This window comes from Herbaspirillum sp. LeCh32-8, assembly GCF_017814915.1.
Taxonomy (GTDB): Bacteria; Pseudomonadota; Gammaproteobacteria; order Burkholderiales; family Burkholderiaceae_D; genus Herbaspirillum.
In genome coordinates, this window is sequence record NZ_JAGIPZ010000001.1 from 119,224 (window position 1) to 174,949 (window position 55,726).

The following is a 55,726-nucleotide window of genomic DNA, read 5'->3' on the forward strand; positions in this document are numbered from 1 at the left end:
GGTTATCTGAGCCATCCCTGACTTGTCGTCCCGGCGAAAGCCGGGACCCAGCGTCGTTCGTTGCGCCTAAGCGGGCACCAGCGAGTCGGGACAAGCGCCACCTGGTTCAGATGAACAGATCCGGCACTCCACGCCCGCCCGCGGCAAACTGCGGAAAAATCTTTTCCAGCTCCTGGTCGCGAATGCGCATGTGACGCTCTGCCACCGACGACAGCACCGCGCGAAAGTCGGTGGTGATGGCAAGGTCGCGGCCTTCGTTGAGCGCCGCTTGGTTCAGCCCGGGCCATTGGCCGTAGATCTTGCCACCGCGCAGATTGCCGCCCAGCAGCCACATGGCGTTGCCGTGGCCGTGGTCGGTGCCGCCGTTGCCGTTCTCGCGGAAGGTGCGGCCGAATTCGGACACCACCACGATCACCGTGTCATTGAAGGCCGGGCCCAGTTCGCGCGCCAGCGTGGCCAGGCCGTTGGCCAGCGGCGTCAGGCGGCCGGCCAGTTGGCCCGCGCCGTTGCCCTGGTTGATGTGGGTGTCCCAGCCGCCGACGGCAAGAAAGGACAGGCGGATGCGCGGATCGTTGCGCATCAGTCGGCCCAGGCGCGCCGTGTCGATCGAGAGACCGTTGGGCAGCGGCGCGCCGTTGTTGGCCATTTGCTGCTCCTGGCTGTTGATCTCGGCCATCAGTTCGCGGCGCGCGGCGATGCCGTCGCGATACGCCTTGGCCAGCGCATCGTCGCCGCCATATAGCGGCGCGTAGGCCTGCATCACGCGCGGTTGGTCAATCAGGCTGGGGCGGGCGGCGGCGCGGCCGGTCTGCAGGTTGGCGACGACGTTCTTGCCGCTCATGATGCGCGGCGTGGCGTCGCCCACTGTCAGCGCCTGCAAGGGCGATTCAGACGGCGGCAGGTAACCTATCAGCCGGTTCATCCAGCCGTCGCGCGTGTTGTGCTGACCGGGCGTGCCGGTTTCCATGTAGTCCTGCGCCTCGAAGTGCGAGCGCGATGCATCCGGCGAGCCGGAGGCGTGCACGAAGGCCAGCTGGCCGCTTTCCCAATAAGGCATCAGTGGCTGCAGGGCCGGGTGCAGCCCGAAGTAGCCAGTCAGGTCGATCGCGCCGTTGGGTTGTCCGGGGCGTGCCACGGCGATGCTCGGGCGGGCGCGGTAATACTCCGGGTCTCCGTGCGGCACCACCACGTTCAGGCCGTCCACCGCGCCGCGCAGGAACACCACCACCATGCGCGGCGCGCCGTCGCCGTTGGCGTGCGCGCGCGGCTTGGGCGAGCCGTAGGCGAGCTTGGCCTGGCCGGACGCGGCGCTGGCGCGGCTGATGCTCTTGTCGCCGGTGGGCACCACGGCGCAGCCGGACAGGCCGACCGGCACCAGAATGGCGCCGCTGCCTGCGGCGCCGAGATAACGGATGAAGTCGCGGCGGTTCATGTCGGTCCTTGGTGGGGCGGGTTCAGCGTTTCACGAAGTCGGGGCTGCCCAGGATCAGGCCGGCCTGAAAATTGGCCGGAGAGGCCTGGATCTTGGCGACGGCGTCCGGCGTGATGGCCGGCCCCAGCGTGGACAACAGCTGCTGCGGATCGGCCGGCCGGGCATCGACGCCGGCAGGCGGCACGCCCTCGGCGCGCGCGATCGGCGATTTGCCGCCGGCCAGCCCCCCGGCGAAATTGATCCGGCGCAGCAGAGCGTCGGGGTTGAGCCAGGCCTCTTCCGAATATTTGTAGCCCTCGGGCGTGAGCCAGCCATATAGCGGCATGCCGAACTGCGCCAGCGCGCCGTTGACCGGACGCGAATTCATCACCGGCGTGGCAGTGGCGCGCAGCGACGAGACCACGAACTGATAGGGCGTCTTGAACTGCGTCTGATAGTTGCTGCGCGACCAGAACTGCGGGCTGTCGAACAGCACCTGCAGCACTGCCCGGATGTCGCCATGGGTGGCGAGGAAGGTCTGCGCGAGTTTTTGCACCAGCGCCGGATCCGGCTTGTCGGCCACGAAGTATTGCGCCAGCTGGGTCGAGATGAAACGCGCCGTCGACGGATGATTGGCCAGGATGTCCAGTGCCGCCTCGCCCTCCTGATAGCCGCGCACGGCCAATGGCCGGCCGAGGAAGGTCTTGGGCGCGAAGTCGTGGCGTCGCTGGTTGAAGGCGAAGGGCGCGGCGCCGGTCTTCATGGCCTCGACGTCAATGGTCCAGCCCGACAGGATGCGCGCCAGCGTAATGACATCGGCCTGCTGGTAGCCGCCGTCCACGCCCAGCGTGTGCAGCTCCATCAGCTCGCGCGCGTAGTTCTCGTTCAAGCCCTTGAAGCGCCCGCGCGCGCCAGGCGTGCCGGCGCCGCTGGAGAGCCAGTTGTCGAGGTAATACAGCATGGCGGGATGGTGCGCGACGGCGCCCAGCAGCTGGCGGAAGTTGCCCAGCGCGTAGGGGCGGATGGCGTTCTTCTCATAGTCGCCGACCCAGTAGCGCACCCACTCCTTGCCTTCGAAGACGTTGAAATGATTGGCCCAGAATTCGGTCATCACTTCTTCCAGCTGGCGTGGACTTTCGGTGGCCTGCAGCAGGCGCGCCTGGTGGAATTGCGGCGTCAGTTCCCGCCCCGCGCGTTGCCGTGCGGCCTGCTTTTCTTCCTTGGAGGCATCGCGGTCGAAGGACGGCGGACCGTAGTCGACGAACAGTTGCGAGGGCGTCATCTGTAGCGCCGGCAAGGCGGCCAGGCGCGCCTGGAGATCTTGCGGCAGGGGAATGCGTTCGGGGTGGAGCTGCTGATCGATGTAGCGCTTCACGCCCATCTGTTGCACCTCAGCGAGGTCGCCGGGACGCGGGCCGTAGCCCAGCCGGTTGAGCACGTGCAGGGCGCGCTCCTGCTGAGTCAGCGGGGCACCGGCGGCCGGCTCGGCGGCGTGGGCGCCGATGCAGCAGGCCAGCAGCATCAGCACACACAGTCGCTGGCGGCAGCCGGTGGAGCGGGCTTGGCGGATGGGGCGCATCGATGAGCCTCCGGTCATGGACAGGTTGGGCCAGTATGGACACTGGTCGTTGCGCGGGCTGTAAGAAAGTGTAATGCGATTGGTCAGACATGGTCGCGCCGCGCTGTGGGTACAACGCGGGTCGTCGACATTCGGTTGGCACCAAAAGGGCGGGCGAGGGCGGTTTTAACCGGACGTTACAAACTCGCCGCGCTTGTCAGGCGTGCGTCAGTGCGGTGTCAGTTTTCCTGCAGTTCGAAGTTGCCGGCGCCGCTGAACACCGTGCGGTCGGCGATGCGGCTACCGGTACTGGAAACCAGAGCGGAGATCTCGACCTGGATCTGCAGCGACACGCCCTTGACGGGCACGTCGTTCTGGATCGGTACCACGCCACGGTTGGGCGGCAAGGGCAGGCTGTCGGCCTTCTGCTCCGGCACCATGCCGGCGGTGACCACGCTGCCCAGCCCTACGCTGCGGCCGTCGATGCGTGCATTGAGCGCGCGCAGCGTGAAGCTGCCGCCGCCGCCCAGGCGATAGGCATTGCCGTCGGCGCCGCTGCCGCGGAAGAACAGCGTCATCAGCGTGGGCGTCTTGCAGGTCGCGGTCAGCGTCACGTTCCTTTTGCCCAGGCCCATCATCAGCGGCGAGACCTGTTTTTTCAGCAGCTCGGCGCGCGTGGTGGCGCCGTAGTCCACATTGGCTTCGCTGATGCGCATCTGGCAGTTGTCGGCTGAATGCGCCAGGGTCGGGGCGAGGAGCAGCGATGCGGCGGCGCAGAGAAGGATGTCAGGTCGGCGCATAGGGGATTCCTTTCGATTGCGCATGCACCTCGGGCCGGCAGACCGCGTCGGTGCTCTCGTAGAACATGTCGGGATCGGGTTTGTCCGGCAGGCTGAATTGCAGCGTGCAGCTCTTCTCGTCGGGCAGCGCCACGCGCAGCGGGCCGGCCGGAGTGCCGTTGAGCAGGAATACCTGGCCGTCGTCCACCACTGTGGTGAGGAACTGGCGGTTGGCGTCCAGCACGAAGGCACCCTTGGGCAGCGGCGCGCCATCCGGGAACTTGCTGTTGAGCAGGATGCGACGCACCCGCAGCACATCGAACGAGACATGGTTCACCGAGCCGTGGCCAGGATCGAGCAGCTTAAGGCCGTTCTTGATGTCGACGTTGCGCGGCAGGCTCTTGGTGGCGATCTCCAGCCGGCTGCTGGAATAGGGCGGCAGCTGCGCCAATACCGCTTGTCCTTTCCAGTCGGTCCACACCGGGCCGGTCGGCGTGTTGACCTTGACGCCGGAGACGTCGCCCACCTGGACGATGCCGAAGGTGTCCTGCAGCGGATAAGGCGATAAGGTGAAGCCGTCCTTGTGCAGCACCATGCCGCCGCGCAGGCCGCCGTTGTAGGAGGTGCTGCCGGCGCCGTAGCGGGCATAGCCGAGGTTGACCTGGGTGTAGCGCGGCAGCGCCGACACCTGGGTGGAGATATCCGTGTCCTTGCTTTGCTGGTTGCGGTCGACCGCCACGGTGTAGTTCACGTAGTCGTTGAACTGATCGTTGTAAGACGCGCCCAGGCGTTGGTATCCGCTGCTGTTGTTGACGTAGCCGCGCACGCTGCGCTTGCCCAGCGGAATGCTGACGGTGAGATAGAAGGTGTTGACCGGCGAGCCGCTGCCGGCGTTGTTGCTGCCGCCCAACTGGTGCTCCAGGTTGAAGTTGACCGTGCCGAAGTCGAAACCGCGACCCCATGACAGCGTCAGGCGCTGGGTGCTGGCGCCGTAGAACTGGGTCGAGCGCGAATAGGCGGCATTGAAGCCGCCCAGCAGCGCGTTGTTCCAGCTCAGCGAGGCCGAGTACTGCCCGCGATAGCGGGCGTACTGCGTGGTGGGCGGCAGGGTCGGCGCCAGGATCAGTTGTTCGTTCAACTGGCGCTGCTGGCTGATGGTAGTTTCGCTCAAGTCGCGATAGCCCAGCGTCTGCTGCGTGGTGGACAGGCTCAGCGACATGCTTTCGGCAAGGATGCTGCTGGCTCCCAGCGTCATCTGCGTGCCGCGTTCGCTCTCTTCTGTGGCGCGCGAGAGACGCTGCTGGAACGACAGGGTGGTGTCGGCCAGGCGGGTATCCATCCCCCAGCTCACGGCCTGGTAGCCGCTGGCGCCGAGCAGGCCGGCCGACACTGTGCTGTTCTTGCCCAGCGTCCAGCCGGCGGCGGCGGTGGCCAGCCACGGCTGGCGCCCGGTGCTGTTGCCCAGCGCGCGCAGCTTGCCGATGGCCAGCGAATAACCGCGCTGCATGCCGAGGTTACCGCCATGCAGCGAGGCCGCCGGCACCGTGAAGCGGCGCTGCGCACCGTTGGCCTCGATCACGGTGACCTCCAGATCGCTGGTGCTGTTGAGCAGCGGCAGGTCGGCCAGTGAGAACGGCCCGCCGGGTACCACGGTCGAGTAGATCAGCGCGTTGTTCTGGCGGACCTCGACCCGGGCTTGCGTTTGCGCGATGCCTTCCACCATGACGTTATTGACCTTGCTGGAGGACAGCGCAGTCTCCGGCACCAGCTGCATGCCGGTGATCGGGCCGGTGGCAAACGAGGTGTTGAGGATGTTGATCTGGCCGCCCTGGAAGGTCGCGCGTTGCTCCACCAGCGTGTGCTGCGCATAGGCGTACAGGTGCTGGCGCTGCGAGCTGTTGTCCTGGCGGGCGTACATCTGGCGCCCGCGCATGATCCAGTCGCCGGTGTTGAAGCCGTATTCCACATTGGCGCTGGTGAAGCTGCTGGAGACGGCGCCGAACTGGCTGCGCGCGCTGACCACGTCGTAGTTGAGCAAGGCCGCGCTGCCGCCGCTGGTGTAGCCGGAAAAGTCGTCCTCGCCCGGACGTATCGAGTCGGTCGGCACCACCAGGGCGACTTCTTCCTTACCCGGGCGCAGCTCGATGGAGGTCTTCGGCCAGGCAGCGCGGAAGTCGTAGCATTGATTGGCCGCCGCAGTCGCTGCGGCAGCGGCCGATGCCGGCGCGGCCGAGGCGCCGTCCAGCACCTTTTCCGGTGTTTTCAGGCCGGCCTTGTCGAGCAGGGTCTTGTCGAAGCAGAGTTCGCCCTTGTCGTTGAAGCGGGCATCGACGCGGCCGCGCGGCTGGTCGTTGACGAACAGCGTGACGACGTTGATGCCGGGGTGAAAGCGGGCCTCATTCTTGAAGTAATCCGCAATCGCGGGATCGATGCCGCGCTCGCGCAGCATGTCCAGATCAAAGCCTGCGGGCAGTTGTGCCCAGGAAGGCACAGCGCAGACGCCCAGGGTAAGCACCGCGAGCGGTATCTGGTGCAACGCCAGCGCGCAACTGCGGGCAGGGCCCGCGCGGGCGGGCGCGCCGCCGTCACTACGCAGGCGGAAAGAACGGGGGCTGGCGTCGGTCGCGCTCACCCGAGGAGGGCTCAGGGCTTACCGAGCTGGGCGTCGAAATTGTCGACCGAGAAGCCGTAGACCGTTGCCGGCGACAGCCTGACCGTGGTCGCGCCGCTGGCGTTGCCCTGGATGGGCGAGCTCAGTTTTTCGCCGGGCAGGATGTAAGTGCGACCCATGTCCACTTCCACCTTGGCGGGCAGCAGCGAGACCGACTGCGCGAAGCGCACCACGTAGGCGCTGTCGTTCTTGAGCACCAGCTTGTCGCCGGCGATGGACCAGGACAGCAGCTTCCACGGTTCGCGGTTGACCGGCAGGTTCTTGGGATGAATGATCAGGGGCAGGTTCTGGCGCACGTTCATGGTCACCTTGACGCCGCCTTCCGGCCCCTTTTGCGGGATGCCTTCGAAGACTACGCGCTTCAGGCGCTGCGTCTTGAGCGGTTCCTTGAGCTGCAGGATGAAGCGCACCAGCTGCGTCTGATCCGGTTCCACCCGGGCCACCGGCGGGGAAACCACCAGCAGTGGTTCCTTGTCTTCCGGCAGGTTTTGCAGCGAAGTATAGAGCAGGGTGGCCACCGCGTCGGTGTTCTTGACGTTCATGCTGGCTTCGCCGTCGGCCTCGTTGACGATCACCACCGAGGTTTCCGGCAGCATGCCGCTGGCGGCAGCATCAAGCGAGACGGCGCCCAGCAGCAGCGCTGCCAGGCCGGCGTGCAGCAGGCGTCGCGCCCGGTGCGGTCGTGTTGCGTGAAAAGACATGTCATTCTCCCCCGAAAACTGGTTGTCTTGTCATCATCATGATCTATGGGGCGCGTCGGCAAACCGCAGAAAAAGGCCGTTTTCCCCCGGCTTTGTCCGCCGATTGCCGCGCCTTGAGTGTCACCCCTTGAATTGCGACCGGAAAGGTCGCGCTGCTACAGGTAATGCAGTTCCAGCGTGGCCGAGCCGTCCAGCACGACATCGTTGCTCAGTGACAGGTTTTCCGGTTTGTTCACGTAAGGCTGTACCGACAGGCTGCCGGACAACGCGCGGTAAGCCTCGGTGGTGGCGCCGCCGGTTCCCCATGAATATTGCAGGCGCTTGGACACCGCGTTGTTGGCGGCTGAGGTCCAGTTCAAACCGTCCGGCGAGGACATCAACAGCGCCGGCTGGTAGTCGCCGGTGTAGGAGCCGGTGACGAAGCGTATCGAATAGCCGCCCACGCTGCGCCCCGCGGAGCTGCCCAGGCCGAAGTTGTAGTCGTCGCCGAGGGCGCCGTTGCCCGAGCCCATGGCCACCAGTCCGGGCACTACCGAGGCGGTGCGGTTATCGATGACCAGCACGCTGAACTTGGCCGCGGCGTCGCAGTTCACCGAGAACACCATGCTTATCGCCGGCAGCGCGGTGATCTGGCCCGGCTTGAGGATGGCGGCGTTCATCAGGCCGTAGTCGGCCACGCCGCCGCCCGAGAGGGTCGGCGTGCAGGCGGCCGGCGTCATGGTGACGCTGACTTCCATCGGCACCGAACTGGCCGCGCCCACGCCGGCGCCGGTCGCTGTCAATGTCAGCGCCAGCGCGGCGCGGGCGATGAATGGGCGTCGGGCCGGAGAGGGGCTGCTGAAATGGGCGGGCAGGAGGCGCATCAGAAATAGACCAGTTCCAGTGTGGTGGATCCATCCAGCGGAATGTCGTCACGCAGCCCGCCGGCAGCACCGTCGATGACCGCCTGCACGCTCAGCGTGGCATCCATCTGTTGCATTCGCGCCGGGGCGCGGCCATCGGTGGACCAGGTGTAGAGGGTGTCCTTGAACAGCATGCCATCCTTGCGAGCGCGCCAGGCGCCGCCTTGCTGGCGGGCGTCGGCGCTCAGCTCCAAGCTGGGGGCGGTGACGTTGTCGCCGGTCTCAAAGCGCAGCAGGTAGCCGCCGATGGCCTTTCCTTCGTCGTTCTTCAAGCCGAAATAGCGCTCGTCGTTCGCCGTGCTTGGGCGCAGCGAGGTTTTCACCATGCCTTCGGTGGGCATCACGGTGCGGTTGTCGAGCAGGCGGATCCCCACGCTGGTGGGCATGGCGCAGGAGACGTTGAGTCCGACCGACTTGCGCGAGAGCAGCGTCGGGCTGCCGGCCGACAGCGCGCTGGAGGGCACGACGCCGTAGTCGACCACGCCGCCGCCGATGAAGCTCGGCACGCAGGCGTCGGGCACGATACGGCCGGTCACGCGCAGCTCCAGCGGCGGCGCTGCGTGAGCCGCGAGCGGCAACGCACAGAGGCACAGCAGTCGTATCAGCGGCAGGGCGGGCATCGCGGGCATGAGCGGTCGTTGAAAAAGAAAGCGAATACGAGACGGCCTTGTTGCCCGGCCTCGATCCGTCCTTCGATTCTAGTGCAGTCCGTTCAGGAGCAGCACCGGAATCGCTCTGCACCTTCGCCAATTTTCGATTTCATGTTTCATATTTGCATCTTTCTCTGAACGGCGATGCGCCGGGCTTTCCTGGCGGCCGGTTTCCAGACGATTCCTATTTCAAGTGAGCGCCCGTGAGCCGAGAATTGCTGTCCACACCAAGAAAGGCGGCGACGCCGAGCGCCGTTACACATCATGAAATTCATTTCCGATCTAGCCATCCTGATCGTCGAAGACGAACCCCTGCAGCGCGCCTTTCTTGCGGAGAAGCTGCGTCAGCTGAGCGCTGTCAACGTGCATGAGGCCAGCGATGGCGGCGAGGCGATTCAGGTGATGGCGGAGCACCCCATCGATCTGATCTTTTGCGACATCGGCATGCCGCGCATGGACGGGCCTCAATTCATTCTCAAGCAACAAGAGTGCAGCGCGGGAGAGTGCGCCCGCCGCAGCCTGCCGATGCTGGTGTGGATGAGCGTGCTCGGTCCCGGCATCCTGGAGTCGCATTCGCGGCTGGCGCGGCTGGCCGGTTTCGAGGTGTTCGACGCGCTGACCAAGCCCTTGTCGAGCGCGCAGCTGTCCTATGTTCTCGAGCTGGCCGTGGCGCTGAAGAACGCGCGCCGTCACAAGCGCCTGGAGGGCGACAAGCTGCCGGTGGTCAATGATGACGACCTGCTGCGCGCAATCTGTGACGCCGATGAATTCGACGTCTGGTACCGGCCCACGATATCGCTCGAGAGCGGCCTGATCATCGGCGCCCAGGCGGAAGTGCGCTGGAACCATCCCAAGTTCCGCCAGCTGCGCACAGAGCAGTTCATGACGCTGACCGAGCAGCAGGGGCTGGGACTGGTGCTGTTCTACCGCACGGTCAATCACGTGCTGGCCATCCAGCGCAAGCTCAAGGACGCCGGCTGTCTGATGCCGCTGGGCATACGGGCCTCGGCGCAGACCTTGCAGACGCCCGAGATCGCCGACTATCTGGCCGATCGCGTGCGCCAGCAGCAGCTGTGTCCGGACCAGATCTCGGTGCTGTTGACCGAAGGCGCCGCGCCGCCGCAGATGATGCAGTTGTCGGCCTCGCTGAACCGCTTGCGCATCAAGGGGTTCCGGCTGGTGCTGAGCGGCTTCGGCGCCGGCGGCGCCAACATGAACATGCTGGCCGAGCTGCCTTTCAATGGCATTTGCATCGATGACGGCCTGATCGGCCAAGTGGTGCGTCACGCACCGTCGCGTGCCATCGTCGACGTGATGGTGGCCATGGGGCGCAGGTTGGGGCTGACCGTGATTGCGGACGGGGTCGCGGGGCGGGAAACCTGCGATGCCATGCAGCAAATGGGCGGGCGCCTGGTTCAAGGCGATCTGGCGCCGCCGCTCAAGAGCGCCGACTTCCTTCAAGCGGTGCGCAAGGAGCATGAGGAAAACAAAAGATGTGCGATGCAGCCGGCGGACGACGCTTCCGTCTGAAGCGGGACGGAATCATGCCCTTATTCCTTCGTTTGTCGTCGAGGGCTCTTGTTAAACTACTTTGGCATACAGACAAGCTGCGGCCGCCAGCGCCGCGCTGGGGAGGCGCCCGTTCCAGGGGGCCTGGATGTCAAGGCCCGTCCGGGCCATTTGCACATAAAGGGACGCCCTGATGACGTGGACCTCTGCATCAACGGTGCGCATCGCACTGTTGGACGATCATGCCGTCGTACGCTACGGACTGGCCGGACGGCTCTCCGAGGAGCCTGATTTCCAGGTGGTGGGCATGTTTGCCACCAGCAAGGAAATGATGACGGCGCTGCGCACCACGCCGGCCGACTTGCTGGTGATCGACTATTCCCTGGGCAGCAACGACATCGACGGGCTCAACCTGATTCGCGCGCTCAAGGTACGTTTTCCCGAGAGCAAAATCCTGGTCTCTTCTTCTCATTACACCCCTGCCATCGTGGCCTTGGCGATGAAGGCGGGTGCGCGCGGTTTTGTCGGCAAATCCCAGGAGCTGACCGAGCTGATCCAGGCGATACGTACTGTCTCTCTGGGGCGCGTGCACCTGAGCAACAGTATGGCGGCCGAGATGTCGTCGATGTTGTCGGCCGATACGCTGGATGGCGGCAAGAGCGGCGAGGCGCCGGCGTCCGATTCGCTGGCTGAGAGCGAAGAATTGTCCCCGCGCGAGCGCGAGGTGCTGCGCTGCTGCCTGGACGGCATGAGCGTGACCCAGATCGCCGAGAAGTTCGCGCGCAGCGTGAAGACGATCAGCGGGCAGAAGCAATCGGCATTTCGCAAGCTGGGCGTGCGCAACGACAGCGAGCTGTTCAAGATCCAGCATCAGCTGGCCGACCTGTGAGGCGCAAGGCGGATGAACACGACAAAAGAGAAAGAGTAAAACATGAATGCTCCCGCTCCTTCCGTGTTGGTGGTGGATGATTCCGCCACCAGCCGTCTGGTCATCGAGAAGCAACTACGCAAGTTCGGCTGCCGCGTACAGGGAGCCGAGGACGGTCGTTCGGCGTTGGCCGCGCTGCACGCCGACAAGTTCGACCTGGTGCTGCTGGACTGCTACATGCCGGACATGAACGGCTACGAGGTGGCGCGTCAGGTGCGAGAGAACGAGGGTGACGGCTCGGACGGTTATACGCCGCTGATCGGCATTTCCGCCGAAGCTGATGCCGCCCATGTGCAGTTGTGCCTGGACAGCGGCATGGACGGCATTCTCGGCAAGCCCTTGCCGCTGGAAGAATTCAAGAAGTTGCTGTCGCTGTGGTGCGACTTCGATGTTGATGCCGAGGCGGCAATCACGAACGCGCAACCCGATATCGGCACGCTGGATCTGAAGGCCCTGTTTCGCAACACGTCGCTGCAAGACCTGGCGGCCTTGCGCAGCGCCTACGAGGGGGCCGACGTGGCGGCCGTGCAGCGCCTGGCGCACCGGATGAAGGGTGCCGCGCTGACCATGAACCGGGGAGAGATCGTCGAGGTGCTCGACCGCATTGAGGCCGCCGCGCGCGGCGGCCTGGACGGCGATGCCGACATCGGGGCGTTGATCGCGACATTGGATGGCGCTTTGCATGCCTAGGGTGGCGCCATTTATTTGAACGTATGAACGTTTGAGCATCGGCGAGCGGACAATCCGCCCGCAAAAAACAAAAGCCCGGGACATCCCGGGCTTTTTTGTTGCCATTGCGCATTGCCGCCGGATTCGCCCGGCGCCGGCTTGATCGCAGTCAGGCGCCCGCCCATGGCAGGCCTGCCTTGCACCATCCCTCGACGGTCTTGCGATGGCCCTCGGCGTCTTTGTTGCCTTCGAAGCCTTCGACAATGTCGAAGCAATGGGCATAGCCGTTCTCGGTCGCCAGTTTGGCCGCATGCTTGGAGCGCACGCCCGAGCGGCACAGGAACAGCAGCACGTCGTCCGGACCGGCCGCCTCCTTCAGTTGCGCCAGAAATTGCGGATTGGGTTTGCCTTCCGGGTAAAGATTCCACTGTACGAACAGGTGTTGCTCGGGCGGGATCAACACCATGCCGACCCAGTCGCGTTCGGCCTTGGTCCGCACATCCACCAGCTTGATCGCCGGGTTTTCCCGGATCAGGTCGAAGGCTTCCTGCGGGGTGACTGCGCCACGATAGGGGAATTGGCCGTCCCGTGCGCGTTGGCTTGCCTGGGAGAGGATCTGCTCTGTGCTCATGGAATTCTCGCTGTCAGTCTGTCCGCCGCGCCGCATTGAAGGTAAGTGCCGGGTAGGGTGGCGGAATGGGGAATGGGCTAAAAAATATAAAAATATACAAGAAAACAGTTTCGACAATTCAACAATCTTGCTCTGGCGCAGGTGGCCGCTTCAGGATCTCTCGACTTGCACCAATCGGGTGCCATTTGGCGCGCATCGCACAGAAATGCATTTTAATGGTGCGTTTTTCATAAAATGCACTAAAATAATGCAATTAAATCGTGCGCATGCACTGAAGGGAGCGGCCGTCCAACCCGCGACTCCCTAAAATATTCCATTATTGTCGCCCCCGAAAGGTTGGTGGCATGGAATCTGCTATCATCCGCGACTGAGTTCGGCGCAAGACCGTTGTATCTATTGCAAAGATCCAGTCGCAGACAAACGGCTCAACATCCAAATTTATACTACTTCCTCGTTTTAGGAGATTCGCATGGCAAGGACGGCCGCAGAAGTTTTGAAGATGGTGAAGGACAACGAAGTCAAGTTCGTCGACTTCCGTTTCGCTGACACCCGTGGCAAGGAACAGCACGTGTCCGTGCCTGTTTCGCATTTCGACATCGACAAGTTCGAATCGGGTCACGCCTTCGACGGCTCGTCGATCGCCGGTTGGAAGGGCATTGAAGCCTCCGACATGCTGCTGATCCCGGATCCGAACACCGCCAACATCGACCCGTTCATGGAAGAAACCACGCTGTTCATGCAGTGTGACGTGATCGAGCCGTCCGACGGCAAGGGCTACGACCGCGACCCGCGTTCCATCGCCAAGCGCGCTGAAGCCTACCTGAAGTCCTCCGGCCTGGGCGACACCGCCTACTTCGGTCCGGAACCCGAATTCTTCATCTTCGACGGCGTGCGTTGGGGCGCGGACATGTCCGGCTCCTTCGTCAAGATCGACTCCGAAGAAGCTTCCTGGAGCACCGGCGAGAAGATCGAAGGCGGCAACTCCGGCCACCGTCCGACCGTCAAGGGCGGCTACTTCCCGGTTCCCCCGGTCGACAGCTTCCAGGACATGCGTTCGGAAATGTCCCTGATCATCGAATCCCTGGGCATCCCCGTTGAAGTGCACCACCACGAAGTGGCCGGCGCCGGCCAGAACGAACTGGGCACCAAGTTCTCGACCCTGGTCGAGCGCGCTGACTGGACCCAGACCATGAAGTACGTGATCTGGAACGTCGCCCACACCTACGGCAAGACCGCAACCTTCATGCCGAAGCCGCTGGTTGGCGACAACGGTTCGGGCATGCACGTGCACCAGTCCGTGTGGAAGGACGGCAAGAACCTGTTCGCAGGCGACGGCTACGCCGGCCTGTCGGAATTCGCGCTGTACTACATCGGCGGTATCATCAAGCACGCCAAGGCGCTGAACGCGATCACCAACCCGGGCACCAACTCGTACAAGCGTCTGGTTCCCGGCTTCGAAGCTCCGGTCAAGCTGGCTTACTCGGCACGCAACCGTTCGGCATCGATCCGTATTCCGCACGTGGCGAACCCGAAGGGTCGTCGTATCGAAACCCGCTTCCCGGATCCCCTGGCCAACCCGTACCTGTGCTTCGCCGCTCTGCTGATGGCAGGTCTGGACGGCGTGCAGAACAAGATCCACCCGGGCGAAGCCGCGACCAAGGACCTGTACCACCTGCCGCCGGAAGAAGACAAGCTGATCCCGACCGTGTGCTCCTCGCTGGACGAAGCGCTGGATCACCTGAACAAGGACCGCGAGTTCCTGACCCGCGGCGGCGTCTTCACCGACAGCATGATCGACGCTTACATCGATCTGAAGATGCAAGAAGTCCAGCGTTTCCGCATGACGACTCACCCGATCGAGTTCGACATGTACTACTCGCTGTAATCGAAGACTGGTCTGCAAAAAAGGGGAAGCTTGCTTCCCCTTTTTGTTTATGCGCGGCAGGAAAGCCCATCCTCGTGTCATATCGCCGGATGGCACTTTCCGGAGCAGGCGATGAAATGGAACAGGATGGCGATGCCGGTGCTGTTGGCCGGCGTAACGGCGGCGCATGCCGCCGGGATCTACGTATGCAGCGAAGGCGGTCGGACCGAATACCGCGACGATGCGCAGGCGGCCAATTGCCGCGCCGGCAGGCTGGCGCCGGTGGGTGTGGTGACGGCGGTGAGGCCGGCCGATGTGGCGGTGACCACGGCTGCGCCCCAAGGCGACGATGCCGCGCGCGACGGCTTGCGCGAGCAGCTGACCATCGAGCGCAAGCGCATCGAGGCGCTCAGGCGCGAGTACAGCGACGGCGAACCCGAGCGGCGCGGCGACGAACGCAACTACGCGAAATACCAGCAGCGCACGGCCGCCCTGAAGGCTGCGCTGGAAGAGAGCCGGGCCAAGGCGGCGGCCCTGCAGCAGCAACTGAATCGCTGAATGGGTGCAAGGCCGGGCGACTTGAGCGCGACGGGCTCGCCCGAAACTTGCTAGAGCAGGGACAGGAATTGCGAGGCGGCGCGCATGAGGCATCGCCCATGCCGCAAGCATGCATGCTGCGACCAGCCGGTGCGGCCGGCGGCATGCGCAAGCTCGCAATGCACAAGCAACCCGCGCGGCGGCAGGCACGCCGCGTCATCATGATTTCGGAATCACACACTGCGGATGAAGACAAATTTCCCCTCGCTGGACGGCCTCGATCTGTTGGCCTCGGCAGTGATCATTCTCGATGCCCAGGGCGGCATCGTCTACGCCAACGCGGCGGCCGAGAACCTGCTGGAAAGCTCGTTCAAGGTGCTCTCACAGCAGAAGCTGTCGGAGCTCTTCCTCAACGGCAAGGAGCTCTCCGCGCTGTTTTACCAGGCCATCGAACACCAGTTCGCCGACAAGCGCCTGGACCTCGTGCTGGAGCGCGCCAACCGCGAGCCGCTGCAGGTGCACACCATCGTCACGCCGCTGGACAACCCGGACATGCCGGTCCTGCTGGAGCTGCGCGAGAACGTCCAGCAGTTGAAGCTGGACCGCGAAGAGCGCATGTTCGACCAGAGCCAGGCCAACAAGGAGCTGATCCGCAACCTGGCCCATGAGATCAAGAATCCGCTGGGCGGCATCCGCGGCGCGGCCCAGCTGCTGGAGCTGGAGCTGCCGGAGCGCCACTTGAAGGAGCTGCGCGAATACACCCAGGTCATCATCAAGGAAGCCGACCGCCTGCAGACCCTGGTCGACCGTCTGCTGGCGCCGCACCGCCATCCGCACATCGTGGGCGACGTCAACATCCACGAGGTGTGCGAACGCGTGCGCAGCCTGGTCATGGCGGAGTTCCCGCAGGGCCTCACCATCAAGCGCGACTACGATCTTTCCATCCCTGAATTCCGCGGCGACAAGGAGCAACTGATCCAGGCCGTGCTCAACATCGTCCACAACGCCGCGCAAGCGCTGGCCGAGCGCATCCGCGCCGGCGACGGCGAACTGATTTTGCGTACGCGCGTGTCGCGTCAGGTGACGCTATCCAAGGTGCGATACCGGCTGGCACTAGACTTGCATATCATCGATAACGGTCCGGGCATCCCGGCGGATATCCAGGAACGGATCTTCTATCCGCTGGTATCCGGACGCGAGGGAGGCAGCGGACTGGGGCTGACCCTGGCGCAGACTTTCGTCCACCAGCACATGGGGGTGATCGAGTGCGACAGCCGGCCCGGATGTACTGATTTCAGAATACTTATACCGTTGCCGTGAGCCGCAAGGCCACAGGCAACGCGCCAAGGCCGGCATGACGGAGCGATCCGTCATCGGGGGCGCGGGCAGGGCGTCAAAAGCGCTGTGGCCGCGAGAGGATTAACAGCACGACCAACGCAGGAAAAAGTTATTTATGAAGCCAATCTGGATTGTTGACGACGACGAATCGATACGCTGGGTTCTGGAAAAAGCCCTGGCCCGAGAGAATCTCGCCACGCAGAGTTTTTCCAGCGCACGCGACGCCATGGCCGCGCTGCAGTCGGGCACGCCGCAAGTCCTGGTGTCCGACATCCGCATGCCGGGCGCCTCCGGCCTCGAACTGCTGCAGACCGTCAAAGCCAAGCACCCCGGCATTCCAGTCATCATCATCACCGCCTTCTCTGACCTCGACTCGGCCGTCTCGGCCTTCCAGGGCGGCGCCTTCGAATACCTGGCCAAGCCCTTCGATGTCGACAAGGCAGTCGAACTGATCCGCCGCGCGCTCGACGAGAGCCTGCGCGAAACCGACATCGAGCAGGGCGCCGCGCAGACGCCCGAGATCCTCGGTCAGGCGCCGGCCATGCAGGACGTGTTCCGCGCCATCGGCCGCCTGTCGCAATCCAACGTGACGGTGCTGATCACCGGTGAATCCGGCTCCGGCAAGGAGCTGGTGGCGCGCGCCCTGCACAAGCACAGCCCGCGCGCCTCGCAGCCCTTCGTGGCCCTGAACACCGCGGCGATCCCGAAGGACTTGCTGGAATCCGAACTGTTCGGCCACGAGCGCGGCGCCTTCACCGGCGCCCAGGCGATGCGTCGCGGCCGCTTCGAGCAGGCCGAGGGCGGCACGCTGTTCCTCGATGAAATCGGCGACATGCCGCTGGACCTGCAGACGCGCCTGTTGCGCGTGCTCTCGGACGGACATTTCTACCGCGTCGGCGGCCATCAGTCGTTGAAGGCCAACGTGCGCGTGATCGCCGCGACCCACCAGAACCTTGAGCAGCGCGTGCGCGAAGGCCTGTTCCGCGAAGACTTGTACCACCGCCTGAACGTGATCCGCCTGCGCCTGCCCAGCCTGCGCGAGCGCAGCGAAGATATCCCCATCCTGGCCCGTTACTTCCTCGCGCAAAGCGCGCGCCAGCTCGGCGTGGAAGCCAAGCGCCTGTCGCCGCAGGCGATGCAGTTCCTGGCGCAGCTGGAATTCCCGGGCAACGTGCGCCAGCTGGAGAACCTGTGCAACTGGATCACCGTGATGGCCCCGGGCCAGACCGTGGAGATCAAGGATCTGCCGCAAGACTTGGTGGAAGAGCGCGCCCATGCGCCGCAACCCGCGCAGACCCTGTCGGCGCCGGCCTCGGTCGCGATGGCTGCGCCGGCGGCAGCCGACGGCGCGCATGCGGCGATGCCGGCCGACCTGGGCAACACCAGCTGGATCTCGCTGCTGGAAGCCGAGGCTGCGCAGATGTTGGCGCAGGAGCAGCCCGAGGTGATGGATATCCTCGGTCGCCAGTTTGAAGCGGCGCTGATCAAGATCGCCCTGAAGCACACGCACGGTCGCAAGAACGATGCCGCTGTGCGCCTGGGCATCGGCCGCAACACCATCACCCGCAAGATCCAGGAACTGGGGATCGGCGGCGCCGAGGACGACTGATCGCAAGCCCGCTGCTTGCTGATCAAGCGCCGGTGACGAAGCGTCGCCGGGTTTGGTCAGTGAGGTGAGCGGGGGAAGCCGTCTGCGGGCCGCTGCGTGGACGGTCAAGGGAAGGGGAGCACAGCGGCTAGAAAAAGAGAAATGGCCCGGATCGCATTGCGGTCCGGGCCATTTTTACGTCTGCATTACGTCTGCGCAGAGGCCTGCCGCAGACGCTGCTGCCGTCAGCGCAGGCGCAGCACGGTGCGCGCGGCGAGGGTGGCGATCAGGCTCAGGACGGCGCCGAAGATCACGAAGTAGCTCACCGACAGCTTGTTGCCGGTGAAGTCGATCAGCCAGGTGATGATCAGGCCGGCGAAGCCGCCGAAGATAGTCACGGCGATGTTATACGCCAGCGACATGCCGGTGCCGCGGGTGGCCACCGGGAAGATGTCGGCCAGCAGGGCCGGCATCGCCGCGAAGTACATGGTCATCAGCACGCCGATCACGATTTGCAGCAGCAGCAGGTTCATGAAGCCAGGCGAATTGGTCAGGAACACGAACATCGGGTAGGTCAGCACGATATACAGCGCGGCACTGGTGATCATGAAGGGCGTGCGGCCGATCTTGTCGGACCAGGCGCCCACCAGCGGCGAGCCGATGAACATGATCAGGCCGGCCACCGAGGTGGCGGCGAACGACGACCAGGCCGGCAGGCCCAGCTGCTTGACCGCATAGGTTGGGATATACAGCGACAGGTAGACCGAGACGGTGGCCATGATCACGCTGCCGGCGCCGATCAGCAGGCGCAGCTTCTGGCTGGAGAAGGTGTCGCGCAGCGGCGCGTCGGTCTTTTCGGTGGAGTCCTTGAACTCGGGCGCTTCATCCAGATGACGACGGATATAGATGCCGGCAGGGGCGATCAGGAGGCCGAAGATGAAGGGCACGCGCCAGCCCCAGGAGGCCAGCTGGTCAGCGGTCAGCATGTTGTTGAGCACGGCGCCGAAGACGGCGGCCAGCAGCAGGCTGATGCCTTGGCTGGCGACCTGCCAGCTGGAGAAGAAGCCGCGGCGGTGCGGCGCATGTTCGACCAGGAACGCGGTCGAGCTGCCGAATTCGCCGCCGGCCGAGAAGCCCTGGATCATCTTGCCCAGCGCGATGCCGGCCGGCGCCAGCAAGCCGATGGAGGCGTAGCTGGGCATGAAGGCGATCATCGCGGTGCCGATGGTCATCAGCGTGATCGACAGCATCAGCGCGGCCTTGCGGCCCACGCGGTCGGAGTAGGCGCCCAGCACCACCGCGCCCAGCGGGCGCATGAAGAAGGACACGCCGAAGGTGCCGAAGGTCAGCAGCAGCGACACGGTGTCGTTCCCGGTCGGGAAGAACTGCTTGGCGATGACGACCGCGAAAGCGCCGTAGATCAGGATGTCGAACCATTCGAGCGCATTGCCGATGGACGATGAAATGATGGCGCGTCGGGCCTGCGGATGCGTGTGCTCGGCCGCCGGCGAAACGGTGGTGGTGGACATGAATTCTCCCTGAATATGTCTGTGGATGTGAGGCGTTTGCTCGATGGCCTCGCCGGATGGGGAGGGTCTGAGCCGCCCGGGTTTATTGTGGATTCTCGCCCCGGAGTACGGCATGCGCCGTACAGCGGCCGAGGATAGGCGGCAGGCTGATGCGCTGTCAAGAAGCGCCGCCACATGTTTATCAGGTGACGGGAATGTTGCGGTTGATTTCCTTCGGCGTAAATCATTTACGGCCGTACGAATGAGCAGGCTTTCACGCTGATGGCCACGAAGCGCGCAGATGCGCCGGTCACCTGGCGGCAGCGCCTGCTTTCATGTGGGTGGAACTCAGCGTTGGTCTTCTGCGCTTGCTTCAGCTTCGGGCTGTTCGTCTTCTTTCAGCTTGCGCCACAGCGTGGTCCGGCTGATGCCCAGCTGGCGCGCCGCCGCCGCCCGGTTGCCGCGCAGTTGCAGCAGTGCGGCGCGGATCTGCGCCACGCTGGCCGTGGGTGCGTCGGGCAGGGCGTTGTGGTCGGCGCTGTCATCGACGCTGCCATGGCGCCCGGCCGGCGCGGCCAGCTCCGGCGCGAGCTGCAGGATCAGCGCAGGCGTCAGCGCCTGCAGAGGCTCGGCCGCGAGGAACAGGGCCAGGCGCTCCATCACGTTGCGCAATTCGCGCACATTGCCGGGCCAGGGATGGGTTCCCAGCAGTGCGGCGCAGCGCGCGATCTCGGCATGCAGGTTGGCATGCGGTCGTGCGTCCAGCGCCGCCAGCGCGTGCTTGAGATGCCATTCGGCCAGCGCCGCAATGTCTTCGCGGCGCTCGCGCAGCGGCGGCAGGCGCAGGCGCAGCACGCCCAGCCGGTAATACAGATCGGCGCGAAAACGTCCTTCGCGCACGCGGGCGTCGAGGTCGCAATGGGTGGCGCTGATGATGCGTACATTCACCGCGATCGGCCGGGTGCCGCCCACGCGCACCACCTCGCGCTCTTCCAGCACGCGCAGCAGCCGGGTTTGCAACGGCAGCGGCATCTCGCCGATCTCATCGAGAAACAGCGTGCCGCGGTTGGCCGCCTCGAACAAGCCTGCGCGTCCACCGCGGCGCGAGCCGGTGAAGGCGCCTTCCTCGTAGCCGAACAGTTCCGACTCCAGCAGCGACTCGGCCAGCGCGCCGCAGTTCACCGCCACGAAGGGATGCGCCGCCTGCGTCTTGCCTTGCATCAGCGGATGCGCGCGGTGAATGGCCTGGGCCGCCAGCTCCTTGCCGCTGCCGGTCTCGCCCTGGATCAGCACGGTTGCCGGCGAGCGCGCAAACAGCGTGATCGATTGGCGCACCGCTTCCATTGCCGCCGATTCGCCGCGCAGATCCTTGATGTGATGGCGCGCGCGCAGCGTGTCGCCGGCGGCCTGGTAGCGGCCGCGCGTGGATTCCAGCTGGGTCAGGCGCGCCAGTTCCAGCGCGTCGTCGAAGGCCTGGCGCACCGAGGCGGCGGAATAGATGAACACGCCGTGCAGGCCGGCCTCCTCGGCCAAGTCGGTGATCAGCCCGGCGCCGACCACGGCTTCGATGCCGGACGCCTTCAGGTCATTGACCACCGCGCGCGCGTCTTCTTCGGTGGCGTAGGTGCGCTGGACAATGTCCAGTCCGAACGTCCGGCCGAACTCGGCCAGCGCCGGCATCGCCTCCTGATAGGTGACCAGCGCGATGCGCGCGCTGATCTTGCGCGCCCGCGCCAGCGCCTGCATCACGTCAAAGCCGCTGGCGCGCGCCACGATCACCGGCACCGGCAGGCGGCTCTTGAGGTAGGCGCCGTTGGAGCCGGCCGAGATCACGGCGTCGCAGCGCTCCGTGGCCAGCCGTTCGCGGATGTGGCGTACGGCATCGTCGAAGCCGAGATGGATGGGCTCGATCTCGGCCAGCGCGTCGAACTCAAGCGTGATGTCACGGAACAGCTCTGACAGGCGCGAGACCGATACCGTCCAGACCACCGGTTTGTCGGTCGGGCGCTCGGTGTCGCGGTAGGCTGGGTCGGCGCGTTTCATGATGGTAAAGTGTTTCGGTTAACGTTACATGAAACGTTAATGTAACACTTTTGGCATGTTGCATCGGGCAGGCCAAGCCCCGTCTTCAACCCAACAGGGTCGCGTTGAGCAGCCCCTTGCATGGCGACTAAGCCTTTGATTTGTTTCCGTTTCGCGCAGGGAGGGCATCTGGCCATGGCTGCTTCCTCGTGTTTGCCGCGCAGTGGTGGCACGGCCGTTGCAATACGGCCTGTCAGTTTCGCCGCGCATGCGCTGGCATGCATGGCAAAAAGACAATGCGACAGGGCCGGGCGCAAGCCGGCCGGCCGCTTCCGGCAACCCACACAGAAGGTGTCACCATGGCTCTCCACTCCGCAGGCGCAGCGTTTCGCAAAGCCGTTCAGGAAGAATCCCCCTTGCAGGTCATCGGCGCGATCAACGCCAACCACGCGCTGCTGGCCAAGCGCGCGGGCTACCGTGCGATCTACCTGTCCGGCGGCGGCGTCGCGGCCGGCTCGCTGGGCCTGCCCGACCTGGGCATCTCCAACCTCGACGACGTGCTGACCGACGTGCGCCGCATTACCGACGTGTGCGACCTGCCGCTGCTGGTGGACGTGGACACCGGTTTCGGCGCCTCCGCCTTCAACGTGGCGCGCACCGTGAAGTCGATGATCAAGTTCGGCGCCGCCGCCGTGCACATCGAAGACCAGGTCGGCGCCAAGCGCTGCGGTCATCGTCCCGGCAAGGAGATCGTGACCAAGCAGGAAATGGTCGACCGCATCAAGGCGGCGGTGGATGCGCGCACCGACGAGAACTTCGTGATCATGGCGCGCACCGACGCGCTGGCGGTGGAGGGCCTGGAGGCCGCGATCGAGCGCGCCGTGGCTTGCGTCGAAGCCGGCGCCGACATGATCTTCCCGGAAGCCATCACGGATCTTGCGATGTACAAGAAATTCGCCAACGCGGTGAAGGTGCCGATCCTGGCCAACATCACCGAGTTCGGCTCGACCCCGCTGTTCACCGTGGATGAGCTCAAGACAGCGGACGTGGGCATCGTGCTCTATCCGCTGTCGGCCTTCCGCGCCATGAACAAGGCGGCGGAGAACGTCTATACCGCGATCCGCCGCGACGGCACCCAGAAGAACGTGGTCGACACCATGCAGACGCGCATGGAGCTGTACGACCGCATCGATTACCACAGCTACGAACAGAAGCTGGACGCGCTGTTCGCGCAGCAGAAGAACAAGTAATCCGAGCAGAACAATATCCAACGAACCCCTGAGGAGAACACGATGAGCGAGCAACAGTCCGCACCCGGCTTCAAGCCCAAGAAATCCGTGGCCCTGTCCGGCGTGACCGCCGGCAACACCGCGCTGTGCACCGTCGGCAAGACCGGCAACGACCTGCACTACCGCGGCTACGACATCCTGGACGTGGCCGACAGCTGCGAGTTCGAGGAGATCGCCCACCTGCTGGTGCACGGCAAGCTGCCCACCGCGGCCGAACTGAAGGCCTACAAGGCCAAGCTCAAGGCGCTGCGCGGCCTGCCGGCGAACGTGAAGGCGGCGCTGGAGTGGCTGCCCGCGGCCTCGCACCCGATGGACGTGATGCGCACCGGCGTCTCGGCGCTGGGCTGTGTGCTGCCCGAGAAGGACGACCACAATACTCCCGGCGCGCGCGACATCGCCGACCGCCTGATGGCCTCGCTGGGCTCCATGCTGCTGTACTGGTATCACTACAGCCACAACGGCAACCGCATTGAAGTCGAGACCGACGACGACTCCATCGGCGGCCACTTCTTGCACCTGCTGCACGGCGAAAAGCCGTCCGAGTCGTGGGAAAAGGCGATGCACACCTCGCTGATCCTGTACGCCGAGCATGAGTTCAACGCCTCCACCTTCACCGGCCGCGTGATCGCCGGCACCGGCTCCGACATGCACTCGGCCATCACCGGCGCCATCGGCGCGCTGCGCGGCCCCAAGCACGGCGGCGCCAACGAGGTGGCGTTCGAGATCCAGAAGCGCTATGACAACCCGGACGAGGCGGAAGCCGACATCCGCCGCCGCGTGGAAAACAAGGAAGTGGTGATCGGCTTCGGCCACCCGGTCTACACCATCTCCGACCCGCGCAACAAGGTGATCAAGGAAGTGGCGCGCAAGCTCTCCAAGGAAGCCGGCTCGACCAAGATGTTCGACATTGCCGAACGCCTGGAGACGGTGATGTGGGACATCAAGAAGATGTTCCCCAACCTGGACTGGTTCTCGGCCGTGTCCTACCACATGATGGGCGTGCCGACCGCGATGTTCACGCCGCTGTTCGTGATCGCCCGCACCTCGGGCTGGGCGGCGCACATCATCGAGCAGCGCATCGACAACAAGATCATCCGTCCGTCGGCCAACTATGTCGGTCCGGAGGACCTGAAGTTCGTGCCGATCGCCAAGCGCAAGTAAGGCAGGTCGATCGGGGTGGGCTCGGGGGAGGCGTCCTCCCCCGGCCCGCGCGCAGGCGGGTGCGCGGAGATTTGTAACAAGATGCAGGGGGAGTCGAGACAATTGCAATAAATTGCTAAGATGCGGTCGGATTGTTTTAAGCCCTTCAGGGATCCCGTGCTGCAACGCACACCGGATCCGTCCTTCACCTGGATATCCCGATGACCGCATTGACCGCTTTCCGCTTTGCCTCCCTCTTCAAGTTCGCCCTGGCCGCCGGCGCTGCCGCCTTGCTGGCTTCCTGCGCGTCGCAGCAGCAGGAACAGGTGCCGGTCACCGACACCAAGCCGGTGCTGCCGCAGATCTTCCAGTCGCCGGCCGCCACCCAGCCGACCTGGGCCACCCAGCTGGTGACCGGCAGCTTCAGCTGCGAACTGGGCAACAAGGTGGCGTTGCGCATGGATGGCCGCGTCACCGACGGCGTGACGATGGAGTGGAAGGGCAAGTCGTACATGATGAACCCGGTCAGCACCTCGACCGGCGCGGTGCGGCTGGAGAACAAGAGCGAAGGGCTGGTGTGGATCCAGATCCCGTCGAAGTCGATGCTGCTCAATTCCAAGATCGGCCAGCAGCTCGCCAACGATTGCCGGGTCAGCAGGTAATCCATTTCCGTTTTGCCCGCGCGCATGCCTGATGCGCCGGGTGCATGCCTTCCCGGGCGGCGTTCGCCGCCTGTCTTTGCCTCTTTGCGCACCTGCCTGTACAGGCGCGTGGCCGTGGCCGCCGCCGGCGATTCCGATCCGATAATTCAGCAGCAATTCAGCCGCAAGTAAGTTTGGGATGCCACATTGGCTCATCCCTCCGGCAACGCGCGCAGACGCGGCTCCGCACAACGATCATTACGCGGACCGGAAGCAGATTCCAATTCGAAAGACATGAGGAGACATCATGCAATACGAGGAATTCTATCGGCAGTCCATCGAGCAGCCCGAGACCTTCTGGGCTGAAGAAGCGCAACGCATCCACTGGGAGCAGCCATTCTCGCAGACGCTGGACTATTCGCGCGCGCCGTTTGCGCGCTGGTTCATCGGCGGCCGGACCAATCTCTGCTACAACGCGGTGGATCGCCACCTGGCGCAGCGCGCGCAGCAGCCGGCGCTGATCGCGATCTCCACCGAGACCGGCAGCGAACGCACCTATACCTATGCCGAACTGCATCGCGAAGTGACGGCCATGGCTGCGGTGATGCGGTCGCTCGGTGTGGCGCGCGGCGACCGCGTACTGATCTACATGCCGATGGTGGCCGAGGCGGTGTTTGCCATGCTGGCCTGCGCGCGTATCGGCGCCGTGCATTCGGTGGTGTTCGGCGGCTTTGCCTCCAACAGCCTGGCCTCGCGCATCGACGATGCGCAGCCGCGCCTGATCGTCTCGGCCGACGCCGGCTCGCGCGGCGGCAAGGTGATTCCCTACAAGGGCTTGCTGGACGAGGCGATCCGGCTGGCGACCCACAAGCCGGCGCGGGTGCTGCTGGTCGACCGCGGCCTGGCGGACATGCCGCGCACGCCCGAGCGCGACGCCGATTACGCGCCCCTGCGCGAGCAACACCTGGGCCGCGACGTGCCGGTGACCTGGCTGGAGTCCAATGAGACCAGCTACATCCTCTACACCTCCGGCACCACCGGCCGTCCCAAGGGCGTGCAGCGCGACGTCGGCGGCTACGCGGTGGCGCTGGCGTCCTCGATGCAGCACATCTTCTGCGGCCGGCCCGGCGAGACCTATTTCTGCACCTCCGACATCGGTTGGGTGGTGGGCCACTCCTACATCGTCTACGGCCCGCTGATCCACGGCATGGCGACGGTGCTGTACGAAGGCCTGCCGATCCGGCCCGACGCCGGCGTGTGGTGGAGCATCGTCGAGAAGCACAAGGTGACGCGCATGTTCTCGGCGCCCACCGCCATTCGCGTGCTGAAAAAGCAGTCGCCCGAATTCATGCGCAAGTACGACACCTCGTCGCTCAAGGCGCTGTACCTGGCCGGCGAGCCGCTGGATGAAACCACGTCGAGCTGGATCTCGGGCGCGCTGAACGTGCCGGTGATCGACAACTACTGGCAGACCGAATCCGGCTGGCCCATCATCTCCGTGGCCAAGGGTGTCGACGACAAGCCTACCCGCCTGGGTAGCCCCGGCGTGCCGATGGCCGGCTACCGGATGGCGATCCTGAACGAAGTCACCGGTCAGGAATGCGGACCCAACGAGAAAGGCGTGGTGGCGATCGAAGGGCCGCTGCCGCCGGGCTGCATGCAGACCGTGTACAAGGACGACGAGCGCTTCGTCAATACCTATTGGCGCAGCCTGCCGCGCGAGGTGTACTCCACCTTCGACTGGGGCATCAAGGATCAGGACGGCTACTACTTCATCCTCGGCCGCACCGACGACGTGATCAACGTCGCCGGCCATCGCCTGGGCACGCGCGAGATCGAGGAGAGCATCTCCAGCCACCCCAACGTCTCGGAGGTGGCGGTGGTGGGCGTGGAAGACAAGTTGAAGGGACAGGTGGCTTACGCCTTCGCCATCCTCAAGAACGCCGATGCGGCCGCCACGCCGGCGCAGAAACAGGCGCTGGAAGCCGAGATCATGGGCGTGGTGGACCAGCAGATCGGCGCGGTCGGCCGGCCCGCGCGCGTGTTGTTCGTGGGACTGTTGCCCAAGACGCGTTCGGGCAAGCTGCTGCGCCGCGCGATCCAGGCCATCAGCGAAGGACGCGATCCCGGCGACCTGCCCACCATCGAGGATCCGGCGGCGCTGGAACAGGTGAGGGCGGCCCTGCGCTCCTGATGCCGGCCTGCCAAGGCGGTGCTCGCGGCGACAATGCAGACAGGCGTTGTCGCCGCGATTTGGTTACACTGACGTCTTCGATTTTCCCGCGCCCTCCGACCAGACATGCACGACCCCATCCGCCCGGCCACGGCAGCCGACGCCGCAGCCATCTGCGCTATCTACAACCACTACGTGGAACATACCGCCATCAGTTTTGAAACCGAGCCGTTGTCGGAACAGGCCATGGCCGCGCGCATTCTTGATGTGCAGTCGCAATACCCGTGGCTGGTGTATGAAGACGAGGGCATGCTGCTGGGCTATGCCTACGCCAGCAAGTGGAAGCCGCGCGCCGCCTATGCGCAGTCGGTGGAGAGCTCGGTCTACCTGCACCGCGACGCCGCCGGACGCGGCATCGGCAAGCAGCTGTACGCACGCCTGTTCGCGCAATTGAAGCCGCTGGGCGTGCACCTGGTCATCGGCGGCATCGCCCAGCCCAACGAGGCCAGCGTCGCGCTGCATGAGCGCATGGGATTCGTGAAGGTCGGCCAGTTCAATGAAGTCGGCCGAAAGTTCGGCCGCTGGGTCGACGTCGGCTATTGGCAGCTCAACCTGGAGGAGGCACAAGCATGAGATCGACCCGCGCCGCCAGCGCCATCGAGCGCCTGAACAACCGCGCCGAGACCAAGCAGTATTCCATGCTGCGCACCTCCGACGAACGTTTCATCCTGACCCAGCGCGTGGCCGGCAGCCCGATGGAGCGCCTGTGCGAGGCGCTGGAACTGGACGAGTTCGTCGCCTTCGTCAACGCCTATGGTCCGCAAAAGGCCAAGCGCGTCTCCAAGCTGGATGTGCAGTTCGAGAAAAACATGCGCAACAAGAAGGCGCCGCAAGAGGACGGCGAAGACTGACGCCGCCCCGCTCTTGCGCGAGGAGGATCAGTCGGACAGCGTCGCGATCACCGGGGCGTGGTCGGACGGCTGTTCCCACTTGCGCGGCACCTTGTCCACCACGCAGGCTGTGCAACGCGGCGTGAGTTCTTCGGACAGCAGGATGTGGTCGATGCGCAGGCCGCGGTTGAGGCGGAAGCCCATCTGGCGATAATCCCACCAGCTGTACATCTTCTCCGGCTGCTCGAACAGGCGGAAGGAGTCGGTAAAGCCCATCGCCTGCAGCTTGCGGAAGGCATCGCGCTCCGGCTCCGACACCAGCACCTGGTCTTTCCACGCGACGGGGTCGTGCACGTCGCGGTCTTCCGGCGCGATGTTGTAGTCGCCCAGCAGCGCGATGCGCGGATGCCGGGCCTTCTCTTGCTGCAACCACTCGTGCAGCGCCGCCAGCCAGCTCAGTTTGTAGGGATATTTTTCCGACTCCAGCGACTGTCCGTTGGGGATGTAGGCGCACACATAGCGCACGCCCTCGATGGTGGCGGCGATGATGCGCTGCTGCTCGTCCGGGAACAGCGGGTTGTTCTTCACCACATCGTTCATCGGATGGCGCGAGAGGATGGCCACGCCGTTGTAAGTCTTCTGGCCGCTGAACTCCACCATGTAACCGGCCGCGGCGATCTCGGCGGCGGGAAACTTGTCGTCGGTCAGCTTGGTTTCCTGCAGGCACAGCACGTCGACCGGATTTTCCTCCAGCCACTTCAGCACTTGCGGCAGGCGAACCTTGAGGGAGTTGACGTTCCAGGTGGCGATTTTCATGGTGTGGCTAAAGTCCTTGTGTGGTGCGTGTCTGCGCGGATGCGTCAGCATGGATTCTGCTTCGCGGATGGCGTCGGCGCCGGGTTTCGACTGGGATGGGCGGCACTATAGCATCACCGTCGCCGCTTGTTCCGCCGGGCAGCGTTGGCGGGGCCACGATGATGATGCCGGGGCCGGGCTTGCCCGCGCCGCCGAGTTCGAGGTCAGGCCGCTCGCGGTTTCGTGCTACGCTTTCCGGATAAATAAAAAGACGGGGAACACGATGGGAAGCGAACAGACTGAGGGGTTTGGGGCGGTGTTCATGATCGATGGGACGCATCGGTTCATGGCCAAATACGTGCGCAAGTCGGCCAGGCTGGGGCGCATCCATATCAACGGCTATCCCGCGCCCGATGCGCCGCGCCTGAAGATCGCGCCGGTGGGCGTCTGGGTCGGCCCGCTGGCGGGCGAGTTCTCGGAGAAGGATTTCATGCTGATCGCCATCGCGCAGTTCGCCAAGCTGTGGAACAGCGATCGCCCCAATCTTGAAGCCAGGCCCACTTACGAGCTGGACTTCGATCCCGTCGTCGCCAAATATGCCGGCAACATCAAATGGGTCGACACCCACTGAGCTGATCCACGCGCTGTTTCCGAGACCAAGGCTTGCGCCGTTGGCTGCGCGACCATGAATCTTTCGCTCCCGGGCAGGCCTAACGAAATGAAGGGGCGGCCGGTGCGTCGCCTCGCATTGAGCAGGCAACGACGGGAGAGACGCGATGAAACACGCACTGGACCTGATCTCGCAATACACCGAAGAAATGCGCGGCCTGGCCTTGAAGGCCGAGGATGGGATCCCCGTCGGCGATGCGACGCGCGAACTGATTCGCCATGCCACGGAGCAATTTCGCAGCGTGCGCGATGGCAGCGATGCGATCGAATCGACGCGGGCATTGCGCGCGCGCTTGATGAGGATTTCCGAGACGGCCGCCGATACGCAGATACGTTTTCGCGTGGCGATCGACGTGGCGGTGTCGCTGCTGGATCAGGCGTGAGGGGCCGGTGAGCGAATAGTCGATAGTACAAAGAGGCGTGGCGCTGCCCTTGGGGAATGCCTGCGTGGGGCAGGCATTCCCCTGATATCGGCGATTAGGCCGGCATCAGTTGGTTGTGTTGCTGCGATTCCGACTTGCCACCGTTGCGGCGACGGCGATAGGCCGCGAAGCCGACCAGGCCCAGGCCGCCCAGCATCATCGCGGTGGTCGAGGCTTCCGGCACCGGTGCGACGCTGATGTTGCCGGCGAAGCTGCCGCCGCCCGAACCCAGGATGGTACCTGCCACCGACAGCGTGTACAGACCGGCGGAGAGGCCGTTGGTACGCAGGCTGAAGGTTTGGGTATCGCCGTTGAGCAGGGAAGTGCCGGTGTAAGTCTGGCCGTTGCCGGTCAGGGTGAAGCTGTCGATGCCCAGGCGCGACAGGCCATCCAGAGCGATCGACACCACAGCGGAGGAGACCGAGGAAGAACCGTCAACGGAGAAGTTGAAGTTTTCCAGGAAGCTCAGGCCGGTAGTGCCGTCACCGTAGCGGGCATTGAAGGTCGACGTCGAGTCGGTCCACACCAGCGTACGGGTGCGTTCCAGGTCCGCCGCACTGGCCGTGGAACCAATAGCGACGAGCGCAGACGCCAGCAGCAAGCTGCCAATCAGTTTTTTCATCACACACCTCTTTCTTAATTCGATTAATTGAGAATGCACAACAGGGGGAGGTCGTTCCGACAGATTGAGTTGTTGTGGTCGAAACGCAGGTTGTCTCAGGTTAGATTTATTGTTCGAAGAGACCGACTGAGAGTATCGGTTAAGGGTAAAAATCTCAACTGATTTTTACGCATTTCGATTAATTTTTGTTGCGCTGTAGGAGACTTGGAAGTCGCGCGGGTAAAGGCTTTCCGACGATATGCGTAAATGTTTTCTGCGCCGCAATGTTCCATAATGTTGGGCTTCGGAAATAGTGACGTACGTCATCACGCAAGGGATGAATAGATCCGTGCGGCAACTGTTTTTCGATCTGCCCGGACATGCGTTCATGAGTCGTTGTCTCGACGGAGTGGATAGCCTGCGCTGAAAACAAGACGGCCAACCGCAAGGGTTGGCCGGTCGATCAAAAAGAGCCGGTGGCTCTGGCCTCGTGGTCGGAGGCGCGGGAGGGGAGGTTAGCGCAATGCAGGGGCCTCAGGCCGGCATCAGGTTGCCGTCTTGAGGTGCGTGTTGCTGCTGGTTGCGTCGACGGCTGCGCACTGCGGCGAAGCCGACCAGCGCCAGGCCGCTCAGCATCATCGCCGTGGTGGAGGCTTCCGGCACCGCCGCCACGCTGATGTTGCCGCCGAAGCTGCCGCCGGCGCTGCCGGTCACGGAGCCGGTGACTGCCAGCGTGTAGTCGCCGGCGGCGATGTTGGAGGCGCGCAGCGTGAAGTACTGGGTGCCGCCGACCACCGACTTGGTGCCGCTCCAGGTCTGGCCGTTGCCGCTCAGCGTGAAGCCGGTGATGTCGAGCGCGGAGGAGTCACCCAGCGCGATGGAAATCACCGCCGACGTCGCCGTGGCGGCACTGCTGTTGCTGAACGTGAAGTTCTGCAGGAAGGTCTGGCCGGACTGCGAGGTGTCGAAGGCGGTGCCGAAGGTGGAGGTCTTGCCTTCGAATTCCAGCGGCGAGGTGCCGTTGATTTGCGCGGCGTGCACCGCGCCTCCTGCTGTCGCTAATGATGCTGCGAGCAGCAGGCTGCTCAAGAGCTTTTGCATGACTTGCCTCTTTCTTTGAAGGAGATGAATCTCAAGTGTGGGAGGGAAGCCCGGCGATTGAGTTGTTCTACCGGATCGTGGCGCTTGCCGGTTTTTGTTTGTCCTGTTCCGACTTTGTTTTGGGGGCGACCAGGAAAGCCTAGCGGCTGCCGGCGCAAAGCTCAATGAAAACACTACATGAGCTTGTGCATCTGCGTTGCCTTGTCAGAGGCGAGGAAGGCGCGTCATCAACGATGGCCGACATGCGCGCCGCCAGTGCCGAGATTGAACTCTGCGCTGGCGGCGGGATGGTGGAGCGGGGGCGAAGCGGTGGGATTACTTGAAGTGGTAGCTCAGCGCGATCAGCGCCATGTCTTCTACCTTGCGGCGGATGAGTGGGCTTTGCGACAGCGAGTCGCCCAGCCACTTGCGGCGCCAGGTCATGTTCAGCTTCCAGTCGCCGACCACCGGCACGTCGGCCGATATGCCGAGGATGGGGCTGGTCGATGAGCCCACGCTGTACTGGCGCAAGCCGCTGGCCGTCGATTCGGTGGCGTCGACGCCGAAGAAGTAGTTGTTGTAGTTGGCGCTGCGATGCTCCACGCCGACTTGCGGATAGATGCTGACGCGACCCACATCCACCTGCGCCGCGTAGATGGCTTCGGCGATCGTGCCGTGCGACTTGTTGAAGTCGTAGAAGGCGTTCAGGAAGAAGGCGCCGTAGGGCGTCTCCTGGTAGGTACCGATACCCAGCGGGATCGGGTTGGAGCGGCGGTGCAGGCCGCGGTCGGCGTCGAAGCCTTCAAAATTGATGCGGCCGGCGAACTCCAGGTAGCCGTAACCCAGTTTGGCGGTCTTCACGCCGAAGGTGTCCAGGCGCGCGAAGAAGCGGCCGTAATCGAAGTAGGCGTAGGGCAGCACGGTATTGTGGCTGTGCTTGGCCAGGCCGTTGCGTTCGAGGTGGAACACGCCGGCGCCGAGGTCGCCCACGATGCGGTTCGGCAGTTCTTCCCCGGCGGCGTCGGGAGCGGTTTGCTGCGCCATGGCGGGGGCCGCGCACAGCAGGGCCAGGGTGAAGGCGAGGGTAGTTTTCATTATGAGTGATAGGCAGTTGAGCGGGCGTCGGATGAGTCTGCAGCACGCATTGTAGCCGTTGGCGGCCCGGGCTTCAGATCTCGTTGCGCGCAAACAAAAACGGCCCGCCGCAAGGCGAGCCGTTCATCCATGCCGGGGTAACGATCAGGCCTGCTTGAGCGCCGGATAGTCGGTATAGCCGGCCGCGCCGCCGCCGTACAGGGTCTCCTGGTTGAAGGAGGCCAGTTCGGCGTTGTGCTTCAGGCGTTCGACCAGGTCGGGGTTTGCGATCCACGGCCGGCCGAAGGCCACCAGGTCGGCCAGGTTGCCTTCGCGCGCCTTGTTGGCCATGGCCAGGTCGTAGCCGTTGTTGGCGATGTAGAAGCCCTTGAACAGGTCGCGCAGCACTTGCAGGTCGAAACCGTTTTCCACCTGGCGCGGGCCGCCGGTCGCACCTTCCACCACATGCAGGTAGACCAGCTTGTACTTGTTTAGCTGTTCCACCACGTAGCTGAACAGGGCCTTGGGGTTGCTGTCGGCGATGTCGTTGGCCGGGCTGATGGGCGACAGACGGATGCCCACGCGCTCGCTGGGCACCACCGAGGTCACCGCTTCCACCACTTCCAGCAGCAGGCGCGCGCGGTTCTCGATGCTGCCGCCGTAGGCGTCGGTGCGCAGATTGGTCTTGTCGCGCAGGAACTGGTCCAGCAGGTAGCCGTTGGCCGCGTGGATTTCCACGCCGTCGAAGCCGGCCTTGATGGCCATCTGGGCGGCGATCTTGTATTGCTCGATCAGGCCCGGCAGCTCGGCGGCTTCCAGCGCACGCGGCGCGACGAAGGGCTTGAAGCCGGTTTCGGTGAAGGCGTTGCCTTCCGGCTTGACGGCCGACGGCGCCACCGGCAGCGCGCCGCCCGGTTGCAGTTCGGGGTGCGAGATGCGGCCGACGTGCCACAGCTGCAGGAAGATGTGGCCGCCCTTGGCGTGCACGGCGTCGGTCACTTTCTTCCAGCCTGCCACCTGGGCGTCGTCGTAGATGCCGGGCGTCCACGCATAGCCCTTGCCCTGCGGCGAGATCTGCGTGGCTTCGGCGATGATCAGCCCGGCGCCGGCGCGCTGGGCATAGTACTCGGCGGCGAACTCGCTGGGCACGTCGCCGGCCTGTGCGCGACTGCGCGTCAGCGGCGCCATGGCAATACGGTTTTGCAACTGGATGGCGCCCAGTTGCACAGGCTTGAACAGATCGCTGGTTTGAGCGGCGATGGTCATGTAAATCCTTTCTTGGCGTTAGCTGGGGGGAAGGTGGGCCATGCTCCGGTGTCATTCCCGTGGCGCCGTGACGGCCGTTTTTATAAGGGTTGCAGCGTGTGCGCCGCTCGCCATTCAGCAAGCTTGACGACGGCGACCCGTGAAACCTGAGTAGTTTAGTCGAGAATTATTTTTGCTGCAGGGCGCCACCGGTTTTTTCGGATGGCAAGGCATCGTAGCGGACGGCCATCATCTGCTCCAGCCAAGGGCCGAGGCGGGTCACGGCATCGCCGCGCGCCATGCGATTTGCCTCGACGGACTGGCGGCTTTTGCCAGGGTCGTCGAAGTCGTGAGTGGCGTCGGCATAGAGCGTGACCACCGGCGCCGGCGTGCCGGGTGCCAGGTCGACCTGTTGCATCACGCGCTGGCAGGCGACGGACGAGACTTCATCGTCGGCGCTGCCCAGCAGGACCTGCAGCGGGACATCGATGCGCGGGGCTTGCGAGAGCAGCGCGCGCGCACCGCAGCCCGGATAAAACACCAGCGCGGCGGCGAACGCGGGCGCATGCGCATCGCCGCGTCGCGCCTGGCGGATCATCACGTTGATTGCGGTGCTGGCGCCGTTGGACCAGCCTTGCAGCGCGATGCGCGCGGGCGCCACGTCGGCGCGCGCGGCCAGCCAGGCCAGCGCGCCTTGGGCGTCCAGCGGACGCACGTCGAGCTCGTTGACGGCGGCGCGTTCGGGCGCGCCGTGGGTATGGCGCCCGAAGCCGTGCGCCACGCCGCGCGGGCCGAAGCTGTCCACATGCAGCGCTACATAGCCGCGTTCGGCCCAGTAGCGCGCCCACGCGCGGTGACGCAGGGTGAGCGCGCCGGCATCGCAGGCCGAAGCGATGCCGGGGCCGACTTGCGTGCACTGCGCGTTGACGTTGATGGAATATGGACCGCCGCGCCCGTGCAGCAGCACGATGGCCGGATGCGGGCCGGGGCCGGCGGGCAGGTAGAGATAGCCGGTCAGCTGGGTCTTGCCGTCGGCGGAGGGGAAGTACACCGTCTGCGGCGGCGAGGCGTCAGTCGTCTGCGCCGTGGATGGCGAGGCCGGCAGTACGAGCGCGAGCGCCATGAGGACATGAAAAAGCCACCGGCGATGCGGTGGCTTCGGTGCGGCGGGTGAGTGCATCACGGCGCCAGCTGCTATGGAAATAACAAGCGGCGACGTCGCCATGCGTAAAGATCCGAAAATTCCGGAGCGGGCAATCCCGGAAAGAAGGAGCTTGCGCACGGTGGCGTCTGCCTTGTCGCTATCGCTGCTGTTGCCGTCGTCGCTTATGCGCGCGCCTGGTTCAGCAGCCAGGTGGTCAGCAGCGGCACCGGGCGGCCGCTGGCGCCCTTGGCGGCGCCGCTCTTCCAGGCGGTGCCGGCGATGTCCAGGTGGGCCCAGGTGTATTTGCGGGTAAAGCGTTCCAGGAAGCAGGCAGCGGTCACGCTGCCGGCCGGCATGCCGCCGATGTTGGCGATGTCGGCGAAGTTGGACTTCAGCTGCTCCTGGTACACCTCCTGGATCGGCATGCGCCATGCGGTGTCGCCGGTTTCGCGGCCGGCCGCCAACAGCGAGTCGGCCAACTGGTCGTGCGCCTCGTCTTCACGGGTGAACAGGCCCGAGTTGTGGTGGCCCAGGGCCACGATGCAGGCGCCGGTCAGGGTGGCGATGTCGACCACGGCGGCCGGCTTGAAGCGCTCGACGTAGGTCAGCGCATCGCACAGGATCAGGCGGCCTTCGGCGTCGGTGTTCAGCACTTCGATGGTCTGGCCGGACATCGAGGTCACGATGTCGCCCGGCTTGGTGGCGCGGCCCGAGGGCATGTTTTCGCAGGTCGGGATGACGCCGATCACGTTGAGCTTGATGCCCAGTTCGGCGATCGTGCGGAAGGTCCCCAGCACGGAAGCGGCGCCGCACATGTCGTACTTCATCTCGTCCATGTTCAGACCCGGCTTCAGCGAGATGCCGCCGGTGTCGAAGGTGATGCCCTTGCCGACCAGCACCACCGGCGCATCCTTGGCCTTGCCGCCCATGTGCTTGAGGACGATGAACTTGGGCGGCTGGTCGCTGCCGTTGGTGACCGACAGGAAGCTGCCCATCTTCAGCGCTTCGAGCTGCTTGCGATCCAGCACTTCCACGCCCAGCTTGAATTCCTTGGCCAGCTTCTTGGCGGTGTTGGCCAGGTAGGTCGGGGTGCAGACGTTGCCCGGCAGGTTGCCCAGGTCCTTGGTCAGCGCCATGCCGTTGGCCAGCGCCACGGCTTCGGCCAGCGCCGCCTTGGCGGCGGGCGCGTCGGCGGCCGATGTCAGAAAGGCAAGTTTCTTCACGCCGGTGGGCGCCGGGTCCTTCTTGCTCTTCAAGACGTCGGAACGATAGATGGAGTCGCGGCCGGCCAGCACCACGGCGCGGATGGCCCAAGCCAGGTCGCGGCCCTTGACGCCGTCGAAGGGCAGCGCGAGGGCGGCGTCGTCGCAGCCCAGGGTGGCCAGCGCGCGCACCAGCGCCTGTGCGGCGGTGGAGAAGCTCTTGTCGGACACTTCGCCCTCGGCGCCCAGGCCCAGCAGCACGATGCGTTCGGCAGCGATGCCGGTCACGCCGCGCAGCAGCAGGGTCGATCCCGGCTTGCCGGAGATATCGCCGGACTTCAGTGCGGCGCTGATGGCGCCGAGCTTGTCGAGCGCGCCGGCGGCCTTGGAAAGCTTGCGGTTTTCATAGATGCCGACGACCAGCGCGCCAGTCTTGACGGCGGTTACGGCGTTTTTTGCGTCCAATGTTTTTGTGCTAAAGTCCATCGTTCGTCCTTTGTTTGATTTACCCGGCGATTATAGAACTCATTTCAGCATTCAGCGTGAGCGCGTTTTACATCACGCCTGCATGAGTTGCGCAGGGCGTCAGTCAGGGGCAGGGCGGGTCCGCATTCAGGCGGCCATGCTCCTCCACTAGAGACCTATTCCAGCTTCCGCATGATTTTCCAGCGCGCATTTCGACGCGAATTGACGAGCACCGCAGGCGCCGTCTTCACTACGCTCTTCACCATTACGTTGACCGTGATGCTGATCAAGATCCTCGGCCAGGCGGCCGGCGGCCAGGTCGCATCGCAGGACGTGATTGCGCTGATCGGCTTCCAGTCCCTCAACTACATGCCGGTGATCCTGATCCTGACCGGCTTCATCTCCGTGCTGCTGGTGATGACGCGCAGCTACCAGGAATCCGAGATCGTGGTCTGGTTCGCCTCGGGCCTGTCGCTCACGCGCTGGATCCGCCCGGTGTTGCTGTTCGGCTGGCCCATCGTGCTGCTGGTGGCGACGCTGGCCTTCGTGGTCACGCCCTGGGCCAACCAGCAGAGCGCGGAATACCGCCAACGCTTCGAAAAGCGCGAGGACATCGCCCGCGTCTCCCCCGGCAAGTTCCAGGAATCGGCCAGCGCCAACCGTATCTTCTTCGTCGAGGGCATCACCGGCGACGCCTCCAAGGTGCGCAACGTGTTCGTCAACACCGTCAGCGCCGACGGCAAGAACAGCGTGGTGGTGGCCAAGGAGGGCGAGACCGTGGTCGATGCCGACGGCGAGAAGTTCGTGGTCATGAGCAAGGGCCGTCGCTATGACGGCAACCCCAGCCTGCCCGATTTCCAGATGGTCGATTTCGAGCGTTACGGCCTGCTGATCGGCAACCAGTCGCAAAGCGCCGCCGGCGATCGTTCCGCGCGCGCCATGCAGATGCGCGAGCTGGTCGCCAGCAGCGACAACTACGCCCGCGGCGAGCTGCTGTGGCGCGTGGCGCTGCCGCTGATGAGCCTGGCGCTGATGCTGCTGGCGATCCCCTTGTCGTTCGTCAATCCCCGCGCCGGCCGTTCGCTGGGCCTGGTGGTGGCGCTGCTGCTGTTCGTGGTCTACAGCAATACGGTGTCGGTATTCCAGGCCTCGGTGGCGCAGGGGCGTTCTTCCTTCATGGCGGCCTGGTGGCCGGTGCACCTGGTGGTCGCCCTGCTGATCATCGGCATGTTCGCGCTGCGGCTCAACATCAACAGCCGCTATCATCCTTCCCGGTTGTGGTCGGCCGTGCGCCGTTCGCTGATCTTCAAGCGCGAGGCCTGACATGAGAGTCATCCAACGTTATTTCACTTCCGAAATCACGCGCTCGGTGCTGTTCGCGCTGGCCGCCTTCCTCGCGCTGTTCGCCTTCTTCGAGATGATGGGCCAGCTGGAGCAGGTCGGCCGCAACGGCTACAAGCTGCAGCAGGCGGTGCTCTACGTGGTCATGGGCTTGCCCGGCAACGTCTATGAACTGATGCCGACCGCAGTGCTGATCGGCACCATCTACACGCTCTCGCAGCTGGCTGCGCGCTCCGAGTTCACCATCATGCGCGTGTCCAGCATGTCCACCGGCATGGCGGCCAGGGTGCTGGCGCGCATCGGCATCGGCTTTGCTGTGCTGACCATCCTGTTCGGCGAACTGATCGCGCCCAAGGCCACCGAGTGGGCCGAAAAACTCAAGCTGCAGGCGCAGGGCGCCTCGCTGTCCTCGCAGTTCCGTTCCGGTATGTGGGCCAAGGACGTGATCAAGGACAAGGGCCTGGAAGGCAACGTCACCGGCAGCCGCTTCATCAATATCCAGACCGTGCAGCCTGACGGCCGCATCGAGGGCGTCAAGCTCTATGAGCTGGACAACGACTTCCACATGGCGCGCATGGTCACCGCCAAGAGCGGCGCCTACGACGGCAACCACCACTGGACGCTGTCGGACGTGACGCAGTCGGACTTCGCCGACGGCAACAAGGACCGCAAGATCACCGAGCCGGTCAAGACCGTGAAGATGCCCAGCATGCAGCTGGTTTCCGAGGTCACGCCGGAAATCCTGTCGGTGCTGTTCGCCGACCCCGACCGCATGTCGGCCTATGACTTGCTGGCCTACACCAAGCACTTGGAGGCCAACAACCAGCGCACCGATCGCTACGAGATTGCCTTCTGGAAAAAGATCGTCTATCCGCTCTCGATCTTCGTGATGATGGCGCTGGCGCTGCCGTTCGCCTACTTGCATTTCCGCGCCGGCGGCGTGAGCCTGAAGATCTTCACCGGCATCATGATCGGTGTGTGCTTCCAGCTCATCAACAGCCTGTTCTCCCACCTGGGCCTGCTCAACACCTGGCCGGCCTTCATCACGGCGGCGCTGCCCAGCTTGCTCTTCATGGCGCTGGCGGCGGGGGCGTTGTGGTGGGTCGAGCGCAATTGAACAGGGTCAAGCCATGTCTTCTGTCACTCGCAGTCACACCCACAACCTGATCCTGTTCGCCCACGGCGCGCGCGATCCTGCCTGGGCGGCGCCTTTCGAACGGCTGCGTGCGCTGGCGCAGGCAGCCATGCCCGCGGCGAGCGTGGAGCTGGCCTTCCTGGAGCTGATGCAACCCGACCTGCCGAGCGCTGCCGCCGGCCAGATCGCCCGCGGCGCGCAGCGCATTACGGTGGTGCCGGTGTTCCTGGGCCAGGGCGGGCATGTGCGACGTGACCTGCCGCAATTGCTGGATCAGCTGCGCCAGGCTCATCCCCAGGTGCGCATTGACGCCGTACCTGCCGCCGGCGAAGACGACGCCGTGCTGCAGGCCATTGCCGCCTATTGCGTCGCCGCGATGGCCGCGCCCGGCTGAACCGCTCCCCCGGTTCGCCTGTCACACCTTCATTCCCGGTTGCATGGTGCCGCCGGGCTTGGCGGGAATGACACATGTGGCGCTACCGGCGCATCCTCTATCTGCTGCTGTTCCTCGGTTTCTTGCTGGCGCTCTTCGAGTGGAGCGGGCTGCGTCGCAACCTCAGCGTCGAGTACCTGCACCAAGCGCTGGAAGCCAACCTCTACCGTGGGCTATTGCTCTACATCGCGCTGTTTTGCCTGGGCAACCTGCTACACATTCCGGGCTGGATCTTCCTGGCCGGGGCGGTGTTTTCATTGGGGAAAATCTGGGGCGGGGTGGCGACCTACGCGGCCGCCGTGCTCTCGTGCTGCCTGACCTACTTCCTCATCCGCGCCATCGGCGGCGACGCGCTGCGGGTGATCCACAACCGCTGGGTGGTGAAGATACTGCACCGGCTGGACACCCATCCGGTGTCCAGCATCTCGGCCTTGCGCGTGCTATGCCAGACCATGCCGACGGTGAATTACGTGCTGGCGCTCTCGGGCGTGCGCTTTCACCACTACCTGCTGGGCACGCTGATCGGGCTGCCGCTGCCGATTGCGCTGTACTGCCTGTTCTTCGACTACCTGGCGCGCATCCTGCACTGGCATTGACGCGCGCCGACGCGTAGCGTCAGAACAGGCGCGCGCCGTCGGGAACGGCCCGGTCGGGCTTGAACAGCACCACCTCGCCGGCCGCGTCCGGGAAGCCCAGCGTCAGCACTTCCGACATGAACTTGCCGATCTGGCGCGGCGGGAAATTCACCACCGCCGCCACCTGGCGTCCCACCAGCTGCTCGGGCGTGTAATGCGCCGTGATCTGCGCGCTGCTCTGGCGCACGCCGATGCCGGCGCCGAAATCGATCTTCAGCTTGAACGCGGGTTTGCGCGCCTCGGGAAAAGCGTCGGCCGAGATGATGGTGCCGATGCGGATGTCGACCTTGAGGAAAGCCTCAAAATCGATGGGATCGGCGGCGGGAGCGTTGGAGTCGTGCAGCAGGTGCATGGCGGGCCTCAAAACGATGAAGCCGCGATGATAGCAATCATTGGCGGGCGGCGTATGCCTTAGCCGGCGGCGCGGATGTTCGACGAACGACGCTGGGTTCCTGCTTTCGCAGGAACGACACTAAGGAGGCAGCCAGCACTCCGTCTGCGCAAGAGCCATCCTGCGCCACACGCGTGCCCCAACCACCGTCTGCAAAAAATCCTACAACCTGTCGTTCCTGCGAAAGCAGGAACCCTGTGTCGTTAGCCTCGCCCAGGAACCGGCTGTATCAGTCCCGATCCGCCAGCGCCGGCCCGATCATCACCAGCACCGGGCCGCTACAGGCTTCCAGCCCGGGCTCGAGTCCGGCCAGCTGCAGGTTGTAGACGCGCTCGTCGGGGCGGCTGCAGTTTTCTACCACCACCACCGGCGTATCGGGCGCGTAGCCCAGCTCCAGCAAGCGACGCGCGGTGGCGGTCGCCTCACGGCCGCCCATGTACTGCACCAGCGTGTCGCCGTTGGGCATGATCACTTCGTTGGGCTGGTCGGGCGCGGTGCTGGAGGTGAACAGCGACACGCTGCGCGCAATGCCGCGCCGGGTCAGCGGCCGCTTGGCCGATGCAGCCGCGGCCAGCGCCGCGGTGATGCCGGGCACCACTTCGTAAGGAATATTGTGTTCTTCCAGCGCGCGCATTTCTTCGTCGGCGCGGCCGAACAGCATCGGGTCGCCGCCCTTCAGGCGCACCACGCGGCGGTACTGCTGCGCGGCCTGCACCAGCTTCTCGTTGATCACCGGTTGCGCGGTGGAGCGCTGGCCGCTGCGTTTGCCCACCGGAATCAGCACCGCCTGAGGGCACAGCGCGAGGATGTCCTCGGTCACCAGCGCGTCGTGCAGCACGGCGTCGGCTTCGGCCAGGATGCGCGCGCCGCGCACGGTCAGGAGGTCGGCGGCGCCGGGGCCGGCGCCGATCAGCCACACCTGGCCCGGATGTTCCGGGCTGGGCTGGGGGGTGTCAGAAAGGGAAGGGGATGCTGCCGGATCGGTGGCCATGGCCTGCTGTGCTTGAGTCGGATCGAAGGGGAAATCAGTCGATCCGAATCATACCAGCGGCCACCGTCTGGTGCGTCACTTCGTCGATCAGGATGAAGGCGCCGGTGGCGCGGATGTCCTGATAGGCGTCGGCGGCGATGGGCGCCTGCACGTTGATGCTCACGCGGGCGATGTCATTGAGCTTGAGCGTGTCGGCCGCACGACGTTCCTGGGTGTTGATGTCCAGCAAGGTGTCGACCTTGGTCACGCGCGCCGCCACCTGCTTGGTGGTGTGCTTGAGCCAGTATTTGCGGCGCGGGTCCAGCACATCTTCGGACAGCCAGCAGACGTCGGCGGTGATCGACTTCAGCGCGGTAGGCGCCTTGTCGGCCGCGGCCAGCAGGTCGCCGCGCGAGATGTCGATGTATTCGTCCAGCAGGATGGTGACCGACTGCCCGGCCGAGGCCGATGCCAGCGAGCCGTCCAGGGTCTGGATATCCTTGACGGTGGCGCTCTGGCCGCCCGGCAGCACCACCAGCTTGTCGCCCTTCGTGACGCGGCCGGCCTCGATGCGGCCCATGTAGCCGCGGAAATCGTTGGCTTCGTGGCCGTTGTGGCGCGCCACCAGTTGCACCGGGAAACGGAACGGCTCTTCATGCGCATCTTCGTACACCGACAGCGACTCCAGCAGCTCGATCAGCGTCTGGCCCTTGTACCAGGGCATCCGGGCGCTTTCGGTGACGACGTTGTCGCCGGCCAGCGCCGACAGCGGAATGGCGTGCACGTCCTTCAGGCCCAGTTGTCGCGCGAACTGCTGGTAGGCGGCGACGATGCGGGTGTAGACCTTCTCGTCGTAGTTCACCAGATCCATCTTGTTGACGGCCACGATCACGTGCTCGATCTGCAGCAGGTGGGCAATCGTCGAGTGGCGCTTGGTCTGGGTCAGCAGCTCCACGCTGCCGTCGTCGCCCAGCTTTACCTTGGACACGTCCACCAGGATGATCACGGCGTCGGCGGTCGAGGCGCCGGTTACCATGTTGCGGGTGTACTGCTCATGGCCCGGGGTGTCGGCGATGATGAACTTGCGCTTGGGCGTGGCGAAGTAGCGGTAGGCCACGTCGATGGTGATGCCTTGCTCGCGCTCGGCTTCGAGGCCATCGGTGAGCAGGGAGAGATCCACCGTGTCGCCGACGGTGCGCTTGTGCTTGGCGCGCGAGATGGCGTCCAGCTGGTCGGCGAAGATGCCCTTGCTGTCGAACAGCAGGCGGCCGATCAGCGTGCTCTTGCCGTCGTCCACCGAGCCGGCGGTGATGAAGCGCAGCAGGCCGCGTTCATGCGACTGTGCGGAGGCGTTGGCCAATTGTTCTTGTGTCACGGCGGCGTTCATCAGAAATATCCTTCCTTCTTGCGTTTTTCCATCGAGGCTTCGGACGTCTGGTCGTCCATGCGGGTGGCGCCGCGCTCGGTAATCTGGGTCACTGCGGTCTCGGCGATGATGGCTTGCACCGAGGACGCATCGGAGGCCACCGGGCAGGTGCAGGAAATGTCGCCGACGGTGCGGAAACGCACGATCTGCTTTTCCACGGTCTCGCCCTCGCGCGCCGGGGTCAGGTCGGTCAGCGGCACCAAGAGGCCGTTGCGCGGGATCACCTCGCGCTCGTGGGCGAAGTAGATCGAGGGCAGGCCCAGGTTCTCGCGGGCGATGTATTGCCACACATCCAGCTCGGTCCAGTTGGAGATGGGGAACACGCGCATGTTCTCGCCCGGGTGCACGCGGGTGTTATACAGGTCCCACAGTTCCGGGCGCTGGGCCTTGGGATTCCATTGGCCGAACTCGTCGCGGAAGGAGAAGATGCGCTCCTTGGCGCGCGCCTTCTCTTCGTCGCGTCGCGCGCCGCCGATACAGGCGTCGAACTTGAATTCGTCGATGGTCTCCAAGAGCGTCACCGCCTGCGCGGCGTTGCGCGAATCGGTCTGCGGATTGCGCAGGCGCACGGTGCCGCGCTTGATCGAGTCTTCCACCGAACGCACCACCAGGCGCTCGCCCAGTTCAGCGGCGCGGCGGTCGCGGAATTCGATCACTTCGGCGAAGTTGTGGCCGGTGTCGATGTGCACCAGCGGGAAGGGGAACTTGCCCGGACGGAACGCCTTCTCGGCGATGCGCAGCAGTACCACCGAGTCCTTGCCGCCGGAGAACAGCAGGGCGGGGTTGCTGCACTCGGCCGCGACCTCGCGCATGATGTGGATCGCTTCCGATTCCAGCCAGTCCAGGTGGCGGTTGCTGGCGTTGTCCAAAAAGAGTTTGTCTACCGCTGTATTCATGCCGGGCCTTCCGATCTTCCAATGCTTGCTTGTTGATGCGTTGTTTGTCTGTTGATTATGTTGCCGGGGAGCGCTGCGCTCAGGCCGGAGCGTGCGACTTGATGCGCACCAGTTTGCCGTCCACCACGTGCAGCCCGCACTCCTTGGAGTCCGGGTTTTCCCACCACCAGCGGCCGGCGCGGATGTCTTCGCCCGGCTGGATCGCACGGGTGCAGGGCTCGCAGCCGATGGACGGGTAACCCTGGTCGTGCAGCGGGTTGTAGGGCACATCGTTGGCGCGGATGTAGTCCCACACGTCCTGCTCCGACCAGTCCGCCAGCGGGTTGAATTTCTCCATGCCGTGCGCCTCGTCGCGCTCCTGCACATGCAGCTCGGCGCGGGTGACCGACTGCGCGCGGCGCTGGCCGGTGACCCACGACGCCTTGCCCTGCAGGGCGCGGTTCAGCGGCTCCATCTTGCGGATGTGGCAGCACTGCTTGCGCAGTTCGACGCTGTCGTAGAAGGCGTTGAGGCCATGGTTCTTCACGTAGGCCTCCACCGCCTCCGGCTGCGGGCGATACGGCTCGACCTGGTAGTCGTAGGTCTCGCGGATGCGCTCGAGCATGCCCACGGTTTCCTTGTGCAGGCGGCCGGTTTCCAGCGTGAAGATGCCGATCCTGTCCTGCAGCTTGCCACGCAGGATCAGGTCGGTCAGCACCATGTCTTCAGCCGCCAGGCTGGACGCCAGTGCGGCGGGGGCGTACTCGGCCGCGATGCGTTCCAGCGTCGCCTGGGTTTTTGCGATGAGATCCTGCAAAGCCTGATTCGACATGATGTTGCCTTCTTCCGTAGTGGCCGGCGCGTCACGCGCGCCGGCTGTTCTTCATTGCTTCAATGCTGCAATGAGCGTCTTGCCGCTCAGTCTGCCGTCTGCACCGCATCGCGCTTGACGCGGCGGAATAGCGGATTCTTCTCGTCCCACGAGGTCTGGTACTTCTCGGAGAAGTCGGTCAGGCCCTTCACTGCATCGTGGATGTTCTTGTCGGCGCGCACCGCGAAGGCGTCGAAGCCCACACGCTGCATGTAGAACAGCTGGTCGCGCAGCACGTCGCCGACCGCGCGCAGCTCGCCGGTATAGCCTAGCCGCGCGCGCAGGTTGTAGGCGATCGAGTAGCCGCGGCCGTCGGCGAACTTGGGGAAGTCCACGGCGATGACCTTGAAGTTGTCCAGCTCGCCCTTGAGCTCTTCCGGACGCTCGTCGCTGGCGAACCATACGCCCAGCTCGGCGCGCGCCTTGAGCTTGTCGGCCTGGGCCTTCCACACCTTCAGCGGCACGATGACCTTGCCGTCGGCGACAGTCACGGTGTCAGCGGTTTCGCCTTCAGCCAGGCGCAGCACGGTCCAGTCGTCGGCGACGATGGACTTGTTCTTGATGATTTCAGGCATTGGCGTCTTCTCCTGCGACATAGTCGGCCGACGTTGCGATCGGCGTTGCGTATACGAATTCCTTGAACGGGGTGACGCCGATGCGGCGCACGGTGTCGATGAAGAGTTCGTCTTCGGTGCGCTGCTTGACGTACACCTGCAGCAGGCGGTCGATCACGGTGGGCATCTGCTGGGCCGAGAACGACGGGCCGATGATCTTGCCGATCGAGGAGGTGTTGCCCTGGGCGCCGCCCAGCGAGACCTGGTACCACTCGGAACCGTCCTTGTCCACGCCCAGCACGCCGATATTGCCGACGTGGTGGTGGCCGCAGGCGTTGATGCAGCCCGAGATGTTCAGTTCGATGTCGCCGATGTCGTGCTGGTAGTCGATGTCTTCGAACTTCTCGGCAATCGCCTGGGCGATCGGGATCGACTTGGCGTTGGCCAGCGAGCAGAAGTCGCCGCCGGGGCAGCAGATGATGTCGGTCAACAGGCCGATGTTGGGCGTGGCCAGGCCGTGCGACTTGGCCAGCTTCCACAGCGTGTGCAGCTCGGACTGCTTGACGTCGGCCAGCACCAGGTTCTGCTCGTGCGTCACGCGCAGTTCGCCGAAGCTGTACTGGTCGGCCAGGTCGGCCACGAAGTTCATCTGGTCGGCGGTGATGTCGCCCGGCGGCACGCCCGGCTTCTTCAGCGACAGGATCACGGCGGCGTAGCCCGGCACCTTGTGCGCCTTGACGTTGCGCTTGATCCAGTTGGCGAAGCCGCGGTCTTCGGCCTTCAGGCGTTCGTACTCGGCGTCGACAGCCGGCAGGGTCTGGTAGGCGGGCGGCACGAAGTACTGCGCCACGCGCTGCAGCTCTTCCTCGGTCAGGGTCGAGGGGCCGTCCTTGATTTCCTGCCATTCGGCTTCGACCTGGCGCGCGAACTCCTCGGGGCCGATGGCCTTGACGAGGATCTTGATGCGGGCCTTGTAAATGTTGTCGCGGCGGCCGTACTGGTTGTAGACGCGCAGGATCGCTTCCAGGTAGGACATGGCGTCCTTCCAGGGCAGGAACTCGCGGATCACGCTACCCAGGATCGGGGTGCGGCCCATGCCGCCGCCGACCAGCACGCGAAAGCCCACTTCGCCGGCCTCGTTCTTGACCACGTGCAGGCCGATGTCGTGCACGGCGGTGGCGGCGCGGTCTTCCTTGGCGCCGCTGATGGCGATCTTGAACTTGCGCGGCAGGTAGGCGAACTCGGGGTGGAAGGTGCTCCACTCGCGGATCAGTTCGGCGTACGGGCGCGGGTCGACGATCTCGTCGGCGGCCACGCCGGCCAGCTCGTCGGAGGTGGTGTTGCGAATGCAGTTGCCGGAGGTCTGGATGGCGTGCATCTCGACGCTGGCCAGGTCGGCTAGGATGTCGGGCGATTCTTCCAGCTTGATCCAGTTGAACTGGATGTTCTGGCGGGTGGTGAAGTGGCCGTAGCCGCGGTCGTGCTTGACGGCGATCTCGGCGAACTTGCGCAACTGGTTGGAGGCCAGCATGCCGTAGGGGATGGCGATGCGCAGCATGTACGCATGGCGTTGCAGGTAGAGGCCGTTTTGCAGGCGCAGGATGCGGAATTCATCCTCGTGCAGCTCGTCCGACAGGCGCCGACGCACCTGGTCTCGGTATTGTGCGACTCGCTCTTTGACGATCAGGTGATCGTATTGGTCATAGCGGTACATCTTCTGGTCCCTGTTAACGTCTTAATGGGCGGGCCTGGCAGGTCCACCCTGTTTTTAAAATCAGCCTACCAAATCAGCTTTACGGCAACGCTCGTCAGCGTAATGGCCAGCAGGCCGCGCAAGAATTTCTCCGGCACCGCTCGTGCGGCGAGCGAACCGATGGTGATGCCCGGCAGCGAACCCAGCAGCAGGGTCGCCAGCAACTCCCAGTTGATCGAACCCAGCCACCAGTGGCCGAAGGCCGCAATCGCAGTGAGCGGCACCGCATACGCGATGTCGGTGCCGGCGATCTCGGCCGGGCTCAAGCGCGGGTAGAGCAGCACCAGCAGGGTGGCGCCCACGGCGCCCGCGCCGATCGAGGAAATGGTAACCAGCGTGCCCAGCACGGCGCCGGCGGCGATGGTGGCGTTGCGCAGTGCGGCGCCCTGCAGCTGGCGCTCGGGGTGGGCATTGAGCCAGTTCTGCATGCGCTTGCGAAACAGCAGTGCGACCACGGTCAGCAGGACCGAGACGGCGATGGAATAACGGATGATCAGGCTGATGCCTTCGCTGACGGCGCCGAAGTGCTTCAGCAGCAGCGTGGTCGCCAGCGCGGCCGGCAACGCGCCGTACGAGAGGCGGCTGACCACGTCCCAGCGTACCGTGCCCTTGAAGCGGTGGGCGAAGGTGCCGGCGGTCTTGGTGGCCGAGGCGAATGCCAAGTCGGTGCCGACCGCGACCGACGGATGAATGCCGAACAGCAAGGTGAGCAGGGGTGTCATGAGCGAGCCGCCGCCGACGCCGGTCAGTCCGACCAGCAGTCCTACGGCAAATCCGCTTACTACATAAGAAACAGTCATAACACCTCGCCCATGAGTCAGCGAATCGTAATAAACTAATGCTTCAAACCAAACTACATAGTATTTATTTGCTTATATACGCCTTTGGCATATGCAAATGAGGCTGCTGAACGCCGTGCGTCGGCACCGGCCTCCGTCTACGACTGTAGAACCGAGGGATCTCCATGAATCTTCATCAATTCCGTTTCGTGCGCGAAGCGGTACGCCAGAATTTCAACCTGACCGAGGCCGCCAAGGCGCTCTACACCTCCCAACCGGGCGTCTCCAAGGCCATCATCGAGCTGGAAGAAGAGCTTGGCGTCGACATCTTCACCCGTCATGGCAAGCGTATCCGCGGCCTGACCGAGCCGGGCCGGGCAGTGTTGCGCTCGGTGGAGCTGATCATGCAGGAGGTCGATGGCCTGAAGCGCATCGGCAAGGAATTTGCGGCCCACGACAGCGGCAGCTTCACCATCGCCACCACCCACACCCAGGCGCGCTACGCCCTGCCCAAGGTAGTGCAGGCATTCACGCAAAAGTTTCCCAAGGTGCACCTGTCCTTGCTGCAGGGCAATCCCAAGCAGATCACCGAGATGGTGCGCAACGACCAGGCCGACATCGCCATCGCCACCGAGGCGCTGGCCTCCGGCGAAGGGCTGGTCTCGCTGCCGTGCTACCAGTGGGAGCACGTGGTGGTGGTGCCGCCCGAGCATCCGTTGCTGCAGTCCAAGAGCCTGACGCTGGAAGAAATCGCCGCCTATCCGCTGATCACCTACGACTCGGCCTTCAGCGGCCGCAGCAAGATCGACCACGCATTCCAGCTGCGCCACCTGAAGCCGGACGTGGTGCTGGAGGCGATCGATGCCGACGTCATCAAGACCTACGTCGAGCTGGGCATGGGCGTGGGCATCATCGCCGGCATCGCCTTCGACGCCGAGCGCGACCGCGGCCTGCGCTCGATCCCGGCCGGCCACCTGTTCGGCACCAATGTCTCGCGCGTGGCCTTGAAGCAGGGCGCCTACCTGCGCGGCTATGTCTATACCTTCATCGAGTTGCTGACGCCGACGCTGAACCGCAAGCTGATCTCGCAGGTGATGGAAGGCGAGAAGGACATGTATGAGCTGTAAGGCCCGTTGTCCCATGGCCCAATGCGGGAGCCGGCCGTGAAGCGGGTGCTGGCCAGCGTGCACGGCCATACCCGGCGCCATGCGCGCCGCCTGTGGCTGCAGTACGGCATCCTGTGGACCGGTGCGGTGCTTACCGGCCTGGTGGCGGTGTTCTATGCGCGCCTGATCGATTTCGGTTTCGATCTGTTTCGCCGGATGCAGGGCGAATATCGCCTGTTGCCGCTGGTGTTGACGCCGGCGGCCGGCGCGCTGTGCGTCTGGCTGACGCGCAAGTATTTTCCCGGCGCCGAAGGCAGCGGCATCCCGCAGGTGATCGCCTCGCTGGGCGAGCAGGGCGAGCGCACCTCGCGCCTGGCGGCGGCGCTGCTGACGCTGCGCATTGTCGTGGGCAAGATCGGGCTGTCGTTCCTGGCCATCCTCTCCGGTTTCACCATCGGTCGCGAAGGCCCGACCGTGCAGGTCGGGGCGGCGCTGATGTACAACATGCGCCGCTTCTACCCCCGACCCAGCGCCATTCTCGAGAAGCGCCTGATCCTGGCCGGCGCCGCCGCAGGCCTGGCGGCGGCCTTCAATACCCCGCTGGCGGGCATCGTGTTCGCCATCGAGGAGCTGTCGCGCAGCTTCGAGCAGCGCGCCAGCGGCGTGGTGATCACCACCATCATCTTCGCCGGCGTGGTGGCGCTGGGCCTCACCGGCAACTACACCTATTTCGGCACCATCACCGCGGGCTCCGACAGCGCGCGCGAAGTGATCGTCTCGGTGATCCTGTGCGGCCTGCTCATGGGCGCGGCCGGCGGCAGCTTCTGCTGGTTGCTGCTCAACACGCCCAAGTGGATCCCGGCGCCGCTGCTGAACCTGCGCAGCCAGCGTCCGGTGGCGTTCGGCGCCTTGTGCGGCCTGCTGGTGGCGGTGATCGGCGTGACGGCCGGCGGCGCCACCTTCGGCAGTGGCTATGTCGAGGCCAAGGGCCTGCTGACCGGCCAGCAGGAACTGTCGGGCATGTATCCGCTGGCCAAGCTGGCCTCGATGGTCGGCTCCTACCTGCCGGGCATCCCGGGCGGCATCTTCGCGCCGTCGCTGTCCATCGGCGCCGGTTTCGGCAACCTGCTGCACATGCTGTTCGGCGATATCTCGCTGCAGGTGCTGATCGCGCTGGCGATGGTCGGGTACCTGGCGGCAGTGACGCAGTCGCCGATCACTTCCTTCGTGATCGTGATGGAAATGATCAACGGCCACGCGCTGGTGATCTCGCTGATGGCGACGGCCTTGCTGGCCAGCCGGGTCTCGCGCTTCTTCGCGCCGCCGCTGTACGAGGCGCTGTCGGAGCGTTATGCGCATGGCGGCCACAAGCCGCAGCCGGCGCAAGCGGATCCCGTTCCAGAGTCCGGGCCGGTTGAGCACGCTGCGGCATCGGCATCAACGATGGCATCAACGACGGCCGCGCCGGCGGAAGTGCCGGGGCAGTCCGCCGCCGACGTGAAGGTCGAGATTGATCGCGGGCCCGAGCCCGAGCCGCTGCAGCAAGTGCAGCCGGCCCCCGAACAGCCGGACGTCGCGGAGCCATCGGCCGTTCAGCAGCAGGCCGCCGATGCCCAGCAAGCGGCGCCGTTAGCAGATGAAGCGGCTGCCCCAACGCCCAAGGCCAAGTCGCGCCCGGCGCGCAAGCGCGCGGTGGCGGTGTTTGAAGATCCGGCCGTTACCACGGAGCGCGCGCCCCCTCAGGCGGTCGAGCCTGAACCGGCCGCCTTGCCCGAGGCGGCAGTCGTCCCGGAGCTGCAAGCCCCGGTGGAGCCGCAGCCAGCACCGTCAGAACAGGCCGAGCCCCAAGCCGAGCCCGCAGTGTCGGCAGCGCAGGAAGCAGCCGAAGCGCCGAAGAAATCCAAGCGCAGCTATCGCCAGACCGATTTGTTCGACGGGATGTAAGGACGGCCGGAAAGAGACGGAGACGCGCCCGGGCGCACGTCAGAATGAAGGCGGCAAAGAAAAACGGCCGGGTCTGTGAAGACCCGGCCGTTTTTCATGGCCCGAAGGCAGGACGGAGGACGCCGGTCAGACCTGCGCCACTGCGGCGCGCTCGGTGTCGCGGCAGTTGTCCAGCAGGAAGGACAGGCCCACCACCAGCACCAGTTCGCCCTCGGCGGAGCGCGCAGTGCCGGTGATGCCGTTGGTGTGGATCGCGGTCAGCGGCTTGATCACCAGGTCGGCCGTGCCTTCCACCGACTGCACCCCGAGGATGTAGGGATGGGGAACGGCCATGACGATGCCCACGCGCTCGTTGCCCGGCTCATAGCCCAGCACGCCGGCCAGCGAATGCACCGGCAGCGGACGACCCTGGTCGCGCAGCACCGGGGCGCCGCCGACTTCGTCGAAGTTCTCCGGCAGCTCGACCACGCGCTCCACCACCGCCATCGGCAGGGCCAGCGGGGCGCCGGCGCAACGCACCAGCATGGTCGGGATGATGGACAGTTCGATCGGCAGGCGGATCGAGAATTTGGTGCCCTTGCCGATGGTGGAGTCGATGCGGATGGTGCCGCGGTGCTTTTCCACTGCGGTCTTCACCACGTCCATGCCGACGCCGCGGCCGGACACGCTGGACGCCACTTCCTTGGTCGAGAAGCCGGGCAGGAACACCAGCTGCAGCGCCTCGTCGGTGGTCAGCGCCTGGTGCTCGTTGATCAGGCCCTTGGCCAGCGCCTTGTTGCGCAGCATGTCGGGGTCCATGCCCTTGCCGTCGTCGAACACCTCGATCATCACGCTGCTGCCGGCTTGCCAGGCGTGCAGGGAGATGGTGGACTTGGTCGGCTTGCCGGCCGCGACGCGGTCGACTTCGATGCCGTGGTCCAGCGAGTTGCGCAGCATGTGCACCAGCGGGTCGTAGAGGCTGTCCACGACCACGCGGTCGACTTCGGTCTCGGCGCCGGTGATGACCAGGTCCACGTCCTTGCCGAGATCCTTGGCCAGTTCGCGCACCAGTCGCGGGAATTTCTGGAACAGGCGGCCGACCGGCTGCATGCGGGTCGACAGCGTGGCGCGCTGCAGTTCGCTGGAGTAGCGCGAGGCGCGACCCAGCGTTTCGGCCAGCGTCGACATCAGCGCGGCGGCGGTGCCTTCGAATTTGAACTGCTGCAGTTTCTCCAGCAGCACGGAGGCCTGGTTGGCGGCCTGCACCGATTCGCCGGCCACTTCCAGCAGCGCGTCCAGCTTGCCGGCATCGATACGGATGCTTTCTTCCTTGGCGGCATCCGTGGCGCGGCGGTTGTGTTGCCCGCCGCCTCCGGCGGCAGGTTTGTCGCCGGCCTCGGCGGCGGGCGCAGCGGCGGCGGGTGCGGCCGCTGCCGGGGTTGCGGCGGCGGTTGCGGCAGCCGGGGCGGACGCAGCCGCAGCGGCGCCGGTCTCGTTGCCGGTCACGGCGTTGTACATCGATTCCCAATCTAGCTGGCCGTCCTTCATGACGCTGGCGCCATTGGCCGGGGCATTGCCCGCAGCGGCGGGGGCAGCAGCGGCTGGAGCAGGCGCAGCTGCGGGAGCAGGAGCGGCGGCGGCCGGTGCGGCATCGGTCTTGCCTTCGATGGCCTGGGTCAGGATGCCTTCCAGTTCCGGCGGCATCGAGGCCAGGCTGTCGGGCGCGGCGCCGTTGGACAGTTCGTTCAGCTGGTCGGCGACGAAGCCGCTGGCTTGCAGTGCGGCTTCAATGGCCAGCGGCGTGACCGGGGCCTTGCCGGTGCGCAGCGCATCGAACAGGTTTTCGGTCAGGTGGCAGGCCGACACCATGGCGGGCAGGTTGACGAAACCGGCGCCGCCCTTGATGGTGTGGAATGCGCGGAACACCGCATTCAGGATTTCCAGATCGTCAGGATGTCGTTCGAGCGTCAGCAGATGCTCTTCCACGTTGGAGGCCAGCTCCAACGCTTCAACGACAAAATCCTTGAGCATTTCGTCATCCATTAGAACCCCAGGCTATCGAGTAAGTCGTCCACGTCATTTTGACCCATGGCCGTGCCGGGAGCGGCAGGGCCGTTGAGCAGGGTAACCGGCTTTTCGGCTTCGATCTGGGCGCGCACTTCGGCCGGCGCATTGTCGCGCAGCAGTTGCGCCAGTTCGCGCTCGGCGGTGGCGGTGATGCCCACGATCTTCTTGATCAGCTGGCCGGTGATGTCCTGGAAGTCCTGGGCCATCATGATTTCCAGCATGCGGGCCTTTTCGGCGTCGGTCGACTCGATCACCGAGGCGGAGAACTTTTGCGAGTCGCCGGCCAGTTGCTTGAATTCGTCGATGTTCATCTGGCCCGCGTACAGCTTGGTCCAGCGATCGTTGATGTTCTTGGCCTGCTCCTGCAGGCGATCCTGGGCCGGCATGCCGGAGTCCAGTGCGTTGAGCACCTTGTTGGCGGCCTGCTCGGTGAGGGTGGCGACGTGCTCCAGGCGATTTTGCGCATCGCCGATCTGGGTGGCCACGTCGGTCAGCGAGCGGTCGTAGCCCAGTTCGCGCATCGAGTCGTGCAGCAGACGCACGATGCCGCCCAGGCGCTCGTACATCGGCTTGTCCGACTGATCACCCTCGTCGGCGGGTTGCTCCTGGCCGGCCGGGGCATCGGCCCCGGGCGTCATCGCCGGCAGTGTCTGCGCGGAAATTTCGTCAAACAATGCTTCCAAATCAACGTCGTCGCTCATGATTACTGATTCTCCCCTACAAATTTGGTGCAGTTCTTTACGCCGGGATCACCCGTGGCGATGGATCTGATGAGTCGTTTCCGGGGTGCCGGCTTGCCCTTGGGGCAATAACGGCGCGCCAAGCCTGAGTCTGAAGGCCAAGGGCCGCGATTCCGACTGACGGCACGCAATTCGCGCAGCCATTGCGCAAGGCTCCACAATGCCGTTGGGCTTGAGTATATGGGCCGTGTTGGCCGTCTCATCGGCCAAACAGCGAGTGAAATCCCCCATTTGTTCCCATTTGTACGGCCTCAAGCCCTGTTGAATCCGCATGGATCCTGACAGAGCATCAAGCACTTTCCCCGATACATCTTTGCGACGTGGATCGAATTCTAACGAGCTTTTGCTCAAAAGCAATCCTTGCACACCGCATGCCTTGATTTTCATCAGCTAACTTGATGCGAACTTGTTACAAAACCATGTCGCGCATACAATTGCGCGGTTTTGGTGCCCGCCGGCGTGCTCTCGCCGGCAGTTAAACGGGAAACACAACGCCCAAGCAGCTTGCATGTCCGTGCAGGCGATCCGGGTCAAGGTGTGCTGCCCCCGCAACGGTAATCAGGCGCCGGCATTCGATACGTATCGTTCCGTCTTGCCCGCAATTCATCCCCACGCCACTGTGCGCGCCGCGCGAGCCGCCGCATGGGAAGGCCGATGGAGACGCCTGAAGCCCGGATACCGGCCAGAACGGGAGGAGGCCCCAGCGGTCGTCCGTGGAATCCGGCTTGCGGGGAGGCAAACCGGAGAATGTCAATGTCAGCCATTTCATGAAGTCAAACACTACCCAGCCGCGTCGTCGCACCGGCCAGCCCGCGACCTTGCGCGCCACCTTCACTTTCACCCTGTGCGCCCTGGCCGCGTGGGGGCAGTCCGCCCACGCCCAGAGCACCGACAACGCGCTGGCGCCGGTGGTGGTGTCGGCCTCGCGCTTTGCCAACGACCCGGCCTTCCCGCCAGTGGCGGCCACCGTCATCAGCGCCGAGCAGATCCGCGAAGCCGGCATCGACAACGCCAACGAGGCGATCCGCAAGCTGGGCGGCGTATACGGCCGCCAGAGCACCGCCGGCCCCAACGATTTTCCGCTGGACCTGCGCGGCTTCGGCTCCAATGGCGACCTGAACATGGTGGTGCTGGTGGACGGCGTGCGCATTTCCGAAAATGAGCTGACCACGCCGCTGCTGTCGTCCATTCCCATCGAAACCATCGAACGCATCGAGATCGTGCGCGGCGGCAGCAGCGTGCTGTACGGCGCCGGCGCCACCGGCGGCACCATCCAGATCATCACCAGGCGCCCGCAGGCCAACGCCGGCCACGGCAGCATCGTGGGCGAGGTCGGCAGCGACGGCCAGCGCGCCGGTCGCGCCTTCGTCGCGCGCGGCTGGGACAACATGTCCATCGACGCCAGCTATGCCAAGGCGCACAAGGACGGCTACCGTGACAACAGCCAGTCCAACCAGGAAAACTTCAGCACCACCTTGCAATGGTTCACCAGCGACTGGCGTTTCGGCCTGCGCGCGAATCTGGCGCGCGCCGATTACGGCCTGGCCGGCGGCCTGACGCAGGCGAAGTACGATGCCAATGCGCGCCAGGCAGATACGCCGCGCGACTACGGCTCCTATGACAACGACAGCATCACCGCTTTCCTGGAGCGCCGCTTCGGCAGCATCGACGTGGCTGCCGAGTTGTCGCATCGGGAAAAGATCTCCCGCTCCAATTACGTTTCCAGCAGCTACCAGGCGCAGTCGGACATCCGCGGCACCCAGTTCTCGCCGCGCATCCGCCAGGTGCTGCAGGGGGCGCGCCTGAAGAACGAGTTTATCGCCGGCGTCGACCTGTCCGAATGGAGCAACCACACGACCAACACCTACGGCAAGACGGACGCTGCCCAGCGTGCCAAGGCCGCCTACCTGCGTGATGAGGTCGAGCTGGATCGCAATGCGCGCATCGCCGCCGGCGTGCGCCGCGAGGTGTTCAGCCAGAGCAGCGTCTCCGGCGGCTATGGCAAAAACACTGCCGTCAACGCCTGGGATCTGCAGGCGAGCTATGCGCCGTTATCCCTCTTGCGCGCCTTCGCCAAGGTCGGCCAAAGCTATCGCATGGCGGTGCCCGACGAGAACAACGGCTTCACCACGGACAAGCTGCTCAAGGCGCAGGTCTCGCACGACCTGGAGCTGGGCGCGACCTGGGGCGGCGTGGACCGCCAGCTGACCGCGCGCTGGTTCCGTCATCGCCTGCGCGATGAGATCTATTACAACCCCTTGACCTTCACCAACGTCAACCTGGATCCGACCCGTCATCAGGGCGTAGAGCTGGAAGGGCGCTTGCGCGTGAGTGAAACGGTGGTGCTCAACGCCACCTATCAGCATGTGGACGCCAAGTTCACCGACGGCGCCAACAGCGGCAAGGAGCTGGTGCTGATTCCCAAGAACACGCTCAATGCGCGGGTTAACTGGAAATCCGGCAATCACAGCGCGGACGCCGGCGTGCGCTGGGCCGACCGCCAACGCGTAGGCGACGATTTCACCAATGCCTGCACGAAGATGCCGTCCTACACTGCGCTCGACGCCCGCTATGCGTTGCGTGTGCAGTCGTGGGAGTTCGCGCTGGTCGGCACCAACCTGGCGGATCGTC

At 64.8% G+C, this 55,726-nt stretch carries 50 protein-coding genes and 1 riboswitch (1 of these 51 cut by a window edge); of the genes, 22 read left to right on the plus strand and 28 right to left on the minus strand.

All coding sequences use genetic code 11. The features are described from left to right. Nucleotides 1–106 precede the first annotated feature (106 nt). The 7 genes from J8I26_RS00585 to J8I26_RS00615 form a co-directional block, all read right to left on the minus strand. Nucleotides 107–1,432, minus strand: a complete 1,326-nt coding sequence (locus J8I26_RS00585) for a DUF1501 domain-containing protein (RefSeq protein ID WP_209603085.1) — start codon at nucleotides 1,430–1,432, stop codon at nucleotides 107–109. A gap of 22 nt (nucleotides 1,433–1,454) precedes the next feature. After that, a complete protein-coding gene (locus tag J8I26_RS00590; RefSeq protein ID WP_209604707.1) occupies nucleotides 1,455–2,933 on the minus strand; it encodes a DUF1800 domain-containing protein in 1,479 nt (492 codons plus the stop codon). Nucleotides 2,934–3,208: 275 nt separating this feature from the next. Next, entirely contained in the window at nucleotides 3,209–3,769 is a 561-nt protein-coding gene (locus J8I26_RS00595) for a DUF1120 domain-containing protein (protein ID WP_209603087.1), read from the minus strand. Then, nucleotides 3,756–6,239: a fimbria/pilus outer membrane usher protein gene (locus J8I26_RS00600; RefSeq protein ID WP_348635263.1), complete on the minus strand. Its 2,484-nt coding sequence runs from the start codon at nucleotides 6,237–6,239 to the stop codon at nucleotides 3,756–3,758. Before J8I26_RS00600 ends, J8I26_RS00595 begins: the two co-directional genes overlap by 14 nt. Nucleotides 6,240–6,391: 152 nt before the next feature. Then, complete coding sequence (locus J8I26_RS00605) at nucleotides 6,392–7,120, minus strand: fimbria/pilus chaperone family protein (RefSeq protein ID WP_209603091.1); 729 nt, start codon at nucleotides 7,118–7,120, stop codon at nucleotides 6,392–6,394. Nucleotides 7,121–7,275: 155 nt separating this feature from the next. Next, the gene (locus J8I26_RS00610) at nucleotides 7,276–7,983 is read right to left on the minus strand and encodes a DUF1120 domain-containing protein (RefSeq protein WP_209603093.1); all 708 of its coding nucleotides are present in this window, start codon (nucleotides 7,981–7,983) and stop codon (nucleotides 7,276–7,278) included. Next, nucleotides 7,983–8,651: a DUF1120 domain-containing protein gene (locus J8I26_RS00615; RefSeq protein WP_209603095.1), complete on the minus strand. Its 669-nt coding sequence runs from the start codon at nucleotides 8,649–8,651 to the stop codon at nucleotides 7,983–7,985. Before J8I26_RS00615 ends, J8I26_RS00610 begins: the two co-directional genes overlap by 1 nt. Before the next feature lie 285 nt (nucleotides 8,652–8,936). Here J8I26_RS00615 and J8I26_RS00620 point away from each other — a divergent pair, with 285 nt between their 5' ends. The 3 genes from J8I26_RS00620 (at nucleotide 8,937) to J8I26_RS00630 (ending at nucleotide 11,799) form a co-directional block, all read left to right on the plus strand. Further along, nucleotides 8,937–10,202, plus strand: a complete 1,266-nt coding sequence (locus J8I26_RS00620; protein ID WP_209603097.1) for an EAL domain-containing protein — start codon at nucleotides 8,937–8,939, stop codon at nucleotides 10,200–10,202. Between the two features lie 172 nt (nucleotides 10,203–10,374). Further along, the gene (locus J8I26_RS00625; RefSeq protein ID WP_209603099.1) at nucleotides 10,375–11,070 is read left to right on the plus strand and encodes a response regulator transcription factor; all 696 of its coding nucleotides are present in this window, start codon (nucleotides 10,375–10,377) and stop codon (nucleotides 11,068–11,070) included. Nucleotides 11,071–11,112: 42 nt separating this feature from the next. Beyond that, on the plus strand, nucleotides 11,113–11,799 hold the full coding sequence (locus J8I26_RS00630; protein WP_209603102.1) for a response regulator: 687 nt from the start codon (nucleotides 11,113–11,115) through the stop codon (nucleotides 11,797–11,799). A 148-nt stretch (nucleotides 11,800–11,947) separates the two neighbouring features. On the opposite strand, the gene J8I26_RS00635 is transcribed toward J8I26_RS00630, so the two are convergent. Continuing rightward, nucleotides 11,948–12,409: a rhodanese-like domain-containing protein gene (locus tag J8I26_RS00635; RefSeq protein ID WP_209603103.1), complete on the minus strand. Its 462-nt coding sequence runs from the start codon at nucleotides 12,407–12,409 to the stop codon at nucleotides 11,948–11,950. 469 nt (nucleotides 12,410–12,878) lie between these two features. Between J8I26_RS00635 and glnA the strand changes: the two genes are divergently transcribed. The 4 genes from glnA (at nucleotide 12,879) to ntrC (ending at nucleotide 17,757) form a co-directional block, all read left to right on the plus strand. Further along, a complete protein-coding gene (gene glnA / locus J8I26_RS00640; protein ID WP_209603105.1) occupies nucleotides 12,879–14,294 on the plus strand; it encodes a type I glutamate--ammonia ligase in 1,416 nt (471 codons plus the stop codon). Nucleotides 14,295–14,405: 111 nt separating this feature from the next. Beyond that, nucleotides 14,406–14,831: a hypothetical protein gene (locus J8I26_RS00645; RefSeq protein WP_209603107.1), complete on the plus strand. Its 426-nt coding sequence runs from the start codon at nucleotides 14,406–14,408 to the stop codon at nucleotides 14,829–14,831. A gap of 225 nt (nucleotides 14,832–15,056) precedes the next feature. After that, complete coding sequence (gene glnL, locus J8I26_RS00650; protein ID WP_209603109.1) at nucleotides 15,057–16,130, plus strand: nitrogen regulation protein NR(II); 1,074 nt, start codon at nucleotides 15,057–15,059, stop codon at nucleotides 16,128–16,130. A 133-nt stretch (nucleotides 16,131–16,263) separates the two neighbouring features. Next, entirely contained in the window at nucleotides 16,264–17,757 is a 1,494-nt protein-coding gene (gene ntrC, locus J8I26_RS00655; protein ID WP_209603111.1) for a nitrogen regulation protein NR(I), read from the plus strand. A 224-nt stretch (nucleotides 17,758–17,981) separates the two neighbouring features. On the opposite strand, the gene J8I26_RS00660 is transcribed toward ntrC, so the two are convergent. Then, nucleotides 17,982–19,265: an MFS transporter gene (locus J8I26_RS00660; protein WP_209603113.1), complete on the minus strand. Its 1,284-nt coding sequence runs from the start codon at nucleotides 19,263–19,265 to the stop codon at nucleotides 17,982–17,984. Nucleotides 19,266–19,592: 327 nt separating this feature from the next. Then, nucleotides 19,593–21,287 (minus strand): propionate catabolism operon regulatory protein PrpR, encoded by a 1,695-nt coding sequence (gene prpR / locus J8I26_RS00665; RefSeq protein ID WP_209603115.1) that lies wholly within the window; start codon nucleotides 21,285–21,287, stop codon nucleotides 19,593–19,595. A 338-nt stretch (nucleotides 21,288–21,625) separates the two neighbouring features. Between prpR and prpB the strand changes: the two genes are divergently transcribed. The 6 genes from prpB to J8I26_RS00695 all read left to right on the plus strand — a co-directional run bounded on the left by prpB (nucleotide 21,626) and on the right by J8I26_RS00695 (nucleotide 27,420). After that, a complete protein-coding gene (gene prpB, locus J8I26_RS00670; RefSeq protein WP_209603117.1) occupies nucleotides 21,626–22,516 on the plus strand; it encodes a methylisocitrate lyase in 891 nt (296 codons plus the stop codon). Between the two features lie 42 nt (nucleotides 22,517–22,558). Next, on the plus strand, nucleotides 22,559–23,716 hold the full coding sequence (prpC, locus tag J8I26_RS00675; RefSeq protein ID WP_209603119.1) for a 2-methylcitrate synthase: 1,158 nt from the start codon (nucleotides 22,559–22,561) through the stop codon (nucleotides 23,714–23,716). 200 nt (nucleotides 23,717–23,916) lie between these two features. After that, nucleotides 23,917–24,357 (plus strand): hypothetical protein, encoded by a 441-nt coding sequence (locus J8I26_RS00680; RefSeq protein WP_209603121.1) that lies wholly within the window; start codon nucleotides 23,917–23,919, stop codon nucleotides 24,355–24,357. A 286-nt stretch (nucleotides 24,358–24,643) separates the two neighbouring features. Beyond that, on the plus strand, nucleotides 24,644–26,530 hold the full coding sequence (locus J8I26_RS00685; RefSeq protein ID WP_209603123.1) for a propionate--CoA ligase: 1,887 nt from the start codon (nucleotides 24,644–24,646) through the stop codon (nucleotides 26,528–26,530). 105 nt (nucleotides 26,531–26,635) lie between these two features. Further along, nucleotides 26,636–27,142: an arsinothricin resistance N-acetyltransferase ArsN1 family B gene (locus J8I26_RS00690; protein WP_209603125.1), complete on the plus strand. Its 507-nt coding sequence runs from the start codon at nucleotides 26,636–26,638 to the stop codon at nucleotides 27,140–27,142. Beyond that, nucleotides 27,139–27,420: a hypothetical protein gene (locus tag J8I26_RS00695; RefSeq protein ID WP_209603127.1), complete on the plus strand. Its 282-nt coding sequence runs from the start codon at nucleotides 27,139–27,141 to the stop codon at nucleotides 27,418–27,420. The genes J8I26_RS00690 and J8I26_RS00695 overlap by 4 nt, the downstream gene beginning before the upstream one ends. A 27-nt stretch (nucleotides 27,421–27,447) precedes the next feature. Here the strand turns inward: J8I26_RS00695 and xth are convergent, their stop codons facing one another. Continuing rightward, a complete protein-coding gene (gene xth / locus J8I26_RS00700; RefSeq protein WP_209603129.1) occupies nucleotides 27,448–28,215 on the minus strand; it encodes an exodeoxyribonuclease III in 768 nt (255 codons plus the stop codon). A 49-nt stretch (nucleotides 28,216–28,264) separates the two neighbouring features. On the opposite strand from xth, the gene J8I26_RS00705 reads away from it, so the two are divergent. Both J8I26_RS00705 and J8I26_RS00710 read left to right on the plus strand, forming a co-directional pair. Continuing rightward, nucleotides 28,265–28,825, plus strand: a complete 561-nt coding sequence (locus J8I26_RS00705; RefSeq protein ID WP_209603131.1) for a hypothetical protein — start codon at nucleotides 28,265–28,267, stop codon at nucleotides 28,823–28,825. 145 nt (nucleotides 28,826–28,970) lie between these two features. After that, nucleotides 28,971–29,246 (plus strand): hypothetical protein, encoded by a 276-nt coding sequence (locus tag J8I26_RS00710; protein ID WP_209603133.1) that lies wholly within the window; start codon nucleotides 28,971–28,973, stop codon nucleotides 29,244–29,246. Between the two features lie 94 nt (nucleotides 29,247–29,340). Here the strand turns inward: J8I26_RS00710 and J8I26_RS00715 are convergent, their stop codons facing one another. The 6 genes from J8I26_RS00715 to J8I26_RS00740 form a co-directional block, all read right to left on the minus strand. Continuing rightward, complete coding sequence (locus tag J8I26_RS00715) at nucleotides 29,341–29,907, minus strand: FxDxF family PEP-CTERM protein (protein ID WP_209603135.1); 567 nt, start codon at nucleotides 29,905–29,907, stop codon at nucleotides 29,341–29,343. A 513-nt stretch (nucleotides 29,908–30,420) separates the two neighbouring features. After that, nucleotides 30,421–30,987 (minus strand): FxDxF family PEP-CTERM protein, encoded by a 567-nt coding sequence (locus J8I26_RS00720; protein WP_209603137.1) that lies wholly within the window; start codon nucleotides 30,985–30,987, stop codon nucleotides 30,421–30,423. A gap of 315 nt (nucleotides 30,988–31,302) precedes the next feature. Next, nucleotides 31,303–32,061, minus strand: coding sequence for a MipA/OmpV family protein (locus J8I26_RS00725; protein WP_209603139.1), 759 nt, complete (start codon nucleotides 32,059–32,061; stop codon nucleotides 31,303–31,305). 144 nt (nucleotides 32,062–32,205) lie between these two features. After that, nucleotides 32,206–33,306, minus strand: coding sequence for an alkene reductase (locus J8I26_RS00730; protein ID WP_209603141.1), 1,101 nt, complete (start codon nucleotides 33,304–33,306; stop codon nucleotides 32,206–32,208). Between the two features lie 166 nt (nucleotides 33,307–33,472). After that, nucleotides 33,473–34,408, minus strand: coding sequence for a dienelactone hydrolase family protein (locus J8I26_RS00735; protein ID WP_209603143.1), 936 nt, complete (start codon nucleotides 34,406–34,408; stop codon nucleotides 33,473–33,475). A 203-nt stretch (nucleotides 34,409–34,611) separates the two neighbouring features. Further along, nucleotides 34,612–36,117: a leucyl aminopeptidase gene (locus tag J8I26_RS00740; RefSeq protein WP_209603145.1), complete on the minus strand. Its 1,506-nt coding sequence runs from the start codon at nucleotides 36,115–36,117 to the stop codon at nucleotides 34,612–34,614. A 171-nt stretch (nucleotides 36,118–36,288) separates the two neighbouring features. Here J8I26_RS00740 and lptF point away from each other — a divergent pair, with 171 nt between their 5' ends. The 4 genes from lptF to J8I26_RS00760 all read left to right on the plus strand — a co-directional run bounded on the left by lptF (nucleotide 36,289) and on the right by J8I26_RS00760 (nucleotide 39,601). Next, complete coding sequence (lptF, locus tag J8I26_RS00745) at nucleotides 36,289–37,419, plus strand: LPS export ABC transporter permease LptF (protein ID WP_209603147.1); 1,131 nt, start codon at nucleotides 36,289–36,291, stop codon at nucleotides 37,417–37,419. 1 nt (nucleotide 37,420) lies between these two features. Continuing rightward, nucleotides 37,421–38,554 carry an LPS export ABC transporter permease LptG gene (gene lptG, locus J8I26_RS00750; RefSeq protein ID WP_209603148.1) on the plus strand — a complete coding sequence of 378 codons (1,134 nt, stop codon included), beginning with the start codon at nucleotides 37,421–37,423 and terminating at the stop codon, nucleotides 38,552–38,554. Between the two features lie 13 nt (nucleotides 38,555–38,567). After that, nucleotides 38,568–38,966: a CbiX/SirB N-terminal domain-containing protein gene (locus J8I26_RS00755; RefSeq protein WP_209603150.1), complete on the plus strand. Its 399-nt coding sequence runs from the start codon at nucleotides 38,568–38,570 to the stop codon at nucleotides 38,964–38,966. Between the two features lie 74 nt (nucleotides 38,967–39,040). Next, nucleotides 39,041–39,601, plus strand: coding sequence for a VTT domain-containing protein (locus J8I26_RS00760; protein WP_209603152.1), 561 nt, complete (start codon nucleotides 39,041–39,043; stop codon nucleotides 39,599–39,601). Nucleotides 39,602–39,620: 19 nt separating this feature from the next. Here the strand turns inward: J8I26_RS00760 and J8I26_RS00765 are convergent, their stop codons facing one another. The 8 genes from J8I26_RS00765 to J8I26_RS00800 form a co-directional block, all read right to left on the minus strand. Continuing rightward, on the minus strand, nucleotides 39,621–39,992 hold the full coding sequence (locus tag J8I26_RS00765; protein ID WP_209603154.1) for a tRNA-binding protein: 372 nt from the start codon (nucleotides 39,990–39,992) through the stop codon (nucleotides 39,621–39,623). Between the two features lie 268 nt (nucleotides 39,993–40,260). After that, nucleotides 40,261–41,022, minus strand: a complete 762-nt coding sequence (gene cobA / locus J8I26_RS00770; protein ID WP_209603156.1) for a uroporphyrinogen-III C-methyltransferase — start codon at nucleotides 41,020–41,022, stop codon at nucleotides 40,261–40,263. Nucleotides 41,023–41,056: 34 nt separating this feature from the next. Continuing rightward, nucleotides 41,057–42,388: a GTP-binding protein gene (locus J8I26_RS00775; protein WP_209603157.1), complete on the minus strand. Its 1,332-nt coding sequence runs from the start codon at nucleotides 42,386–42,388 to the stop codon at nucleotides 41,057–41,059. Beyond that, nucleotides 42,388–43,323 (minus strand): sulfate adenylyltransferase subunit CysD, encoded by a 936-nt coding sequence (cysD, locus tag J8I26_RS00780; RefSeq protein ID WP_209603159.1) that lies wholly within the window; start codon nucleotides 43,321–43,323, stop codon nucleotides 42,388–42,390. The genes J8I26_RS00775 and cysD overlap by 1 nt, the downstream gene beginning before the upstream one ends. 79 nt (nucleotides 43,324–43,402) lie before the next feature. Continuing rightward, on the minus strand, nucleotides 43,403–44,134 hold the full coding sequence (locus J8I26_RS00785) for a phosphoadenylyl-sulfate reductase (RefSeq protein WP_209603161.1): 732 nt from the start codon (nucleotides 44,132–44,134) through the stop codon (nucleotides 43,403–43,405). Between the two features lie 86 nt (nucleotides 44,135–44,220). Then, complete coding sequence (locus tag J8I26_RS00790; protein WP_209603163.1) at nucleotides 44,221–44,748, minus strand: DUF934 domain-containing protein; 528 nt, start codon at nucleotides 44,746–44,748, stop codon at nucleotides 44,221–44,223. Continuing rightward, the gene (locus tag J8I26_RS00795) at nucleotides 44,741–46,441 is read right to left on the minus strand and encodes a nitrite/sulfite reductase (protein WP_209603165.1); all 1,701 of its coding nucleotides are present in this window, start codon (nucleotides 46,439–46,441) and stop codon (nucleotides 44,741–44,743) included. Before J8I26_RS00795 ends, J8I26_RS00790 begins: the two co-directional genes overlap by 8 nt. A 65-nt stretch (nucleotides 46,442–46,506) precedes the next feature. Then, nucleotides 46,507–47,280, minus strand: coding sequence for a sulfite exporter TauE/SafE family protein (locus tag J8I26_RS00800; RefSeq protein ID WP_209603168.1), 774 nt, complete (start codon nucleotides 47,278–47,280; stop codon nucleotides 46,507–46,509). A 164-nt stretch (nucleotides 47,281–47,444) separates the two neighbouring features. On the opposite strand from J8I26_RS00800, the gene J8I26_RS00805 reads away from it, so the two are divergent. Then, nucleotides 47,445–48,386 (plus strand): CysB family HTH-type transcriptional regulator, encoded by a 942-nt coding sequence (locus J8I26_RS00805; RefSeq protein WP_209603170.1) that lies wholly within the window; start codon nucleotides 47,445–47,447, stop codon nucleotides 48,384–48,386. A gap of 21 nt (nucleotides 48,387–48,407) precedes the next feature. Further along, nucleotides 48,408–50,309, plus strand: coding sequence for a chloride channel protein (locus J8I26_RS00810; protein ID WP_245200006.1), 1,902 nt, complete (start codon nucleotides 48,408–48,410; stop codon nucleotides 50,307–50,309). A 126-nt stretch (nucleotides 50,310–50,435) separates the two neighbouring features. Here J8I26_RS00810 and J8I26_RS00815 read toward each other — a convergent pair whose 3' ends face one another. From J8I26_RS00815 to J8I26_RS00825, 3 genes are read right to left on the minus strand one after another with little or no spacing between them, the layout of a single operon-like run. Beyond that, on the minus strand, nucleotides 50,436–52,331 hold the full coding sequence (locus J8I26_RS00815; RefSeq protein ID WP_209603172.1) for a chemotaxis protein CheA: 1,896 nt from the start codon (nucleotides 52,329–52,331) through the stop codon (nucleotides 50,436–50,438). Continuing rightward, entirely contained in the window at nucleotides 52,331–53,056 is a 726-nt protein-coding gene (locus J8I26_RS00820; protein WP_209603174.1) for a protein phosphatase CheZ, read from the minus strand. Before J8I26_RS00820 ends, J8I26_RS00815 begins: the two co-directional genes overlap by 1 nt. 48 nt (nucleotides 53,057–53,104) lie before the next feature. After that, nucleotides 53,105–53,482, minus strand: coding sequence for a hypothetical protein (locus tag J8I26_RS00825; protein WP_209603175.1), 378 nt, complete (start codon nucleotides 53,480–53,482; stop codon nucleotides 53,105–53,107). Nucleotides 53,483–53,523: 41 nt separating this feature from the next. Further along, nucleotides 53,524–53,797: riboswitch (cobalamin riboswitch) on the plus strand. 65 nt (nucleotides 53,798–53,862) lie between these two features. Between J8I26_RS00825 and J8I26_RS00830 the strand changes: the two genes are divergently transcribed. Beyond that, nucleotides 53,863–55,726 carry the 5' portion of a TonB-dependent receptor gene (locus J8I26_RS00830; RefSeq protein ID WP_209603177.1) on the plus strand. It continues 101 nt past the right edge of the window, so only the first 1,864 of its 1,965 coding nucleotides appear in the window; its start codon is at nucleotides 53,863–53,865; its stop codon lies off the right edge, out of view.

What these genes read in the sequence shown, in the direction of transcription:
- J8I26_RS00585 (WP_209603085.1), bottom strand. Translation starts at nt 1,432, where the DNA reads ATGAACCGCCGCGACTTCATCCGTTATCTCGGCGCCGCAGGCAGCGGC.
- J8I26_RS00590 (WP_209604707.1), bottom strand. Translation starts at nt 2,933, where the DNA reads ATGCTGCTGGCCTGCTGCATCGGCGCCCACGCCGCCGAGCCGGCCGCC.
- J8I26_RS00595 (WP_209603087.1), bottom strand. Translation starts at nt 3,769, where the DNA reads ATGCGCCGACCTGACATCCTTCTCTGCGCCGCCGCATCGCTGCTCCTC.
- J8I26_RS00605 (WP_209603091.1), bottom strand. Translation starts at nt 7,120, where the DNA reads ATGTCTTTTCACGCAACACGACCGCACCGGGCGCGACGCCTGCTGCAC.
- J8I26_RS00610 (WP_209603093.1), bottom strand. Translation starts at nt 7,983, where the DNA reads ATGCGCCTCCTGCCCGCCCATTTCAGCAGCCCCTCTCCGGCCCGACGC.
- J8I26_RS00615 (WP_209603095.1), bottom strand. Translation starts at nt 8,651, where the DNA reads ATGCCCGCGATGCCCGCCCTGCCGCTGATACGACTGCTGTGCCTCTGT.
- J8I26_RS00620 (WP_209603097.1), top strand. Translation starts at nt 8,937, where the DNA reads ATGAAATTCATTTCCGATCTAGCCATCCTGATCGTCGAAGACGAACCC.
- J8I26_RS00625 (WP_209603099.1), top strand. Translation starts at nt 10,375, where the DNA reads ATGACGTGGACCTCTGCATCAACGGTGCGCATCGCACTGTTGGACGAT.
- J8I26_RS00630 (WP_209603102.1), top strand. Translation starts at nt 11,113, where the DNA reads ATGAATGCTCCCGCTCCTTCCGTGTTGGTGGTGGATGATTCCGCCACC.
- J8I26_RS00635 (WP_209603103.1), bottom strand. Translation starts at nt 12,409, where the DNA reads ATGAGCACAGAGCAGATCCTCTCCCAGGCAAGCCAACGCGCACGGGAC.
- glnA (WP_209603105.1), top strand. Translation starts at nt 12,879, where the DNA reads ATGGCAAGGACGGCCGCAGAAGTTTTGAAGATGGTGAAGGACAACGAA.
- J8I26_RS00645 (WP_209603107.1), top strand. Translation starts at nt 14,406, where the DNA reads ATGAAATGGAACAGGATGGCGATGCCGGTGCTGTTGGCCGGCGTAACG.
- glnL (WP_209603109.1), top strand. Translation starts at nt 15,057, where the DNA reads ATGAAGACAAATTTCCCCTCGCTGGACGGCCTCGATCTGTTGGCCTCG.
- ntrC (WP_209603111.1), top strand. Translation starts at nt 16,264, where the DNA reads ATGAAGCCAATCTGGATTGTTGACGACGACGAATCGATACGCTGGGTT.
- J8I26_RS00660 (WP_209603113.1), bottom strand. Translation starts at nt 19,265, where the DNA reads ATGTCCACCACCACCGTTTCGCCGGCGGCCGAGCACACGCATCCGCAG.
- prpR (WP_209603115.1), bottom strand. Translation starts at nt 21,287, where the DNA reads ATGAAACGCGCCGACCCAGCCTACCGCGACACCGAGCGCCCGACCGAC.
- prpB (WP_209603117.1), top strand. Translation starts at nt 21,626, where the DNA reads ATGGCTCTCCACTCCGCAGGCGCAGCGTTTCGCAAAGCCGTTCAGGAA.
- prpC (WP_209603119.1), top strand. Translation starts at nt 22,559, where the DNA reads ATGAGCGAGCAACAGTCCGCACCCGGCTTCAAGCCCAAGAAATCCGTG.
- J8I26_RS00680 (WP_209603121.1), top strand. Translation starts at nt 23,917, where the DNA reads ATGACCGCATTGACCGCTTTCCGCTTTGCCTCCCTCTTCAAGTTCGCC.
- J8I26_RS00685 (WP_209603123.1), top strand. Translation starts at nt 24,644, where the DNA reads ATGCAATACGAGGAATTCTATCGGCAGTCCATCGAGCAGCCCGAGACC.
- J8I26_RS00690 (WP_209603125.1), top strand. Translation starts at nt 26,636, where the DNA reads ATGCACGACCCCATCCGCCCGGCCACGGCAGCCGACGCCGCAGCCATC.
- J8I26_RS00695 (WP_209603127.1), top strand. Translation starts at nt 27,139, where the DNA reads ATGAGATCGACCCGCGCCGCCAGCGCCATCGAGCGCCTGAACAACCGC.
- xth (WP_209603129.1), bottom strand. Translation starts at nt 28,215, where the DNA reads ATGAAAATCGCCACCTGGAACGTCAACTCCCTCAAGGTTCGCCTGCCG.
- J8I26_RS00705 (WP_209603131.1), top strand. Translation starts at nt 28,265, where the DNA reads ATGGATTCTGCTTCGCGGATGGCGTCGGCGCCGGGTTTCGACTGGGAT.
- J8I26_RS00710 (WP_209603133.1), top strand. Translation starts at nt 28,971, where the DNA reads ATGAAACACGCACTGGACCTGATCTCGCAATACACCGAAGAAATGCGC.
- J8I26_RS00715 (WP_209603135.1), bottom strand. Translation starts at nt 29,907, where the DNA reads ATGAAAAAACTGATTGGCAGCTTGCTGCTGGCGTCTGCGCTCGTCGCT.
- J8I26_RS00720 (WP_209603137.1), bottom strand. Translation starts at nt 30,987, where the DNA reads ATGCAAAAGCTCTTGAGCAGCCTGCTGCTCGCAGCATCATTAGCGACA.
- J8I26_RS00725 (WP_209603139.1), bottom strand. Translation starts at nt 32,061, where the DNA reads ATGAAAACTACCCTCGCCTTCACCCTGGCCCTGCTGTGCGCGGCCCCC.
- J8I26_RS00730 (WP_209603141.1), bottom strand. Translation starts at nt 33,306, where the DNA reads ATGACCATCGCCGCTCAAACCAGCGATCTGTTCAAGCCTGTGCAACTG.
- J8I26_RS00735 (WP_209603143.1), bottom strand. Translation starts at nt 34,408, where the DNA reads ATGGCGCTCGCGCTCGTACTGCCGGCCTCGCCATCCACGGCGCAGACG.
- J8I26_RS00740 (WP_209603145.1), bottom strand. Translation starts at nt 36,117, where the DNA reads ATGGACTTTAGCACAAAAACATTGGACGCAAAAAACGCCGTAACCGCC.
- lptF (WP_209603147.1), top strand. Translation starts at nt 36,289, where the DNA reads ATGATTTTCCAGCGCGCATTTCGACGCGAATTGACGAGCACCGCAGGC.
- lptG (WP_209603148.1), top strand. Translation starts at nt 37,421, where the DNA reads ATGAGAGTCATCCAACGTTATTTCACTTCCGAAATCACGCGCTCGGTG.
- J8I26_RS00755 (WP_209603150.1), top strand. Translation starts at nt 38,568, where the DNA reads ATGTCTTCTGTCACTCGCAGTCACACCCACAACCTGATCCTGTTCGCC.
- J8I26_RS00760 (WP_209603152.1), top strand. Translation starts at nt 39,041, where the DNA reads ATGTGGCGCTACCGGCGCATCCTCTATCTGCTGCTGTTCCTCGGTTTC.
- J8I26_RS00765 (WP_209603154.1), bottom strand. Translation starts at nt 39,992, where the DNA reads ATGCACCTGCTGCACGACTCCAACGCTCCCGCCGCCGATCCCATCGAT.
- cobA (WP_209603156.1), bottom strand. Translation starts at nt 41,022, where the DNA reads ATGGCCACCGATCCGGCAGCATCCCCTTCCCTTTCTGACACCCCCCAG.
- J8I26_RS00775 (WP_209603157.1), bottom strand. Translation starts at nt 42,388, where the DNA reads ATGAACGCCGCCGTGACACAAGAACAATTGGCCAACGCCTCCGCACAG.
- cysD (WP_209603159.1), bottom strand. Translation starts at nt 43,323, where the DNA reads ATGAATACAGCGGTAGACAAACTCTTTTTGGACAACGCCAGCAACCGC.
- J8I26_RS00785 (WP_209603161.1), bottom strand. Translation starts at nt 44,134, where the DNA reads ATGTCGAATCAGGCTTTGCAGGATCTCATCGCAAAAACCCAGGCGACG.
- J8I26_RS00790 (WP_209603163.1), bottom strand. Translation starts at nt 44,748, where the DNA reads ATGCCTGAAATCATCAAGAACAAGTCCATCGTCGCCGACGACTGGACC.
- J8I26_RS00795 (WP_209603165.1), bottom strand. Translation starts at nt 46,441, where the DNA reads ATGTACCGCTATGACCAATACGATCACCTGATCGTCAAAGAGCGAGTC.
- J8I26_RS00800 (WP_209603168.1), bottom strand. Translation starts at nt 47,280, where the DNA reads ATGACTGTTTCTTATGTAGTAAGCGGATTTGCCGTAGGACTGCTGGTC.
- J8I26_RS00805 (WP_209603170.1), top strand. Translation starts at nt 47,445, where the DNA reads ATGAATCTTCATCAATTCCGTTTCGTGCGCGAAGCGGTACGCCAGAAT.
- J8I26_RS00810 (WP_245200006.1), top strand. Translation starts at nt 48,408, where the DNA reads ATGCGGGAGCCGGCCGTGAAGCGGGTGCTGGCCAGCGTGCACGGCCAT.
- J8I26_RS00815 (WP_209603172.1), bottom strand. Translation starts at nt 52,331, where the DNA reads ATGGATGACGAAATGCTCAAGGATTTTGTCGTTGAAGCGTTGGAGCTG.
- J8I26_RS00820 (WP_209603174.1), bottom strand. Translation starts at nt 53,056, where the DNA reads ATGAGCGACGACGTTGATTTGGAAGCATTGTTTGACGAAATTTCCGCG.
- J8I26_RS00825 (WP_209603175.1), bottom strand. Translation starts at nt 53,482, where the DNA reads ATGAAAATCAAGGCATGCGGTGTGCAAGGATTGCTTTTGAGCAAAAGC.